Source organism: Delftia sp. CH05, assembly GCF_009827015.1.
Taxonomy (GTDB): Bacteria; Pseudomonadota; Gammaproteobacteria; order Burkholderiales; family Burkholderiaceae_C; genus Comamonas; species Comamonas tsuruhatensis.
Genome location: NZ_WUMG01000011.1, coordinates 55,378 through 112,694, shown reverse-complemented (window position 1 = coordinate 112,694; position 57,317 = coordinate 55,378). Strand labels below are relative to the sequence as shown.

Below are 57,317 nucleotides of genomic sequence, written 5' to 3'. Positions count from 1 at the left end.
CGGCAGCTGGCAGTAAGTCGATGGCCCGGGCGATGGCCCGCAAGCGCCGCGCTGCACCGCACCACAGGCCCGCACTCCCGGCGGGCCTGCGTGCTCTCATGCCCCGCCAGACGGTTGCGCCCACCCTGACCATTCCTTCGCGCGGCTTCACCCTGCTGGAACTGCTGGTGGTCATCAGCATCATGGCGATTGCCGCTGCCGGCGCAAGCCTGTCTCTGCGCGACAGCGGGCAGGCCCAGCTGGAACGCGAGGCCGAGCGCCTGGCCGCACTGCTGGAATCGGCCCGCGCACAGGCACGAGCCAACGGCGTGCCCGTGCGCTGGCGGCCCATGCCGCAGGGCTTTCGCTTCGAGGGCCTGCCAGCCAGTGCGCAATTGCCTTCGCAATGGCTGCAGCCCGGGGTGCAGGCACAGCCGGCGACGCCGCTGATCCTTGGCCCCGAGCCACTGATTCCTCCCCAGTCCGTCACGCTGACGCTGCGCGACTCCAACAGCCCGCCGCTGCGCGTGGCCACGGATGGACTGCGGCCCTTTGCCGTGCAATCCCTGCCATGACAGGCATCCACGGACCACGCCGCAGGCACGGCGCGCCAAGGCGCCTGCCGCACGGCTTCACGCTGATCGAGGTCCTGGTGGCCCTGGGCATCGTGGGCATTGCCCTGATGGCAGGCCTGCAGGCCACATCGGCCCTGACTCGCAATGCCGAGCGCCAGTCCGAGGTGCTGCTGGCCCAGCTGTGCGCGCAAAACGAACTGGTGCGCCTGCGCCTGTCGCGCCAGATGCCGCCCGTGGGCGACAACAGCTTCACTTGCGAGCAGGGCAGCCGGCAGCTGCAGGTCCAGCTCAGCGTGCGCCCCACGCCCAACCCCAGCTTCCGCCGCGTGGATGCCCTGGTCGTCACGGCCGAGCATCCGGTGCTGCGGGTATCGACCATCGTGGGCCGCTTCTAGATGCGTTTGCGCCCTTTCTCCCGCACGCAAGGCTTCACCCTGGTGGAGCTGATGGTGGCCATCGCCGTCATGGCCCTGCTGGCCCTGGTGAGCTGGCGCGGACTGGACAGCATGGTGCGCTCGCAGGAGACCATTCGCGCGCGCAACGAGCAGCAGATCGTGCTGCAGACCGTGATCGCCCAGTGGAATGCCGACCTCGAAGCCCTGATGCCGCTGGAGCACGCCCAGGTCATCGACTGGGATGGCCAGGTGCTGCGCATGACCCGCAAGAGCAGTGCCGCCGTGGACGATGGCGCCGTGGTCGTGGCCTGGGCCCGCCGCCAGACAGCCGGACGCGACCAGTGGCTGCGCTGGCAGTCGCCACCGCTGCGCACGCGCGCCCAGTGGCGCGAGGCCTGGAACCAGGGGGCGCAATGGGGACGCAATCCTTCGGACGACCAGCGCCGCCGCGAAACCGTGCTGCTGCCCCTGGACCAGTGGCGCCTGTACTACTACCGTGACAACGCCTGGAGCAACCCGCAGTCCAGCGGCTCGGACAACGGCACGGGCACGCCCAATCCACCATCCGGCGGCACCAACAGCAGCGCACAGCTGCCCGCGATTCCTGACGGCATACGCGTCGAACTGACCCTGCCGCCCGACAGCGCCGTCCCCGGCCGCGTCACCATGGACTGGGTCAACCCCCTGCGATCCAACAGCCGATCATGATGCGCGCACCCCGCACCCTGCCCGTCCGCCGCCGCCATCGCGGCGTGGCCCTGCTGGCCGCCATGCTCACGGTCACGCTGGTCGCCACCTTTGCCGCCACCGCGCTGTGGCAGCAGTGGCGCAGCGTGGAGGTCGAGACCGCCGAGCGCAACCGCATGCAGGCCGCCTGGATTTTGCTGGGTGCGCTGGACTGGTCGCGCGTGGTGCTGGCCGAGGATGCGCGCACCAGCCTGCAGGTGGACCACCTGGCCGAACCCTGGGCCGTGCCGCTGCAGGAGGCGCGCCTGTCCACGTTTCTTGCGGCGCAGAACAACGTCAGCCAGGTCGATGACGGCATGGCCGACATGCAGGACGCCTTTCTCTCGGGCCAGATCATCGACCTGCAGTCGCGCCTGAACCTGCGCAATCTGCTGGGCGCGCCCGACAAGCCCGAAACCCTGCGCCCGCTGGCACGCCTGCTGGAACGCCTGAACCTGCCCCCTGCCTATGCCGCCCAGATCGTCCAGGCCCTGCGCGCAGCGGCCACCGCCGGCGAGGGCGCGCAGTTCCTGATGCCGCGCACGCTGAGCCAGTTCGGCTGGCTGGGGTTGCCGCCCGAGGTCGTCTCGCGCCTGGAGCCCTACATCACCCTGCTGCCCGAGAACACGCCCGTCAACCTCAACACCGCCAGCGCCGAAGTCATCTGGGCCAGCGTGGAGGACCTGACCTGGTCCCAGGCCAGCCAGCTGGTGCAGCTGCGCGCATCGCGCCCGCTGCGCAGCCTGGCCGATGCCTCCAACGCGCTGGGCCTGCCGCAGAAATTCGAGGGACAGAACCTGTCGGTCGCCACCAGCTTCTTCGAGGCGCGTGGCCGCATGCGCCTGGGCGAGATCGTGGCCAGCGAACGCTCCATGTTGCGGCGCAACAACATGACAGTCACTACCATCTGGCGCGAGAGGGGGGACTGGGGATTGCCCGAAGCTCCCGCGCCGTGACAGATGCCTGTCACACTCGGCCCCTACAATGCCGGCTTCCGTCCATGAGCACCTTGATTCTTCATCTGCCTGCGGGCCCCGCTGGCGAATACGCCTACGCACTCAGCAGCGACGGCCTGCGCGCCGACCGGCATGGCCACGCCGCAGCAGGCCTGCTGCCCGATCCTGGCCGCACCGGCCAGACGGTTGCCGTGGTGCCGCACCAGGCCTTGTCCTGGCATCTGGTCAGCCTCCCCCATGGCGTGCCTACGGGGAGCCGGCGTGGACATGTGCGCCTGCGTGCCGTGCTCGACGGGCTGCTGGAAGAGCGCCTGCTCGACGACCCCTCCCAACTGCATCTGGCGCTGCAGCCTCAGGCACGCGCGGGCGAGCCCTGCTGGGTTGCCGCCTGCGACAAGGCCTGGCTCCATGCCCATCTGCAGGCCCTGGAGTCCGCAGGCCGGCCCGTGGGCCGCATCGTGCCCGAATGCCCGCCCCAGTCCACGCCCCAGCTGTGGGCCGTGGGCACGCCTGAATCGGCCTGGCTGCTGGCCACCGGCCTGAGCACGGCCCCGCAAGGCATGGACTCGCTGGCCTGCCTGCCGCTGCGCACCGACAGTGCCGACCCCGCCATGCTGGCCGCCCTGCTGCAGGCCCTGCCCCCCGACACCCCGATCCAGGCGGACCCGGCGCTGGCCCGCGCCGCCGAGGCCCTGCAGCGCCCCGTCAGCCTGCTGACGGACGCCCAGCGCGGCCTGGCGGCCCGCGCACAAAACTGGGACCTGGCGCAGTTCGACCTCGACCTGGGCGGCAGCAGCCGCACCCGCCGACGCATGCTCGACGGCTGGCAGAGCTTTCTGCGCGCGCCGCAATGGAAGGCCGCGCGCTGGGGTGCCGCGCTCGCACTGCTGGCCCAGGTGGTGGGCCTCAATGCCTGGGCCTGGACCGAAAACCGCGCCATCGCGGCCAAGCAGGTCCAGGTGCGCTCCACGCTGGCCACCAGCTTTCCGCGCGTACCCGTCATCGTCGATGCGCCCGTTCAAATGCAGCGCGAAGTCGCCACGCTGCGCCAGAGCGCCGGCGCGCTGACGCAGGGCGACCTGGAACCCCTGCTGGCCGCCGCATCCAGGGCCCTGCCTGCCGGCCAGTTGCCGCAGGCCATGGACTACCAGGACCGTCAGCTGCGCCTCAAGGGCGTCTCGCTGGAGGCCGAGGCACTGGAGCAGGCACAACAACATCTGGCCGCAAGCGGCCTGCGACTGCAGCGCGACGGCGCCGACCTGCTGCTTGCCCAGGAGGCCCGGCCATGAACATGCGCGCATCCCGCCAAAGCCTGGCCCCACTGCGCGCGCGCTGGAATGCCCTGGCGCCGCGTGAACAGAACATGACGCTGCTGGCCGGTGGTGTGGTGGCACTGGCCCTGCTGTGGTGGCTGGCCCTGGCCCCCGCCCTGCACAGCCTGCGCACCGCGCCCGAACGCCATGCCCAGGCCGACCGCCAGTTGCGCCAGATGCAGCTGCTGCAGGCCGAGGCCGAGCAGCTGCGCGGCAACGCACGCCCCGTGGTCGGCGATGCCAAGGCGCTGCTGCAAAGCTCGCTGTCCGCCGAACTGGGCGCCTCCGCCCAATTGAACTGGATGGGCGACCGCGCACAGATCACGCTCAAGGCCGCGCCCGCCGCCGCGCTGGCGCGCTGGCTGGCCCAGGTCCGCAGCAACACGCACGCCGTTCCCGCCGAGATGAAGCTGGCCCGCAGTGCATCTGCAAGCGCCGCAGGCGCTGCCGAAGCCGTGCGCTGGGATGGCAGCCTGGTGCTGGACCTGCCTGTCGATCCGTCGCGGGCACCTTGAGCATGCGCCGCCAGCCCCGCACCCAGCCTGTCCTGCGCTCACCGCGCGGCTGGGCGCTGGCAGGCGCCCTGTGCGGCCTGGTGGCCACCACCGTCGTCTGGGCACCCGCCGCCTGGCTGGCACGCGGCGTGGATTCCGCCACGCAGGGCCAGGTACTGCTGCTGCAACCGCGCGGCACGCTGTGGAACGGCTCGGCCTCCCTGGCCTTCACCGGAGGCGCCGGCAGCCGCGACCGCACGGCCCTGCCCACGCGGCTGGAATGGACGCTGCGCCCGCGCCTGGACGGTGCCCGCATTCAGCTGCGCAGCGAATGCTGCACACCCACGCCCGTGGTGCTGGACCTGCTGCCGCGCTGGCAGGGCCTGAGCGCCGTGGTGCACGACAGCGACACGCGCTGGCCTGCCTCGCTGCTGTCCGGCCTGGGCACGCCCTGGAACACGGTGGACCTGCAAGGCCAGCTGCGGCTGGCCACGCAGGCCCTGCAACTGCAATTGCTGTGGCAATCGGGGCGCTGGCGCAGCGACGGCAGCACGCGGCTGGAGGCGCTGGCCGTATCCTCGCGGCTGTCCCCTCTGCGCCCGCTGGGCAGCTACCGGCTCGACATCCTCGGGGGCGACAGTCCGCAGCTGCAGCTCAGTACCCTGACCGGCGACCTGCGCCTGAGCGGCCAGGGCCAATGGGTAGGCCAGCGGCTGCACTTCCAGGGCGAGGCCTCGGCCAGCCCCGAGCGCGAAACCGCGCTGTCCAACTTGCTCAACATTCTGGGACGGCGCCAGGGGCCCCGGTCCATCATTTCCTTTGGTTGATCCATGACTCAGCAGCACACGACCCCGTTCTGGCGCAACACCCTGCACACGCTGGCCGTCAGCGCCATGCTGGCCTGCACCGCTGGCACCGCCCAGGCCCAGCAGACCAATGCACCGGCCGGCGCCACGCCCAGCCTGCGTCCGGGCGAGCCTGTGACGCTGAATTTCTCGGGTGCAGACATCGAGGCCGTCTCGCGTGCCATCGGCGCCATCACCAACCGCAACGTGGTGGTCGACCCCCGCGTCAAGGGCCAGATCACGCTGCTGACCGACAAGCCCGTGCCGCCCGCCACCGCCTACCAGCAGTTCCTGGCCGCGTTGCGCCTGCAGGGCTTCACCATCGTCGAATCGGCCGGCCTGTACAAGGTCATCCCCGAAGCCGACGCCAAGCTGCAGGCCAGCGAGGTGGCCGTGGGCGCGGGCCGCAGCAGCACCGGCAGCCAGATCGTCACCCAGATCTTCAAGCTCAACTACGAGAACGCGGCCAACCTGGTGCCCGTGCTGCGCCCCCTGATCAGCCCCAACAACACCATCAACGTCAACCCGGGCAACAACTCGCTGGTCATCACCGACTACGCAGACAACCTGCAGCGCATCTCGCGCATCGTGGCGACCATGGATGTGTCCAACGCCACCGATGTCGAAATCATTCCGCTGCGCCATGCCGTGGCCACCGACATGGTGGCCCTGGTCTCTCGCCTGATCGAAGGGGGCACGGCCAGCCCCGGCGGCCTCACGGTGACCGCAGGCGGCGCCAATATTCCGGGCCAGAGCGACAACGCCTTCAAGACCTCGCTGATGGCCGAGCCGCGCAGCAACTCCATCGTGCTGCGCGCGGCCAACCCGGCACGCCTGGCCCAGGTGCGCTCGCTGATTGCGCGACTGGACCAGCCCGCCATGAACGGCGGCGGCGACCAGGGCAACATCCACGTGGTCTATCTCAAGAACGCCGACGCCGTGGCGCTGGCCGCCACCTTGCGCGCCGCCATCGGCGCCCAGGCCACGGCCGCCGGCACGGCCAGCGGCCAGCCCGGTGCGGGCGGCACCCTGCCGCAGGGCGGCGGCATGTCCTCCATCCCCACCTCGCAGCCCGTGGTCTCGCGCGACTCCAGCGGCACGGCATCCATGGGCATGGGCTCGTCCTCGGGCCTGGGCAGCGGCGGCGGGGGCGGCGCGCTGGGCGTGGCCCAGCAGCCCTCCACGGGCGGCATGATCCAGGCCGATCCTTCGACCAACTCGCTGATCATCACGGCACCGCCGCCCGTCTACCGCCAACTGCGCGCCGTGATCGACAAGCTCGACGGCCGCCGCGCCCAGGTGCTGATCGAAAGCCTGATCGTCGAAATCAAGGACAACCGGCTGGCCCAGTTCGGCATCCAGTGGCAGGCCATGCTCAGCAACAACGGCCGCGTGATCGGCACACTGGGCACGAACTCCAATGTGGCGGGCGCCAACATCCTGAACCTGCTCGGCCTGGTCAAGGATGGAGGCCTGGACGGCAGCGCCATTACGGGAGACACGTTGTCCAGCCTGAGAGGCACCAACCTCGGCTTCACGCAGCGCGTCAACGGCAAGGACACGCTGGGCTTTCTGGCCAACTTCCTGCAAAACAGCGGTGACGCCAACATCCTGTCCACGCCCAACCTGATGACGCTGGACAACGAGGAGGCGCGCATCATCGTGGGCCAGAACGTGCCCATGGTCACGGGCTCGTACGCCAGCAACTCCACGGGCGGCACGGTCAACCCCTTCACCACCGTGGAGCGCAAGGACGTGGGCCTGATGCTGCGCGTGCGCCCGCAGATCAACGAGAACGGCACGGTGAAGCTGGCCGTGTTCCAGGAAGTCTCCTCGGTGGACGAGTCCACGCGCAAGGACACCAACGGCCTGACCACCAACAAGCGCTCCATCGAGTCCAACGTGCTGGTCGAGGACGGCAACATCGTCGTGCTCGGCGGCCTGATCGACGACAACTACTCCCAGGCCGAGGACCGGGTGCCTCTGCTGGGCGACATTCCCGTCGTGGGCAACCTGTTCCGCAACACCAACCGCAAGCGCAACAAGACCAACCTGATGGTCTTCCTGCGCCCCGTGGTGATGCGCGATGCGACTGCCACCAACCAGGTCTCTTCCGAGCGCTACGAAGCCATCCGCGCGCAGCAACAGAGCCTGCAGCCCGAGCCCAGCGCCCTGCTGCGCTCGGTCAATGCCGCGCCCGTGCTGCCCACGCTGACGCCGCAGCCGGACCCCGGCTCGTTCACCAACCCGGCCGCCATCGTCAACGTGCCGGGCGCCAGGCCCGAGCTGATCGACTTCACCCAGCCGCAGCCCGCCGCGCCCGCCCCCGTGCCGGCCGCGCCCGGCGCGCTCTGAGGCAGGAAGGCCCCATGCGCTATCCCCTGCCCTATGCGTTTGCGCGCACCAGCCAGCTGCTGATCGAGGACGACGGCCACGAGCCCCTACTCTGGCACGGCCCCTCGCCCGACTGGCAGGCCCTGTCCGAAGTCCAGCGCAGGCATGCGGTGCAGCGCTGGCAGATGCTGGACGCGGGCACGCTGGCCCACCGCATCAGCGCCGCCTATTCGCAGGGCGAGTCCAGCGCGGCCCTGGTGGTCAGCGAGGTCGAGTCCGACGCCGACCTCTCGCGCATGATGCAGGAGCTGCCTGCGGTCGAGGACCTGCTGGAGACGGCCGACGACGCGCCCATCATCCGCATGCTCAACGCCCTGCTCACGCAGGCCGCGCGCGACGGTGCCAGCGACATCCACATCGAGCCCTACGAGCGCCATTCCAGCGTGCGCTTTCGCGTGGACGGCGACCTGCGCGAAGTCGTGCAGCCCAACCGCGCACTGCATGCAGCGCTGATCTCGCGACTGAAGATCATGGCCGACCTGGACATCGCCGAAAAGCGCCTGCCCCAGGACGGCCGCATCAGCCTGCGCCTGGGCACGCGCGCCATCGACGTGCGCGTCTCCACCCTGCCCAGCGCCCACGGCGAGCGCGCCGTGCTGCGCCTGCTGGACAAGAGCGAGAGCAAGCTCAGCCTGGAGGCCGTGGGCATGCAGGGCGAGACGCTGAGGCGATTCACCCACCTGACGGCCCAGCCGCACGGCATCGTGCTGGTCACCGGCCCCACGGGCTCGGGCAAGACCACCACGCTGTATGCGGCACTGTCGCGCATGGACGCCAGCCACAGCAACATCATGACGGTGGAGGACCCCATCGAGTACGAGCTGGCCGGCGTGGGGCAGACCCAGGTCAACGCCAAGATCGACCTGACCTTCGCCAAGGCCCTGCGCGCCATCCTGCGCCAGGACCCGGATGTGATCATGATCGGCGAAATCCGCGACTTCGAGACCGCGCAGATCGCCATCCAGGCCTCCCTGACCGGCCACCTGGTGCTGGCCACGCTGCACACCAACGATGCCTCCAGCGCCGTCACGCGCCTGATCGACATGGGGGTGGAACCCTTCCTGCTGTCGTCCTCCCTGCTGGGTGTGCTGGCCCAGCGCCTGGTGCGCAAGATCGACACCACCGAGCCCAGCGGCTACCGGGGGCGCACCGGCATCTTCGAGATGCTGGTGGTGGACGACACCATCCGCGCGCAGATCCACCGCCAGGCCAGCGAGGCCGAGATCCGCGACACCGCGCTGGCCGCGGGCATGCGCCTGATGCGCGACGACGGCGAGCGCCTGGTGCGCGAGGGCATCACCACGCCCGAGGAAGTGCTGCGCGTCACGCGCGACTAGGCGCAGGCGGCCACGCCCGACCCTGCGCAGCACGGGGCATCCCTGTTTGCCACAATGGTCGGCATGTTGGAATCCCTACGCGCCTGGAGCGCTCCCTATGGCGGCGACCTGTTCCTGTGGGTCGCCACGCTGAGCCTGATCAGCTACATCGCCCTGTGGTGGTTCAAGTCACGGCTGTCCACCAGCCAGCTGCGCCGCGTCATCCGCCTGTCGGCGCTGGTGGCGCTGCCGCTGTCCTGGCTGGCCATCCAGCAGGGCGAGAACCATCTGGCGGCAGCCATCCTCCCCCTGGTCTGGTGCGTGGTGCTGGGCATCACCTGCGCGCGGGAAATGTCCAGAAGAAACTGAGTGCGCGAACGCGCACCAGGAATGCCCTGGCGCGGCAAGGCCCGCGCCGCCCCCACCCACCGTGAACTGGAAGTTGGAACCTGCCATGACATCATTCAATGAAGTCCGTCTGTCCATGCTCGACCTCGTGGCCGTGCGCGAAGGCGGCACCGTCGCCGAGGCCCTGGACATCGCGCTGGCCACGGCCCGCAAGGCCGAGGCACTGGGATTCGAGCGCTACTGGCTGGCCGAGCACCACAACATGCCCGGCATCGCCAGCTCGGCCACGGCCGTGCTGATCGGCCATATCGCAGGCGGCACCTCGAAGATCCGCGTGGGCTCGGGCGGCATCATGCTGCCCAACCATGCCCCGCTGGTGGTGGCCGAAGCCTTCGGCACGCTGGCCGAGCTGTACCCGGGCCGCATCGACCTGGGACTGGGCCGTGCGCCCGGCACCGATGGCGCCACCATGCGCGCCCTGCGCCGCGACCGCGTCGAGACCGAGGAAGACTTCCCGCGCGACGTGATGGAGCTGCAACGCCTGCTGGCCCCGGCCACGCCGGATCAAAAGCTGGTGGCCACGCCGGGCGCGGGCACCAACGTGCCGATCTGGCTGCTGGGCTCCAGCCTGTTCTCGGCCCAGCTCGCAGCCCATCTGGGCCTGCCCTACGCCTTTGCCTCGCACTTCGCGCCGCGCATGCTCTACCAGGCCGTGCAGCTGTACCGCAGCCTGTTCAAGCCGTCGGCCCAACTGGCCAAGCCCTACGTGATCGTCGGCGCACCCGTGATCGCCGCGCCCACCGATGACGAGGCCGAGTACCTGGCCAGCAGCACCTACCAGCGCGTGCTGGGCATCATCACGGGCCGGCGCGGACTGCTGCCGCGCCCCATCGAGAACTACGCGGCCCAGCTCGGCGAGCAGGAGCGCCGCGCCATCGGCGACTTCCTGGCCGTGGCCTCCATCGGCGGCCCGGACAAGGTGCGCACGCGCCTGCAGAAGCTGCAGGCCGACACCGAGGCCGACGAGCTGATCCTGGTCAGCGACGTGTATGACCGCGACCTGCGCCTGCGCTCGCTGGAGATCACGGCCGGCGTCATGGGCCGCTGAAGGCATGAGCCGCTCCGCCCGGCTGCTGCAGCTGATCGACCTGCTGCGCCGCGCGCGCCTGCCCCAGGCCGGGCCGGTGCTGGCCCGGCAGCTGGACGTGAGCCTGCGCACCCTGTACCGCGACATCGCCACCCTGCGCGAACAGGGTGCCGCGATTGCGGGCGACCCGGGCGTGGGCTACGAGATGCGGCCCGGCTTTCTGCTGCCGCCGCTGATGTTCACGCCCGATGAGCTGGAAGCCCTGCTGCTGGGCGCGCGCTGGGCCAGCCGCCAGGCCGACCCCGAGCTCGCCCAGGCCGCCACCGCCGCGCTGGACCGCATACGCAGCGCGCTGCCGCTGGAGCTGCGCATCGAGGTGGACACCAGCGGCCTGCTGGTGCCGCCCATCTGCCACGAATCCGTGACCGAGCCTTGGCAGACCGCGCTGCGCCTGGCGATACGGCGCCAGCACCGGGTGCTGCTGCACTACACGGATGAGAAGGGCCAGCCGACCGAGCGCCAGATCTGGCCTTTTGCCATGGCTTTCTTCGATCAGCGGCGCATTCTTGCGGCCTGGTGCGAACTGCGCCAGGACTTCCGCCATTTCCGCGCCGACCGCGTGCGCTCCGTCACCGATCTGCAGGAACGCTATCCCGACCACCGCAGCGGCCTGATCGAACGCTGGTCGCGGCAACTGGGCTACACGGTCCGCTGACACCACTGCTGACAAAAACTGTCAGCATGGCCTCCTACAGTCGCTCCCATGGCCTTCTCGCCATGCATTCAAACCACTGGGAGCCTTCATGAACGACTCGATCAAGCCTCTGCGCTTTTACTTCCACCCCCGCTCGCGCGCCGTCATCGCGCGCTGGATGCTGGAGGAATGCGGCGCCCGCTATGAGCCCGTGCGGCTGGAATTCGGCAGCACCATGAAGGCTGCCGACTACCTGGCCATCAACCCCATGGGCAAGGTCCCCGCCCTGGTGCACGGCGAGACCGTGATCACCGAACAGGCCGCCATCCTTGCCTATCTGGCCGACATCTTCCCCGAACGAAGGCTCGCGCCGGCCGTGGACAGCCCGCTGCGCGGCGTCTACCACCGCTGGATGTTCTTCCTGGCCGGCCCCGTCGACGCCTTGATGACAGCCAAGAGCCAGGGCCACCTGGAGCAGCAGACGGCCGACCAGGCCATGTCCGCCGGCTATGGCCGCTATGACGACGTGGTGCAGACGCTGCGCCAGGCCGTGGCCGGCAGGCGCTACCTGTGCGGCGACCAGTTCACCGCCGCCGACGTGCTCATGGCCAGCTACCTGCGCTGGGGGACGATGATGAAGCTGCTGCCCGCGCTGCCCGAGTTCAGCGACTACGGCCAGCCGCTGATGGAACGCCCGGCCTCGCTGCGCTCCATCCAGCTCAACGAAGCGGACCTGGCCGCCCAGCCGGCATAGGAACCTCCGGGACCTGGGGACGAGGCCCGAGACGGCCTCGCCATCCAGCCGTCACCGGCAGCGGCTACCATCGGGGGTTGGATCGCCGCCTGGCGTTTCCTGAACGCCATCCTTCCCCAGCCCCTCCCGACTCCCGCCGCGCATGCCTGCCTTTTCCTTCGAAGCCCTGGATGCACAAGGTCAGACCCGCAAGGGCACGATCGAAGCCGACAACGCGCGCGCTGCGCGCAGCCAGCTGCGCGCCCAGGCCCTGGTGCCCATGGCCGTGGAGATCGTGGCCTCGGGGTCGGCGTCCGGCCCGCAGGGTGGCGCCTCGCGCTGGCTGACCCGCCCCGTCCTTGGCTCCACAGGGCTCACCGTGTGGACGCGCCAGATGGCGGGGCTGGTCGGATCAGGCCTGCCCATAGAGCGCGCACTGGCCGCGCTGTCCGAAGAAGCCGACGACCCGCGCCAGCACCACCTGGTGGCCGCGCTGCGCGCCGAGGTCAACGCAGGCTCCACCTTTGCCCGCGCACTGGCCCAGCACCCGCGCGAATTCTCCGACATCTACTGCGCCGTGATCGGCGCCGGCGAGGCCAGCGGCAGCCTGGGCCCGGTGCTGGAGCGGCTGGCCGACGACCTGGAATCGCGCCAGGCCCTGCAGTCCAAGCTCATTGGCGCAGCCCTGTACCCGGCCATCGTGACCCTGGTGGCCATCGTCATCGTGTTGTTCCTGGTCAGCTACGTGGTGCCCCAGGTGGCCAGCGTGTTCGCGGGCACCAAGCGCGCCCTGCCCTGGCTCACCGTGGCCATGCTGGCGCTCAGCGACTTCGTGCGCAGCTATGGCTGGGCCGCGCTGGTCGCCCTGGTGCTGGGCGCCGTGGGATTCCGGCTGTCCATGAAGAATCCCGTGCTGCGCGAGCGCTTCGACGCCTGGTGGCTGCGCCTGCCGCTGATCGGCCGGCTGGCGCGCAACTACAACGCGGCACGCTTTGCCGGCACGCTGGCCATGCTGGCGGGCGCGGGCGTGCCCATTCTCAAGGCCTTGCAGGCCGCCGCCGAAACGCTGGGCAACCGCGCGCTGCGCGCCGATGCCATGGACGCGCTGGCCCTGGTGCGCGAGGGCGCGCCGCTGGCCTCGGCCCTGGCGCAGAAAAAGCGCTTCCCGGGCCTGATCTCCATGTTTGCCCGCCTGGGCGAGCAGACCGGCCAGCTGCCCGTGATGCTGCAGCGCGCCGCCAACCAGCTGTCCACCGAGGTGCAGCGCCGCGCCATGCACCTGGCCACCATCCTGGAGCCGCTGCTGATCGTGGCCATGGGCATGGTCGTGGCCCTGATCGTGCTGGCCGTGCTCATGCCCATCATCCAGCTCAACCAGTTCGTCAAATAGCGACAAGCGCCAAGCCATGCCCGTGACCCTGCAAGACAAGCTGGTCGTTGCCATCTCATCGCGCGCACTGTTCGACTTCGAGGAAGAGAACCGGCTGTTCGATGCGGGCGACGAGCAGGCCTACATGCGCCGCCAGCTGGACCTGGTGCACCAGCCGGCACGCCCGGGCATCGCCTTCCCGCTGGTGCGCAAGCTGCTGGCCTTCAATACGCCCGAAGTGCAGCGCGTGGAGGTGATGATGCTCTCGCGCAACGACCCGGCCAGCGGCATGCGCGTGTTCGCCTCGGCCAAGGCGGCCGACATGCACATAGAGCGCGGCGTGTTCACGCGCGGGCGCGATCCGTTTTCCTACCTGCGGCCGCTGGGCGCCCACCTGTTCCTCTCGGCCAACGAGGTCGATGTGCGCAAGGCCCTGTCCATCGGCTTTCCTGCGGCGCGCGTGATGGTCGACTCCACGCCCGCAGGCGACCGCTACCCGCAGGAAGTGCGCATCGCCTTCGACGGCGATGCCGTGCTGTTCTCCGACGAGGCCGAACGCGTCTACCAGCAAGGCGGGCTGCCGGCCTTTCTGCGCCACGAGGTCTCCCATGCCGCCACGCCCCTGGGAGAAGGGCCATTCAAACCCCTGCTGCAAGCCCTTCACCGGCTTCAGCAGCAGGCGGACTCGTCCCAGACCATGCGCATTCGCACGGCCCTGGTGACGGCGCGCAGTGCGCCGGCGCACGAGCGCGCCATCCGCACATTGCTCGATTGGGGAATCACCGTGGACGAGGCCATGTTCCTCGGCGGCCTGGAAAAAGGCCCCTTCCTGCGCGAGTTCGAGCCGGATTTCTTCTTCGACGACCAATCGGGCCATGTCAGCTCGGCGGCCCGCCATGTGCCCGCAGGCCATGTGAACAGCGGCGTCTCCAATCCGGACGCCGATCCGCTGAAGTAAACAATTGCAAAGGGCGCACAGCCCTGGCTTGCAGACACCGGTTCCATGCCCAAATAGGTGCCATGCATTTTCCCCTCATGAACCGCTCCGCCCTGCTGCGCCGGCCGCCTGTGCTGCAGGCCGCCGCTGCCGTCCTGCTGACCAGCGCCTTCATGCTGCCCGCCGCGCGCGCGCAGGCGGCCGAGACGGCCGACAAGGCGTCCACCGGACAGGCCTCGGCCAGCCCGGCGCCATTGACCAAGGGGGAAATCAAGGCCCAGCGCGAATTCAAGATGCTGGACTTCAACAAGGACGGCAAGCTCAGCCGCACCGAAGTGGCGCTGTTCCCGCGCCTGGCGGCGGCCTTCGACGAGGCCGACACCGACAAGGACGGCTACGTCTCCTATGCGGAGGTGCAGGCCTTTGCCGTCAAGTACCGCGCCGAACGCGACAAGGCAAAGGCCAAGGCGCAGGCCGAAGAGGCAAAGGCCGCCGAGCATGCCGCAGCCGTGTCCGCTGCCAGGGACACGAAGGAAGGCGAAGGCTCAAAGGACTGAGCCTGCGCATTCAGCCACTGACACTCAAAGTCCGCCGGTACGCTTGACCTTGGGTTCCGAATAGGTCAACGGCTCCTCGCGCACCTGCAGCTTGTTGCGGGCCACTTCATCGGCCTTGCTGACCTCCTGGGCCTGCTCCACGGCCATGGCGCTGGCGCGCCACATGGACTGGATGAACTCGATGAGCTGCTTGGAAATCGGCTCCTTGGGCGGCTCCTCGACCTCTTCCTTCTGCTTGATCTCCTCGGCCAGCGTCCAGTCGCGGTTTTCTTGGTCCACCACGGACGGTTTTTCAGGATCGCGAATCACACGGCCTTCGCCGATGCGGTCCGTGGATTCGACAGGATTGGCAGCGTTCACGGGACGCACGGGCACCGCGCCCGACGCGCCGGTGGAGTACAGATCGGCGCTTTGCGGGCGCCACGGTATGGGCGATCGGTCAACAGGTGGAATTGGCATGGCTCGACCCTCTTGCTGGATGTGTGCTGTGGGCGGGAATTTCCCGCCGTCGCCTCATCATCGACAGAACCTGAAAGAACTGAAGCGCTTTTTTTGAAAGACGCCCAGGCCTGCCTCAAACCAAGGGTAAACCCCGAAACCACCCTGACCAGGCGCTAGAGGAAACGCTCCAGCATCTTGCGCGAGGCACGGTCCAGCGCCGTGCTGTCGGGCACGCTGAACTGCACGCCGTCCTGGCTGGTGATCATCAGGTGCGTGCGGCCCGACAGGCGGCGGATATCCTCCTCGGCCTTGAGCACGAGCTGCGCGGGACCGCGGTCGGTCTCCAGGTCCCAGGTGCTGGGCGTGGAATAGCTGGACACCTTGCGGATGCGCTGGATGACGGGCACGAACTCGCGCACGGCCAGATCCTGCTCGATCAGCGTGCGGGCCTGCGCGGGCAGGTGGTCCATGTGGTCCACCCACAGCGCCTCCTTGCCATCGGCACAGACCAGGGACAGGCCTTGCAGCGGCGCGGCAATCGGAAAGGCGCGCACGGGCACCACGGATTCATGGCGCGTGCCGTCGGCCAGGATCAGCACCAGGCGGCCATGGGCGTTGCGCTCCACGCGTACGCGGCTCAGATCGGCGCCGGCGGCGCAATGTTGGGCAGTGGACATGGCTTATTCCTCGATGGTGGTTGCGACCAGGGTCAGGCCTGCGGCCTGGGCATCCTCTTCGGCGCGCCGCGCCTGGGCCTGGTACAGGCGCCAGTAGGCGCCCTGCTTTTCCATCAGTTCGTCGTGCGGACCCACTTCCACGATTTCGCCCCGGTCCATGACCACGAGGCGGTCTGCCTTGCGCAGCGTGGACAGACGGTGGGCGATGGCAATCGTCGTGCGGCCCTGCACCAGATTGTCCAGCGCCTTCTGGATTTCCTTCTCGGTCTCGGTGTCCACGGCAGAAGTGGCCTCGTCCAGGATCAGGATGCGCGGGTCGATCAGCAGCGCGCGCGCGATGGAGATGCGCTGGCGCTCGCCGCCGGACAGGCCCTGGCCGCGTTCGCCGACCAGGGAGTCATAGCCGTGCGGCAGGCGCAGGATGAATTCATGGGCATGGGCCGCACGCGCGGCCGCCACGATTTCCTCGCGCGTGGCGTCGGGCTTGCCGTAGGCGATGTTCTCGGCAATGGTGCCGAAGAACAGGAAGGGCTCCTGCAGCACCAGGCCGATGTTGCTGCGGAAGTCCGACACCTTGAGCCGGCGGATATCCACGCCGTCGAGCTGGATGGAGCCTTCGCTCACGTCGTAGAAGCGGCTGATCAGGTTGACCAGGGTGCTCTTGCCCGAGCCGCTGTGGCCGACCAGGCCGATCATTTCACCCGGGCGAATCTGCAGATCCAGGTTCTTGATGACGGCGCGGCTGCCGTAGCGGAAGGTCAGGTTGTCCAGCGTGATGGCACCCTGCACGCGCGGCAGCTTGACCGGGTTGACCGGGTCGGGCACGTTGCTCACGTGGTCCAGGATGTCGAAGATGCGCTTGGCGCCGGCTGCCGCCTTCTGTGTGACCGAGACGATGCGGCTCATCGAATCCAGGCGGCTGTAGAAGCGGCCGATGTAGGCGATGAAGGCCGTCAGAATACCGACCGTGATCTGGCCGCCCGCCACCAGCCAGATGCCGAAGCCCCAGACCACCAGCAGGCCGATCTCGGTCAGCAGCGTCACCGTGGGCGTGAACAGCGACCAGGTCTTGTTGACCTTGTCGTTGGCCTGCAGGTTGACCAGATTGGCCTGGGCGAAGCGGTCGGCCTCGCGCTTTTCCTGGGCGAAGGCCTTGACCACGCGGATGCCGGGAATGGTGTCGGCCAGCACATTGGTCACCTCGGACCAGACGCGGTCGATCTTCTCGAAGCCCGTGCGCAGGCGGTCACGCACCAGGTGGATCATCCAGGCGATGAAGGGCAGCGGCACCAGGGTGACCAGGGCCAGCCATGGATTGATGGAGAACAGGATGACCGAGGTCATCACGATCATCAGCACATCGGTGGCGAAATCCAGCGCGTTCAAGGATAGAAACAAATTGATGCGATCTGTTTCCGCCCCGATGCGCGCCATCAGGTCGCCCGTGCGTTTGCTGCCGTAGTAGTCCAGCGACAGCGTCAGCAGGTGGTTGTAGGTGGTCGTGCGCAGGTCCGAGCCAATGCGCTCGGAGACCTTGGCCAGCACGAAGGTGCGCGCCCAGCCCAGGCCCCAGGCCACCAGGGCCGCAGCCAGCAGGCCGCTCAGGTAGAAGACCACCAGGCTGCTGTCGATCTGCTGGCCGTTCTGGAACGGGATCAGGATCTTGTCCACGATGGGAATCGTCAGATAGGGCGCCACCAGGGTGGCGCCCGTGGAGGCCAGGGTCAGCAAAAAGCCCAGCAGCAGCTGGTGCCGGTAGGGATGGGCAAAGCGCCACAGGCGCAGCAGCACCCAGGTGGAGGTCTGCGGACCCTGCTGGCGTGCGCAGGCCGGGCATTCGTCGGCCTCGGGCGGCAGCTCGGTCTGGCAGGCCGGGCAGCGGGGCACATCGTCCTCGGGCCCGTCGAAGTCCTCGCCACGCGCCATGCGCTCACGCTGGTGATCGAACTGTTGCAGCAGGCGCAATACGCCCGCCTGGTGGCGCAAGGTGAAGCGCCACAGCGCCAGCCGAGCCGCAGGACCATGCAATTCGAGGTTGCCCACGCCGCCGTGGTCCAGCGTACGCAAATTCTGATCGACAGAGAGTATCCACTCACTCCATCGCTGATCCTCAGGATCACAGGCGATGAGGCGCTGGTTGGTCAGGACAACCCAGCCTTCGCCGAAGCGCATATCCAGGGTCAGGTCAACCGTGGCGAGGGCCAGCACGTTTTCATTGGAAGCGAGCCTGGCTCGCAGCTCAGCCCCGCGGGGGCTGGCAAGGAAGGCCGAAACGTCCACAGAATGGTGTTCTTGCATGTTGAGTTGTTTTTCCCGCCCCTGGCGGCTCCTGGTGTCATGCGGGCAACCGCAGCTCCCCGGTGGATATCCCGCGCGTTGCACGGCATACCCTGCTCAACGCGCCAACCCTGGTTTAGGCTGACAACACTGCGCATGGGTTTTCTGGGCGCACAATCCTCTCCCATTCTCCGGCGATCCGAATCCGGGTCGTCGTTCACGCTTACCCGTTGACCGACATGGCGAAATTCAAAGACATCCAACTCTTGCGCACCACCTACCTGCGTGGACCCAGCGTCTGGACCTACCGTCCCGTGCTGGAGGTCTGGCTGGATCTGGGCGAGCTGGAGGACTATCCCTCGAACAAGCTTCCCGGTTTCAACGAGCGCCTGACGGCCTGGCTGCCCGACCTGGTCGAGCACCACTGCGGCGTGGGCGAGCGCGGCGGCTTCATCCAGCGCCTGGAAGGCGGCACCTGGTGCGGCCACGTGCTGGAGCACATCATCATCGAGCTGCTGAACCTGGCGGGCATGCCTGCCGAGTTCGGCCAGACCCGCGAGATCTCGCAGCGCGGCGTGTACCGCATGGTCTTCCGCTGCCCCGAGGAAACCGTGGCGCGCACGGCCCTGGCCCATGGCCACAGGCTGATCATGGCCGCCATCAATGACGAGCCCTTCGACCTGAAGGCCGCCATCAAGGCCATCAAGACCGAGATCAACGACCGCTACCTGGGCCCGAGCACGGGCTGCATCGTCGATGCGGCCGGCGAGCGCCGCATCCCCCACATCCGCCTCAATGACGGCAACCTCGTGCAACTGGGCTACGGCGCCGCGCAGCGCCGCATCTGGACCGCCGAGAGCGACCAGACCAGCGCCATCGCCGAGGGCATTGCCCAGGACAAGGACTTCACCAAGCGCCTGCTGGCCGCCTGCGGCGTGCCCGTGCCCGAAGGCCAGATCGTCCACAGCCCCGAGGAAGCCTGGGAAGTGGCGCAGGACATCGGCTTTCCCGTCACCGTCAAGCCCTCGGACGGCAACCACGCACGCGGCGTGACGCTGGACCTGCGCGACGAGGCCGACATCAAGGCCGCCTTCGCGCTGGCCCAGCCCGAAGGCTCGGACGTCATCGTCGAACGCTTCATCGACGGCACCGAGCACCGCATCCTGGTGGTGGGCGGCAAGGTGGTTGCCGCCTGCCGTGGCGAGACCGTGAGCGTGGCCGGCAATGGCAAGTCCACGGTTCGCGAACTGGTCGCCGTGGTCAACCAGGACCCGCGTCGCGGCCCCGAGCAGGAATACCCGCTGGACTGGATCAACCTCGAAGCCCCGGCCGTGAAGCTGGAACTCAAGCGCCAGAACGTCACGCCCGACACCATTCCTGCCCAGGGCACCAGCGTGCTGCTGCAACGCAACGGCAACATGGCCATCGACTGCACCGACGAAGTCCATCCCGAAGTGGCCTACATGGCCACGCTGGCCGCCAAGATCGTGGGCCTGGACATCGCGGGCATGGACATGATCCTGCAGGACGTCTCGCGCCCCATGAAGGAGCAGGGCGGCGCCATCCTCGAAGTCAACGCCGGCCCCGGCCTGCTGATGCATCTGAAGCCCACCAGCGGCGCGCCGCGCCCCGTGGGCATGGCCATCGCCGACCACCTGTTCCCGCGCACCGAAGAGGGCACGGGCGCCGGCCGCATCCCCCTGGTCGGCATTGCCGGCACGCGCAACAACGGTTTCACGGCCCGCCTGGTGGGCTGGCTGCTGCAGTTGTCGGGCAAGCTCACGGGCGTGGCCAGCAGCGAAGGCATGTTCCTGTCCAACCGCCAGACCCAGAAGACCAATACCGCCAACTGGGCCGGCGCCCACCGCCTGCTGACCAACCGCCTGGCCCAGGCCGCCGTCATCCAGACCACGGCCCGCTCCATCCTGGAGGAAGGCCTGGCCTACGACCGTTGCCTGGTCGGCGTGGTCACCGACATGGACGGCTTCGAGCAGTTGCCCGACCATGACGTGCACGAGCAGTCGCAGATGACGCGCGTGATGCGCACCCAGATCGACGTGGTGCTGGACGAAGGCGCGGGCGTGCTCAATGCCGACATCGAACAGGTGGCCGACCTGGCCCGCCTGTGCGACGGCGAGGTGCTGTTCTATTCGATGCAGGCAGACAGCCCCGTGGTAGCGGCCCACCGTTGCGAGAGCGAAGGCCGTGCCGTCTTCGTGCGCGGCAACCAGGTGATCCTGGCCACGGGCGCCGCCGAGCGCGTGCTGGGCACGCTGGACGCGCTGAGCCTGCCCGGCGGCCTGCGCCCGGACACGCCGGCCCTGCTCGCTGCCATTGCCGCGGCGTGGTCCATGGACATTGCCCCCGACCTCATCGTCGCCGGCATCAAGACCTTCGACTACACGCCGGCCGCCGCTGCGGTTTCCACCGCCGCCGCCTGAGCCCGACCACACGATGACATGCAGGCAGGCCCGGCGACGCGGGCCTGCCCTCCGAAAGAAGACACTATGCAGATCACCCGCATCCGAGCCCTGCGCGGCCCCAATCTCTGGACCCGCAGCACCGCCATCGAAGCCATCGTGCAATGCGAGCCCGGCGACTGTGACTACTCGGCCCTGGCAGGGTTCGAGGACCGGCTGCGCGCGCGCTTTCCCAAGATCGGCACGCTGCAGCCGCACGGTGCCGACCAGCGCCTGTCGCTGGCCCATGTGCTGGAAGTGGCGACCCTGTCGCTGCAGGCCCAGGCCGGCTGCCCCGTGACCTTCAGCCGCACGCACGAGACCGTGGAAGCCGGCACCTACCAGGTGGTGGTGGAGTACACCGAGGAATCCGTGGGCCGCCTGGCCATGGAACAGGCCGGTGCGCTGCTGCAGTCGGCACTGGCCGACACGCCCTTCGACGCCGACAAGGTGGTGGCCGAGCTGCGTGAACTCGACGAGGACGAGCGCATCGGCCCCTCCACAGGCTCCATCGTCGATGCGGCCGTGGCGCGCGGCATTCCCATCCGCCGCCTGACCTCGGGCTCGCTGGTGCAACTGGGCTGGGGCTCCAAGGCGCGCCGCATCCAGGCCGCCGAGCTGGACCAGACCAGCGCCGTGGCCGAGTCCATCGCCCAGGACAAGGACCTGACCAAGCGCCTGCTGCACGCCGCCGGCGTGCCCGTGCCGCTGGGCCGCCCCGTCAAGGACGTGGAAGAAGCCTGGCTCGTGGCCCAGGAAGTGGGACTGCCCGTGGTGGTCAAGCCCCAGGACGGCAACCAGGGCAAGGGCGTGGTGGTCAACATCACCACGCACGAGCAGCTCAAGGCCGCCTTTGCCACCGCCTCGGAATTCGGCGACGACATCATGGTCGAACGCTTCCTGCCGGGCCACGACTTCCGCCTGCTGGTGGTCGGCGGCCAGCTGGTGGCCGCTGCGCGCCGCGAGCCGCCCCAGGTGCTGGGCGACGGCCAGCACACCATCCGCGAACTGGTCGAGCTGGTCAACCAGGACCCGCGCCGCGGCTCGGGCCACGGCACGGCGCTGACCAAGATCCGCCTGGACGACATCGCCATCGCGCGCATCGCCACCGAAGGCCTCACGCCCGAATCCGTGCCGGCCCAGGGCCAGCGCGTGGTGCTGCGCAACAACGCCAACCTGTCCACGGGCGGCAGCGCCACCGATGTGACGGACGACGTGCACCCCGACATCGCCGCGCGCGCCGTCGAGGCCGCCCAGACCATCGGCCTGCACATCTGCGGCGTGGACGTGGTCTGCGAGACCATGCTGCGCCCGCTGGAGGAGCAAAACGGCGGCATCGTCGAAGTCAACGCCGCACCGGGCCTGCGCATGCACCTGGCGCCGTCCTTCGGCAAGCCCCGCAACGTGGGCGTGCCCATGGTCGATGAGCTGTTCGCACCCGGCCAGGATGGCCGCATCCCGCTGGTGGCCGTCACCGGCACCAATGGCAAGACCACGACCACGCGCCTGATCGCCCACCTGTTCACCTCGCATGGCTGGCGCACGGCCATGACCAATACCGACGGCGTCTACGTCAACGGCCGCCAGATCGACAGCGGCGACTGCTCGGGCCCGCGCAGCGCGCGCAACGCCCTGGCCCACCCCGAGACCGATGCGGCCGTGCTCGAATGCGCGCGCGGCGGCATCCTGCGCGAAGGCCTGGGCTTCGACCGCTGCCAGGTGGCCGTGGTCACCAACGTGGGCGCGGGCGACCACCTGGGCCTGAACTACATCACCACGGTGGAAGACGTGGCCGTGCTCAAGCGCGTCATCGTGCAGAACGTGGCCGCCGACGGCTATGCCGTGCTCAACGCCGCCGACCCGCTGGTGGCCGCCATGGCCTCCACCTCGCCGGGCAAGGTCATCTATTTCGCGGCCGACCGCCACCACCCCGTGATGGCCACGCACCGCGCCCAGGGCAACCGCGTGGTCTACGTGGACGGCGACAGCATCGTTGCGGCCGAAAGTTCGTGGCGCGAGACCATCGCCCTGCGCGAGATCCCCATCACGCGCAACGGCACCATCACCTTCCAGGTGGAGAACGTCATGGCCGCCATCGCCGCCGCCTGGGGCGTGGGCCTGCCGTGGCAGACCATCCGCCGCGGGCTGGCCGGCTTCGTCAACGACAGCGACAACGCCCCCGGACGCTTCAACGTCATGGACTACCGTGGCGCCACGCTGATCGCCGACTACGGCCACAACCCCGACGCCATCCGCGCACTGGTGCAGGCCGTGGATGCCATGCCGGCCCAGCGCCGCAGCGTGGTCATCAGCGGCGCGGGCGACCGCCGCGACCAGGACATCACCGAGCAGACCCAGATCCTGGGCCGCGCCTTCGACGACGTCATCCTCTACCAGGATGCCTGCCAGCGCGGCCGCGCCGACGGGGAAGTCCTGGCCCTGCTGCAGCAAGGCCTGCAAGGCGCACCGCGCACCGGCTACGTGACCCAGATCCAGGGCGAGTTCAACGCCATCGACCACGCGCTGGCGCGGCTGACGCCCGGCGACCTGTGCCTGGTGCTGGTGGATCAGGTCGAGGAAGCCCTGGAGCATCTTCGCCGCCATGTGGCGGGTGAAAACACCCCCTGAGGCGCTTTGCGCCTTCCCCCTCTCTCGCTTCGCGGGAGGGGGACGACACCCTCGGGGCGGGGCGGCCCTTCCTCGGTGTCCCTGAGTTGGGCCGCGCCACTCTCATACGCAACGCCATGATCAAACCCAGTGCGAAGTATTTCCCGCGAGGCCGGGCCTTGCTCACGGCCGCTCTGGCCACGCTGCTGCTGGGCGCCTGCGGTGCGCGCGCTGAGCAGGTGGGCGCGGTGGACACGGTGTTCAAGTTCATAGGCCCGGACCACAAGATCGTGGTCGATGCCTATGACGATCCCAAGGTGGCGGGCGTGACCTGCTATGTCTCGCGCGCCAAGACCGGCGGCATCAAGGGCGGCCTGGGCCTGGCCGAGGACCGCGCCGAAGCCTCGATCAGCTGCGTGCAGACCGGACCCATCCAGATCCCTGCGCCGCTCAAGCAGCAGGAAGAAGTGTTCAGCGAACGCATCTCGCTGCTGTTCAAGCGCCTGCGCGTGGTGCGCATGGTCGATGCGCAGCGCAACACCCTGGTCTACATGACCTACTCGGACCGCGTGATCGAAGGCTCGCCGCAGAACAGCGTCACGGCCGTGCCCGTGCCGCGCAACACGCCGATACCGCTGCAAAAGTAGCCTGGGCTCATTCCTGCGCCTGGGACCTGCAGGCCTGCACGAAGGCCGCCAGCGCAGGCGAGCGGCGCTTGCCTGCCCGCTGCACCAGCGAGAAATCGCGCCACATGCGCGGCAGCGTGGTCGGCAGCACGGCCAGCTCTCCCGAGGCGACCAGGGCCTGCACCAGCACGCGCGACAGGCAGCTGACGCCCAGGCCCTGCGCCACGCAGCGCGCAATCGCCTCCGAACTGCCCAGCGTGGCGGCGGCCGGCAGCTGGTGCAGATGCGGCAGCAAGGCATGCTCCACCATCTCGCGCGTGCCCGAGCCCGGCTCGCGCAGCAGCCAGCGCGCACCGCGCAAAGCGGCCACGCCCAGCGGGCGCTGGCGCGCGGCCTGCACCAGCGGGTCCTGTGCTGCAGCCACGATGACGAGTTCGTCGCGCATCCAGGGCTCGACCTCCAGCCCGGGCCAGTGGCTGGTGCCCTCGATCAGGCCCAGGTCCACGTCCAGCGATTCCACGGCCTGGCCCACCTCGCGCGTGTTGGCGATCTGCAGGTCCACGCTCAGGTGCGGATGGCTGCGCGCCAGGTGCGCGAGCACGGCCGGCAGCGCATAGGTGCCTATGGTGGTGCTGGCTGCCACGCGCAGACGCACGGGCAGGCTGGCGGCCCGCACCGAAAACGCCTGCTCTATGCCCCTGGCCTGCTCCAGCAGCGCCAGCGCCTCGGGCAGCAGGGCACGCCCCGCGTCGTTGAGCGCCAGCCGCCGGCCCACGCGCTCGAACAGCTGGGCGCCCATGGCCTGCTCCAGCTGCTGCAGCGCGGCGCTGGTGGCCGACTGCGACAGGGCCACGGCATCGGCCGCCGCCACGGTGGAGCCGGCCTGGGCAACGGCGCAGAAGATTTCAAGTTGGCGCAGGGTGAGATGCAGCATGGCGTGCAGTCTGGACGAGGCATCAACCTGTTTCCCCGGTTGATGCTACAAAAACTATTCGTTATACGAATATAGCCAAGAAATCTAAAGTGCCTCCCATGCACCGCGCTCCTGACGCGGCGCGCAGGCACCATGAACACCACTTCCCTCCCACGCTCCTCCCTCCCTGGCTGGCTTCGCCGTTTGACCGAGCTTGCGCCCGGCCTGCTGCTGGCAGGCGCCATTGCCGCAGCCGCCACCTGGGGCGCACGCCAGCCCCTGCTGGCCGGCTCGGGCCTGAGTGCACTGACGCTGGCCATCTGCATCGGCCTGGTCATCGGCAACACCGTCTATCCACGCCTGGCGCCCAGCTGCCATGCCGGCGTGGGCCTGGCCAAGCAGCGCCTGCTGCGCGCGGGCATCGTGCTCTACGGCCTGCGGCTGACCTTCCAGGACATAGGCCATGTGGGCATGGCCGGCGTGGTGGTCGATGCCCTGGTGCTGGGCAGCACCTTTTTGCTGGCGCAGTGGCTGGGCCGCCGCGTCTTCGGGCTGGATGCGCGCACCACGGTGCTGATCGGCGCGGGCAGCTCCATCTGCGGCGCCGCTGCCGTGCTGGCCACCGAACCCGTGATCAAGGGACGTGCCGAAGACGTGGCCGTGGCCGTGGCCACCGTGGTGGTCTTCGGCACCGTGGGCACCTTTCTCTACCCCGCGCTGTTCCACTGGAACGCCGCCCACGGCTGGCTGGACATGTCGCCCGCGCAGTACGGGCTGTACGTGGGCTCCACCGTGCATGAGGTGGCCCAGGTCGTGGCCGCCGGCGAAGCCATTGCGCCCGAAGCCGCCGACGTGGCCGTGATCTCCAAGATGGTGCGCGTGATGATGCTCGCCCCCTTCCTGCTGCTGCTGTCCATGGCGGTGGCGCGCGGCAACCGCAGCAGCCAGGTGAGCGACGGCCAGCCGCGCCGCATCACCATTCCCTGGTTCGCGCTGGGCTTCGTCGCCATGGCCGGCGTGAACTCGCTGGGCGTGCTGCCCGCTGCCGTGGTACAGGTGGGCGTGCAGCTGGACAACGCGCTGCTGGCCGTGGCCATGGCGGCCCTGGGCCTGACCACCCATGTCCGCGCCGTGCGTGCCGCAGGCACGAAGCCCCTGCTGCTGGCCGCCTTGCTGTTCGCATGGCTTCTGGTGGCGGGCCTGCTCTTCAACCGCTGGGTGCCCGGCCTGCTCTGAAGCTGCCAGCATCCCTCGACCGGCCCTGCGAGGCATCGTCTCGCAGGGCCTTTTTCATGGACGGCCTGCCTTCCAGAACAAGGGAATACCCTTAAATCAAATGCAGGCACAATTAATTTGCAATGCAAATTAATTGAACTACAAAGATAATCGAGGCATGTCCTTTGCCTCTGCCCCTCCCCGCGCCCGTCTCGGCTTTCTCATGGTCACCCTGGTACGCCAATGGCGCCGCCAGGTCGAGGAACAACTGCTGGCCGACGGCCTGACCGACGCCACCTGGGCGCCGCTGATCCACCTGCGCGCCTGGGGCGATGGCGTCACGCAAAAGGAACTGGCCGAGCGCGTGGGGCTGGATGGCTCCAGCCTGGTGCGCCTGCTCGATATTCTGGAAGGCCATGGATGGGTGGAGCGCCGCGCCGACCCCGGTGACCGGCGCAGCAAGCGCATCTTCCTGACCGATGAAGGCAACGGCGCCGTGGACCGCGTGCGCGCCACCATGCTGCAGGCCGAGCTGGCCATGCTGCAGGACTTGGACGATGCCGAGGTCGAGGCCATGCTGGCCGGCATGGCCAAGATCCAGGCGCGCATGGGCGCGCTGCGCACGGAAGGCGCGCCATGAGCGCCCTCCACGATGCCTATGGCCGCCTGCTGCAGGCCTCGGCCCGCTGGGGTTTCGACCCCGTGCGCCTGCGCCAGCACCTGCGCACGGCCTTCGCCGCCTGCCTGGCCTTGCTGGCCGCCTGGCAGCTGGGGCTGGAGCATCCGCAGTGGGCTGCCATGGCCACCTGGGCCGCATCCCAGCCGCTGCGCGGGCAACTGGTCGAGAAAAGCTTTTTCCGGGTCGCAGGCACCGTGGCCGGCACGGCCGTGGGCGTGGGCCTGGTGCTGCTGGCCCAGGGCAATCTGCTGTGGCTGGTGCTGGGCCTGGCCGTCTGGCTGGGCCTGTGTGCGGGCGTGGGCAATCTGCAGCGCAGCTTCGTGGCCTACGGCACCATGCTGGCCGGCTATTCGGCAGCCATGGTGGCGCTGCTGGACTTCGCCCATCCCGAGCAGGTCTTCGCCCTGGGCTGGGACCGGCTGTTCACCGCGCTGACCGGCGTATTCGCAGCCTTGCTCGTGGGCTGGCTGTTCACGCCCAAGGGCAGCGGCATTCCCGGCAATGCCGAGGTACGCCAGCTGTTTGCCCGGCTGCTGCGCGATCTGGCCGACAGCCTGCAGGCGCGCGGCCGTTCGTCACTGGGCTCGCAGGAGATCGCCGCCCGCCTGCTGGCCATGGCGGTGATCGAGGAGGGGCTGGACCCGCACGCCGCAGGATCGCAGCGCTCGCGCGAGGCCGTGCACGCGCTGCGCCGGCTCATGAATGCCCAGATCTCGGCCCTGCTGTGGCTGCGCGATGCACCGTCGCAGGAGCCGCCTGCGGCCTTTGGCGAGGCGCAGGCCCTGGCCGCCGCGCAGGCGCTGCGCGAAGCCGCCGTGGCGCTGGAGACGCGCGTGCAGTTGCACGAGGCCGCGGCGGCCCTGGTATGCGCACGCGAGGCCGCTGTGGCCTGGCCCGGCGCAGCCGACATGCTGGCCCCGATGGGCTTTGCGCTGCAGGCCCACCTGGCCGCCACCCATGACGTGGCCCTGCCGCCCGGCCACCGCGCCCGCCAATGGCCGGTGGTGCTGCACAGCGATTGGCTGGGCGCGCGCCGCGCCATGCTGCGTGCCAGCGCGGCCATCGCCATCGTGGGCCTGCTGTGGGTGGTGACGGGCTGGAGCGGCGGTGCCTACATGCTGCTGGGCATGTCCATCATGCTGACCGTGTTCTCGGGCTTCGAGAACCCGTCGGCCACCATGCGCCATGTGACCCTGGGCCAGGCCATGGGCGTGCTGGTGGCCCTGGCCTGCCAGTGGCTGGTCTGGCCGTTCGCCAGCAGCCAGGCGGGCCTGGTGTGGCTGATGCTGCCCTTTGTCTACGTGGGCGCACTGCTGTTCTCGCACCAGCGCACCGCGCTCTCGGGCTATGACTGCAACATGGTGCTGCTGCTCCTGCTGCAGCCCCACTACCCGCAGACGGCCAGCTTCGGCCATGCGCTGGCCCTGGGGCTGGCGGTGGTGTCCGGGCCGCTGGCCGGCTGGGCTGCCTACCGATTCATCCTGCCGGTCACCCTGCAGGGACGGCTGCAGGGCCTGCGCTCCATGATGGTCCACGAGCTGCAGGACATGGCCGCCACGCCCGGCCATGCGCGCGATGGCCGCGTCTGGCGTGCCCGCCTGTACCACCGGCTGCTGCGCCTGGTGCGCATGTCGGAGCAGGCCGGAGGACAGCTGGGCGCGCAGGCGGCGGAGTGCGGCCTGGCCGCCCTGCATGTGGGCCGCGCCATCCAGGCGCTGCACCAGCTGTCCGAGGAAGCCGCGCTGGGCGACGGCACGGCCCGCGCCGTGCGCGCCGCGCTGCTGCGCCTGCAGCGGCTGCAGCAGTCCCCCGGCCAGTGCCCGCCGCTTTTGCGCGCGCTGGCGCAGCGCGTGGCCGAACGCCACCCCGACCAGGCCCGCCAGCTGCGCCATGCCGCGCATGAGATCGCGCAGCACGAAGCCTTCTTCCGCAATGCCGGCTGAAGCACGGACCCATGCCAGAATGAACGGCTAAGGTCGGCCCAGGCCGGCAGCGCCCCACGCTCTCTGCCCCCCTGTTGCGAGGAAAGCATCCATGACGTGGAGCGACACCACCATCACCTCACAGCGCCTGGCGCTGCGCCCCTTCACTGCCGCCGATGCCGATGAGGCCTTTGCCTGCATCACGCCCACGTTGACGCGCTACCTGTCGTTCGAGCCGCCATCGGCGCCTGCCGATTTCGAGGCGGTCTGGCGCGGATGGCTGCGGGAGATCGCAGCCGGCACGGACTTCAACTTCACGCTGCGCGAGCGCGCGTCAGGCCGATTCACCGGCCTGCTGGGCCTGCACCGCGCGCGCGATGCCGAGCCCGAACTCGGCATCTGGATACGCGAGGACGCGCATGGCCAGGGCCATGGCCGCGAGGCCGTTGCCGCCCTGGCCGCCTGGGCCGCGGAAACCTTCGCCCCGCAGTCCTTCAGCTACCCGGTGGCCGAGGCCAACACGGCCAGCCGGCGCATCGCCGAAGGATTGGGCGGAGTCGTCGTGGAGCAGCAGCAGCGGCCCAAGTACGCGGCCGTCATCTACCGCATTCCAGCGCGCAAGCCGCACCCATGAAAAACGGCCCCCTCAGGGGCCGTTCATCGTTCAGCCGGCCATGATCACACGGCGGCAATGGACACGGCCTTGGAGACCAGGTAGGCCTCCAGCGCCTCGGGGCCGCCTTCGGAGCCGTAGCCCGAGTCCTTGATGCCGCCGAACGGCATCTCGGCCGAGGCCACGGCCGGCTGGTTGATCCACAGCATGCCGGCCTCGACCTGCTGCGCCAGCTGGTGAGCGGTCTTGATGGAGCGCGTGAACGCATAGGCGGCCAGGCCATAGGACAGGCGGTTGGCCTCGGCGATGGCATCGCCCAGATCGTCGAAGCCGCGGATGGCAGCCACGGGGCCGAAAGGCTCCTGGTTGAAGATCTCGGCGCTCAGCGGCACATCGCCCAGCACCGTGGGTGCAAAGTAGTTGCCCTTGTCGCCCAGGGAGCCGCCGCCCGTGAGCAGCTTGGCGCCCTGCTTTTGCGCGTCCTCGATGAAATGGGCCAGTGCGGTGACGCGGCGCGGATTGGCCAGCGGGCCCATCTGCGTGCCCTGCACCAGGCCATCGCCGACCTTGAGGCCTTCGGCATGCGCCACCATGGCGCGTGTGAACTCCTCGCGCACGCTGTTGTGCACCAGAAAGCGCGTGGGCGAGATACAGACCTGGCCTGCATTGCGGAACTTGGCCGCACCCGCCGCCTTGACGGCCAGCGCCACGTCGGCATCCTCGGCCACGATGACCGGCGCGTGGCCGCCCAGCTCCATGGTCGAGCGCTTCATGTGCTGGCCGGCCAGCGCCGCCAGCTGCTTGCCCACGGGCGTGGAACCCGTGAACGTGACCTTGCGGATCACGGGATGGGCGATCAGGTAGGAGGAAATCTGGGCCGGATCGCCGAACACCAGGCCCACCACCCCGGCCGGCACGCCGGCATCGACAAAGCACTTGAACAGGGCGGCAGGCGCGGCCGGCGTTTCCTCGGGCGCCTTGCACAGGAAGGAGCAGCCCGTGGCCAGCGCCGCGCCGATCTTGCGCACGATCTGGTTGACGGGGAAGTTCCAGGGCGTGAAGGCGGCCACGGGACCCACGGGCTCCTTGATCACCAGCTGCTGCACCTCGGGACGGCGCGAGGGCACGATGCGGCCGTACACGCGCAGCGCCTCGTCGGCAAACCATTCGATGATGCCCACGCCGGCCAGGATCTCGCCCTTGGCCTCGGCCAGCGGCTTGCCCTGCTCCTGCGTCAGCAGGGCGGCGATCTCGTCGGCCCGGTCCTTGAGCAGGGCTGCGGCACGGCGCATGGCGGCTCCGCGCTCATGGGCGGAGACCTTGCGCCAGGTCTCGAAGCCGCGCTGAGCGGCGGCCAGCGCACGGTCCAGGTCGGCCACGTCGGCATGGGCCACATGGCCGATGACCTCGCCGCTGGCCGGATTGCGCACGGGAATCTTCCTGCCGCTGGCGGCGTCCTGCCATTGGCCGTCGATCAGGAGTTGGGTGTCGGAGTAGGAGTGGCTCATGCTGGATCAGATCCTTGGTAGATGACAGGGGGCAGATGTGTGGGGCAGGCACGGCGCTCGCAGTGTCCGCACCCGGCTGCCGCTGCAGCGCAGCGACCATTCTAGGAAGCGCCGGACGGCCCTGCCGTCACCGGGCTGTCACGCACACAACACCTAAAATGCCCGGGTTTCGCAATATCCACCAATCCGTTGAGAGGGAGCTCATGACCGATCTTTTCGACACCACTGCGCGCAGGGGCTTGCGCAGCGTCGCGCTGGCGCTCGCCCTGGCCGGCAGCCTGGGGCTGGCATGGGGGCAGGAGGGCGCCACAGATGTGCCTCAGTTCATCCCCCGCATGAGCGTGGACTCGCGCGTCCAGCCGCAGGACACGCCTCGGGAGTTCCTGGCTTCGCGCAGCATGTCTTCCCCCGCAGCCGTCACCCCCACGCCGCTGCGCGTGGAACTGGGCACCTGGAAGGATGTGCGAGCCGCCTCGGCCGCTGTGGGCGGCGCCCTGCAGGTGGGCGCACAGCGCCCCAGCAGCCAGACCGCCACCACCCAGGCCCTGGGCGGGCAACTGCAATGGCAGACCTCGGCCGACGGCGGGCTGATTGCCGCAGTCAGCGTGCGCTCCGAAGGTGCCTACGGCATTCGCCTGGGTGTGGAAATCGAGCAGTTGCCCGGCAGCGCCCTGCTGCGCATCTATGCCCAAGGCGACCGCGCCGGCGCCTATGAAATTTCCGGCCAGCGCGTGCTGCAGCTGCTGCAGGCCAACAAGGACGCAGGCGATGCCAGCGCCGACGGCCGCACCTGGTGGACGCCCGACAGCGGCGGCGACGAGGTCACCCTGGAGATCGACCTGCCGCCCGGCACGCCTGCCGATGCGCTGCGACTGGCCATTCCGCGCGTCATGCACGTGTACGAGAACCTGTCGCTGCCGCTGGAGGGCGAGAACGTGTTCTCGGCCCAGCTCAACGAGTCCCTGTCATGCCACCTGGACTCCACCTGCTATGACGCCTACAGCGCGCAGCGCAACGCCGTGGCGCGCATGTTCTATGTCCAGAATGGCCAGGGCTATGTGTGCTCGGGCACGCTGATCAACGACAAGGCAGGCTCCGGAACGCCCTACTTCCTCACGGCCAACCATTGCATCAGCACCCAGACCGTGGCCTCCACGCTGGAGACTTCGTGGTTCTATCGCACGCCCTCGTGCAACAGCCGCACGCTGTCGTCGGCCTCGCGCACGCTGCGCAACGGCGCCACCCTGCTGTACGCCACCGCCACCTATGACGGCAGCTTGCTGCGGCTCAACGAAGCCGCCCCTGCAGGCGCCGTCTTTGCCGGCTGGTCCACCCAGGCCCTGACCAGTGGCGCCAAGGTGGTAGGCATACACCACCCGCGTGGCGACCTGCAGAAGATCAGCTTCGGCACCTATGACCGCTCCTTGGCCTGCGAACCCTCCAGCGATGCCACCATGACCTGCCGGTACCGCGATGGCGGCTACCTCAGCGTGAATTGGGACCAGGGCCTGACGCAGCCGGGCAGCAGCGGTTCGGGCCTGTTCCTGAATGGCCTGCTGGTCGGCACGCTCTACGGCGGCGACGACCAGACCTGTTCGCGCACGGGTGGCAACTCGATCTATGGGCGCTTTGACCTGCTCTTCCCCAATGTGCAGAAGTGGCTTGCTGCAGACACGGGCACGGGCGGCGTGGACACCGGCACCGGACAGGCCCGCACCGCCATCTACCGCTTCTTCAACCGCCAGACCGGCGCTCACTTCTATACCGCCAGCGCCTCCGAGCGCGACTATGTGGTGGCCACCTACCCGGCCTTCCAGTACGAGAACGTGGCCTTCTATGCGTCCACCCAGCCGCAGCAGGGCCTGGACCCGGTGTTCCGTTTCTTCAACACGGCCTCCGGCGCACACTTCTTCACCATCAGCCAGCCTGAACGTGACTACGTGCTCGCAACCTATCCCAGCTTCAAGAGCGAGGGCACGTCCTGGTATGCCCAGACGGCCGCCGGCAATGGCACCGTTCCCATGTTCCGCTTCTTCAACGTGCAGACAGGCACGCACTTCTACACAGCCAACGCGGCTGAACGCGATTTCGTGATCGCCAGCTATCCCGTTTTCAAGTACGAAGGTGTCGCCTACTACGTCTGGAACTCGCAGTAAGCACAGCGCACTGCACTTGCTGCAGTGCCTCCCCAAGAAGAAGGCCCCGCACTGCGGGGCCTTCTTCTTGGGCAACAGCCGTCACCCCACCAGCACCAGCCCCGGCGGCAGGCTATCCCCAAAGCTGCGCTTCGCATCCTGGGCGTCCATCTGCTGGACCTGTTCCACCAGGTCGATCCAGCGCTGCGGTGCACCGGCGCCGCGCAACCGCTCCAGCACCAGGGCGCGCTGGGCATCGGACAGGTCCAGCGCACGGTCGCCCGTCATGCGGGCCATCTGCACGGCAGCGAACATGGCGGTTTCATTGCGGCGCCAGTCCTGGGCCAGGGTGGCGTCCAGGAACTCCTGCGCAGCCTCGGGCGGCATGACGCGGTGGGCGTTGGCGGCCAGCGGCATGCGCGCGGCCAGCCGGCCTATGGCCCACCAGGTCTGCACGGATTCACCGGGGTGTTTCAGCCGCTGCAGCATCCACTGGCCCATTTCCTGGCGGTACTGCCAGGGCACGGCCTCCATGGCGGCGAACAGGCGCAGCATGTCGTCGTAGCTGCCATGGGCGGACTTGCCCTGGCTGCGCTGCGTGGACTGCTGCACGGCCTTTTGCATGTGGCCGGCAACCTCTTCCAGCAGCTCCATCTGCCGGGCCTCGTCCAGGCCCGCGGCCACGCGGCGCCAGAACACCCACCATTCGGTGCGGTTGGCCGCCTCGCCGCCATGGCCCAGGCCCTGGCCATGCAGTTGCCAGACCTGCTGCATGCGCCAGCCGTCCAGCTCGGCGCCCACGCCGGGGCGCAGGCACCAGCCTGCCAGGTTCAGCCAGACGCGCTCGTGCTCGGCCGTGCGGCGGCGGCGCCTGGCGCGGGCCAGCAAGGCGTCGAACAGTGCGCGCAGCAGCGGCAGGTCCCAGTCCTCGCGCGGGCCCAGCCGTCGCTCCAGCGACTGGCGCAGTTGGCGGACCTCCTTGGCCGTCACCTCCTGGGCCTGGCTGCCGAAGATGCGCTCGATCAGGGCCACGGCGTCCGCCAGCCGGCCCTGCCGGGCAGAACGATCGCCGGTGTCCTGCGAATCTGCGGCCAGCGCACCGCGCACGATGAACGGCAGCAACCACTGGCGCTGCGCATCGTCGGCGGCCACGCAGCGCACCTCCAGCGTGCCGACCTCGGTCATGCAGGCCTGCAGTTGCACTTCGACCTGGGCCTTGTCCCGGCCCTCGGGCGCGGGCAGCACGGTGGACAGGGCGGGCAGCTCGACCCAGCCCTCGCCGTCGAGCGCCGCGATACGGCCGGCCTGCGCAGGCGCCGCCGCCAGGCTGTTGGCCACCAGCGAAAAGCGCACGGCCTGGCCCAGGCGCAACGCAAAGCGCCGGCCGGAGAGCACGATGCGCACGCCCTCCTCCGTGCCGCGCGGCAGCAGGCAGATGCCCTGTGGTGCGGCACCCGCCTTCTCGGGCAGGACCAGCCAGTAGCTGCGCGGCGAGCCACCGCCGATGCGCGGTACCGGGGCGGGCACAGTCCGGGCATCTTCCGATTCCGGCAGATCCTCAGACGGACGGCTCTGGACATGCATGGCCAGGCCATGCGCCGCTGCGCCGCGTGCCACGGCCCAGTCGGGATGCGGGTTGTGCAGCAGGCGCAGCGGCTGGCCGCGCCAGGCCTGCAGCTGCGCCACCAGCCGCTGGGCCAGCGCATGGGCGTGGAAGACGCCGCCATTGAGCAGAACCGCATCGGGCAACTCCCCAGCCGCGTGCTGCGCGAGGAACTGCGCCAAATGCCGTGTGATCGCCGCATCGGCAGGATATGGGAGCCCCAGGCCGCGCAAAGCGCCCTGGCGCCGGGTGGGCAGATCCTGCAGGCCGGCCAGCGGCATGAAGCCTTCGACCACGGCCTCGCGCACCTCGTCGCGGCGCAGCGTGGCCGTGCGCGTCTGCGCCAGCAGCTTCGATCCGCCGCCCAGCAGGGTCACGGCCACGGACTCGGGCGCATCGTCGGCCAGCAACTGTTCCTTGGCCATGCGGCAGCGCTGCACCAGTTGGGCGAAGCGTGCGGCGGGCAGACGCTCGCCGGGCGGGGCGAACTGCGGCTCCAGCCGATGGGCCAGCGCCAGGTCCATGTTGTCGCCGCCCAGCATCAGGTGCTCGCCCACGGCCGTGCGTGTCAGCACGGGCAGGCCTCCAGCTTCAGCGGGCTGCACGCGGATCAGGGTCAGGTCGGTGGTGCCGCCGCCCACATCCACCACCAGCACCAGGCGGCAGTGCGCCAGCTCGGCCGCCAGGCGTTCGCCCTGCAGCACCAGCCAGTCGTGGAAGGCGGCCTTGGGTTCCTCCAGCAATTGCACCGCAGGCAGACCGGCCAGCCGCGCGGCCTCCAGCGTCAGTGCGCGCGCGCCTTCGTCGAATGAGGCCGGCACGGTCAGCACGACCAGCTGGTCCCTCAGCGGCGCGCCGGGGTGCGTGCGGTCCCAGGCCTGCCGGACATGGTCCAGGTAACTGGCCGAGGCCTGCAGCGGCGACAGCCGGGCCACCTCTTCGGGCGCGCCCCAGGGCAGGATGGCCGCCGTGCGGTCCACGCCCGCGTGCGACAGCCAGCTCTTGGCACTGGCCACCAGGCGCGACGGCACGGCCGCGCCCAGATCACGCGCCCAGCGGCCATTGACGGCGGGCGCTTGCGCATCGGCGCCCAGTGCCGCCCAGGGCTGCTGCCAGGCATCGCCCAGCTCGCCGGGCGCCGCCTGGTAGCGCGCCGAGGGCAGCAGCACCTGGGCGGCGACCTCGCCGGCCGAGACACGCTGCGCCACGGGCAGCAAGGCGATGTCGGCCGCCGTGCCGCCCACGGGCACATGCGCCACCACGGTGTGGCTGGTGCCCAGGTCGATGCCCACGATGTGGGCGGCGTCGGGAGCGAAGGGGGTGGCGGAGGCGGGGGCGGCAGTATCAGGCATATCGGCAGTCATACAGGGCACGGTGCGCGGCCCGGACCGGGCCTGCCGCCGGGGCGGGCTACGCTACATCGGCCCGCACGTCGAACTCCACCTTCCAGCGTTCGTCACCACCCACGGGCACGGCGTTGAGTTCCAGCGTGCCGATGTCGGTCACGCGCGCATGCAGGGTGACGGGCACGATCTCGCCGGGCGCACGGCCTTCGGCGGGCAGATGGGCCTCGATTTCCTGCAGCTCGACCAGCTCCTCTGGGCCCCAGAAGTCCAGCACGGTGCCGACCTGGTCGGCGCGGCGCACGGAGGAGCCGAAAAAGCGCAGGCGCACGGGCTCGCCCACGACCAGGCCGAATTCCTGGGTGTCCAGCGCCACCTCGGTGCCCTCTTCCATGCCGAAGGGCGCCAGGCACAGGGCCGAGATGGGCGGCTCCATGCCGGGGATGGCGGGCATGTTGCTTTCCACGCCCACGTAATAGCTCTGCGCCGTGCCGCCACGGATGCGCACGCCACGGCCCGCAGCCGCCACATGGCCGAAGTAGGCGGCGCCGCGCGCCACGGCCAGGTCGAGGTTGGCGCCATCCAGCAGGCGCGCGGGTTGCGCGCCTTCGCCGGCCAGCCAGCCGTTGACGACTTCCAGGATGCGCTGCTCTATCTGCGGCGCCTTGAGCACGCCGCCGTTGAACAGGATGGCCGAGGGATGCAGGAAGGACGCGCCCTCGGGCTGCGTGCCCTGGAGGCCTTCGATCTGCTCGGTGGCGCCGGCCTGGCGTGAGAGGAAGGCCGCCAGGTGGCGCGTGACGGCCGCGTCCTGCGCATACGGCAGGCCCAGCTGGGTCAGCGCGGCGCGCGCGCGGGTCTGGGGCTTGTCGGAGACGGCTGCGCGCGGGAAGAAGCCTTCCACCAGCATCTGCAGCACCTCGTCACGCGTGACCTCGGTGCGGATGCTGCCGCCGATGAGCTTGCTGCCCCGGCTGGGCACGACCACGGGCACGGACTGCAGCGAGGCGTCGGCCAGCAGTTGCTCCTTGGCCTGGCGGCAGCCATGGGCCAGGGCACGGGTCTGCCAGGCGTCGAGCTGTTTGCCCTCCTGGGCCAGCTTGCGGGCCACGCCGTAGGCCAGGGCCAGGTCCATGTTGTCGCCGCCCAGCAGGATGTGCTCGCCCACGGCCACGCGCTGCAGCTCCAGGCCGCCGTCCTTTTCCAGCACGGCGATCAGCGACAGGTCGGTGGTGCCGCCGCCCACGTCCACGACGAGGATGATCTCGCCGCTTTGTACCTGCTTGCGCCACTGGCCGCCGCTGGCCTGGATCCAGCTGTACAGCGCAGCCTGGGGTTCCTCCAGCAGCGTGAGCCTCTGGAAGCCCGCGGCGCGGCAGGCCTCGGCCGTCAGCTCGCGCGCGGCCGGGTCGAACGAGGCGGGAATGGTCACCGTCACATCCTGGGCGTCGAACGGCGCCTCGGGATGGGCCTGCTCCCAGGCCCAACGCAGGTGCGACAGATAGCGGATGGAGGCGGTCAGGGGCGAGACGCGGTGCACCTCCTCGGGCGCATCGGCCGGCAGCAGGGGCGAGCGGCGGTCCACGCCCGGATGGCACAGCCAGCTCTTGGCGCTGGAGACCAGCCGGATCGGCGTGGCCGCGCCGCGCGATCGCGCGAACTCGCCCACCACGAAGTCCTGGCTGGCGCCCCAGGGCAGGGCCATGTCGGCCGCAGTCAGCTCGCTTTCATGCGGCAGGTAGAGGAAGGATGGCAGCAGTGGGCGCGCCTCCACGCTGGAGGGGCCGGTGAGCTGGGGAATGTCCAGCACGCCCTGCTCCACCTTCTCGCCATCGCTGGCCTGGCGGTCCACATAGGAGAGCGCGCAATGCGTGGTGCCCAGGTCGATGCCGATGCTGTAGCGCGCCTGGGAGAATTGAAGGGACTGGTCCATGCTCACAGCTCCACCTCGGCCTGGGCCACGATGGCGGCAGCCTTGTGGTCGGTGAGCTGGGGCAGGCGGACATCGTCCACGCGCCAGCCACGGTGGCCCAGCGTGCCCGTGAAGGGTGCCTGGCCGACCACGTTGCCCGTCAGGCGCACGGCGGCGGCATCAAAGCCTGCGGCCAGCGTGACGCGGCTGCCTTCGGCCTCGGCACGCACGGGGGCGATGCTGAAATGCTCGCGCAGCACCTTGCGGCAGCCTTCGTGCACCACGCGCGCGGCGGCGCCGATCTCGGCGTCGGCATAGCCGGCCACGTCTTCCTGCACGAAGTCCACGAAGCGCGCCTCGCGCTGCAGCAGGCCCAGCAGCTGCAGGGCGGCGGTGCCAGCGGGTGCGGCCGGCTCCACGACGGTCTTTTCGACGATCTTCTCGACCGGCACCTCGACACGCTTTTCAACCACTTTCTCGACCACCTTCTCGACAGGCACCTCGACGCGGACCTCGACGATCCGGTCCACGGGCACCTCCACGCGCACCTCCTTGGGTGCGGACGGCGGCACGTCGGCGGCCAGCGGCTCGCCGTCACGCAGGCGGGACACGTCGGCGGCCAGGGGGCCGTTGCCGAGGATGGCGAAGAAACTGCCGATCGCGATGGCGATGCGGCTCAGGAACGAGGGGGGAGTCTTGGAATTCATGGGCTTCTCTTGGCGAGAGGACCCTGCCGGGCCGATCGCCGCGCAGCAGGGCAACCGGGCGCCCGGTGGTCCTCCACCGGGCGCCCGCAGGGTCCGTGATGTTACCCAAAGCAACGAAGCCCCGTCCTGTACACGGCCCCATGCCCCCGTGCGCAAATGGCCTCGCGGCATAATCGCGGCTCCTCATCCCCCTGTCCATGGCCCCTACACGCCTTTTCCGCCACGCCCCGACCCGCTGCACCGCCTTGCGCGCGCAGCGGCCGCAGCGCGTGCACGGCGTGCCCACGGCCTTCATCAGCCTGTGCGGCTTCACGGCCCTGCTTTCCGCCGCCGTGCGGAAAGCCTGAGGTCCAACCCCAGCTTCCCGCACGGCCCCCGCAGCGAATCCGCATGCAAACGCATGCCAGGAGCTGCCGGCCCATGCCCGCATCGCCCTGGCCTGCACGCCTTTCAGGCTGCGCCGCCGCATGGCACAGCCGCTGTGACCCAGGAGCTGACGATGGACATGGAACTCTCCCAAAACTTTCTGCGCGCCAAAAGCCCTTGCGCGGCGGGCTTTCGCTGGTTCGTGCGCAACCGCCATGACGGCAACGACTACCAGCGCGTGCTCGACGCCCTGGTGGGCGATGGCCGCGTCGAGGACGCGCGCTGGCTCATGAACCAGTTCGGACCCACCGACGCCGTGCTGGAGGTCGATCACCTGGAGGCCGATGCCCTGGTGTTCTCGGGCAGCGTCGTCGTGCATGGCGAGCTGCGCGTACCCGGCCTGCTGGCCGTGGGCCGCACGCTGCAGGCCGGCGCCGGCATCCACGCCGGCCGCATCGAGGCCGGCCAGGACCTGCACAGCGGCGGCGCCATCTTCTGCAGCGGCCCGCTGCAGGCCGGCGGCCTGGTCAAGGCCGCCTGGAGCGTGGACGTGCACGAGGAACTGCGCGCCGAGGACGTGCGCGCGGGCTGGGAGCTGCGCTGCGGCGCCGACCTGCGCCTGGGCGGAGGGGCCCAGGCCGGCCAGGACATCGAGGTGCAGGGCGCCATCCGCTGCGGCAAGGGCCTGCGCGCGGGCGGCAGCATCCGCGCCAGCGGCCTGATCGAGCTGGGCCACGGCCTGTACGCTGGCGCCGACGTGGAAGGCGGCAGCCATATCGAGGTGGACTGGGGCATGCGCGCGCTGGGCGACATCCGTGCGGCCTGCAGCATCCGCGCGGGCGAGACCCTGCATGCCGAAGGCGAGATCGCGGCCGGCCCCGGCTACGGCATCTATGCGGGCATGAACGTGCAGCAGGATGCCTGGCCGTCCTGTGCTTGGGTGCATGCGGCGCAGCGGCCGCCAGCCCTGCTCAGCGGCTGGTGGGAGGAGGCAGCGGCTCCGGCCTGATGCCCGCAGGGACACGCCGGCCTGCGCCCCCGCAGCGCAGCGCCGCGATGCAAAATACCCGCTTCGCCGCCGACCGGGCGGCTCCAAGGAATCCCACATCGTGTTCACCGGCATCATCCAGGCCGTGGCAAGCATTGCCGCGCTGCGCGACCAGAACGGCCTGCGCACCTTCACCCTCGACTTTCCCGAAGGCTTCTGCCAGGACCTGGCCATCGGCGCCAGCGTCTCCACCGACGGCGTGTGCCTGACGGTGACCGAGATCCTCTCGCCCACGCGCGCCACGTTCGATGTGATGCTGCAAAGCCTGAACATCACCACGCTGGGCGGCTATGCCGAGGGCGGGCGCGTCAATGTGGAGCGCGCGGCAAAGGATGGCGCCGAGATCGGCGGTCATCCGCTGTCGGGCCATGTGGATTTCACCTCGCCCGTGCTGGAAGTGGCCTCCAGCGACACCAACCACCGCATCCGCTTCGGCATTCCCGAGGGCTTTCGCCACTACGTGTTCGCCAAGGGCTACATCGCCATCAACGGCGCCAGCCTCACGGTGTCCGAGGTGGACCGCCAGGCAGGCTGGTTCGAGGTCTGGCTGATCCCCGAGACGCGCCGCATGACCGTGTTCGAGTCCAAGGGCGTGGGCGACCTGCTCAATGTGGAGATCGACCGCAGCACCCAGGTCGTGGTGGACACGGTGCGCGAGACCGTGCAGCAAAGCCTGGGCCGCCTGCAGCCCGTGCTCGAGGCCCTGCTGAAAGAAAAAGGCCTGAGCCTGGACGACTTCATAGACGTCCCCAAGCTGCCCGGCTGACTGCCTTCGTCGTTCAACGCCCCGCCGCCAGCGGCGGACTGAAACGCCGCAGGCGCAGCGCGTTGCTGAGCACGAAGACGCTGGACAGCGCCATGGCCCCGGCCGCGAACACGGGCGACAGCAGCGTGCCGTTGACGGGGTACAGCAGGCCAGCGGCCACGGGGATCAGGGCCACGTTGTAGGCAAAGGCCCAGAACAGGTTCTGCCGGATGTTGGCCATGGTGGCCTTGGACAGCGCGATCGCATTGGGCACGCCGCCCAGGTCGCCCGACATCAGCACCACGTCGGCCGCCTCGATGGCGATGTCCGTGCCCGTGCCGATGGCCAGGCCCACATCGGCCTCGGCCAGGGCCGGCGCGTCGTTGATGCCGTCGCCCACATAGGCCAGCGTGCCATGCTCGGCCTTCAGGCGCTTGACGGCATCGACCTTGCCGCCGGGCAGCACCTCGGCCACCACCTCGTCGATGCCCAGCTGGCGCGCAATGGCCTCGGCCGTGCGGCGGTTGTCTCCGGTGATCATGGCCACCTTCAGGCCCAAGGCGTGCAGCGCGGCAATGGCGGCCGGCGTGCTGTCCTTGATGGGATCGGCCACGGCGATCATGGCTGCCAGGCGACCGTTCACCGCGGCATACAGCGGCGTCTTGCCTTCGTCGCCCAGGCGCGCGGCCCCGTCTGCCAGCGTGTCCACCTGCAGGCCCAGCTCGCGCATGAAGCGGTCGGCACCGATCTCCACGCGCACGCCGTCCACCTGGGCGCGCACGCCAAAGCCTGTCACCGATTCAAAGCGGTCCACGGCACCCAGCGGCAGATCCTCGGCCTTGGCAGCATCCACGATGGCGCGCGCAATCGGGTGCTCGGAGCGGTCCTCCACGGCCGCCACCAGCGCCAGCACGCGGCTGCGCTCGCCCTCGAAGCCGGGGGCCAGCACCAGGTCGGTCAGCTCGGGGCGGCCGCGCGTCAGCGTGCCCGTCTTGTCCACGGCCACCACGCGGGCGTCTTTCAAGGTCTGCAGCGCCTCGCCCTTGCGCAGCAGCACGCCCATCTGCGCGGCCCGGCCCGTGCCCACCATGATGGAGGTGGGCGTGGCCAGGCCCATGGCGCAGGGGCAGGCGATGATGAGCACGGCCACGGCATTGACCAGCGCAAAGCTCAGTGCGGGCGACGGCCCCCAGGCCAGCCAGGCGCCGAAGGTCAGCAGGGCCACGGCCATCACCGCCGGCACGAACCACATGGTGACCTGGTCCACCAGCGCCTGTATGGGCAGCTTGGAGCCCTGGGCCTGCTCGACCATGCGGATGATCTGCGCCAGCAGCGTATCCGCGCCCACCTTGGTGGCGCGAAAGGCCAGCGCGCCGTTCTGGTTCACCGTGCCGCCGACCAGTTCGGCACCCGGGGTTTTCTCGACCGGCACGGGCTCGCCGCTGATCATGGATTCATCGACGAAGCTGCTGCCCTCGATGACCTCGCCATCGACGGGAATGCGCTCGCCGGGCCGCACCTCGATGGTGTCGCCCGCACGCACGGCGGCGATGTCCACCTCCTGCACGGCGCCGTCCTTGCGCACGCGCGCCGTCTTGGCCTGCAGTCGCACCAGGCGGCGGATGGCTTCGGAGGTATTGCCCTTGGCGCGCGCCTCCATGAAGCGGCCCAGCAGGATCAGCGCCACGATCACGGCCGCCGCCTCGTAATACACATTCACCGTGCCGGCCGGCAGCCACTGCGGCACGAAGGTGGCCACCAGCGAATAGGCAAAGGCCGCCGAGGTGCCCACGGCCACCAGCGAATTCATGTCGGGCGCGCCGCGCAGCAGCGCGGGAATGCCCTTCTGGAAGAAACGCAGGCCCGGCCCGAACAGCACGATGGCCGACAGCAGGCACTGCAGATACCAGCTGTTCTGGGTGCCGATGGCCTGCCCCACCCAACGGTGGAAGGCCGGCACCATGTGGCCGCCCATCTCCAGCACGAACACCGGCAGCGCGAACACCGCGGCCACGATCAGCGAGCGCTTGAGCGAGGCCCGCTCGCGCGCCTGGCGCTGCTCCGTGCCGTCTTCGGCCGGCGACTGCGCTGCGCCGCCTTCACTGGCCGGGTTCGCGCTGGCGCCCAGCGGACGCGCTTCGTACCCGGCCTTGTGCACAGCTGCCACAAGGGCCGCCACATCTGCACTGCCAGCCAGCGTCACCACTGCACGCTCGGTGGCCAGGTTCACGCTGGCCGATTGCACGCCTTCCACCTTTTTCAGCGCACGCTCCACGCGGCCCACGCAGGAGGCGCAGGTCATGCCCTCCACTTCCAGTTCCACGCTGGACTGGGGCACTTCGTAGCCGGCCTTCTCGATGGCTGCAATGGCGGCGGGCAGATCGGCCGCGCCCTCGAAGCGGATGCTGGCCTTTTCGGTGGCCAGGTTGACCACGGCTTCCTGCACGCCCGGCAGCTTCTTGAGCGCGCGCTCCACACGCCCCACGCAGGAGGCGCAGGTCATGCCCTGAACGGGCAGGTCTATGGCCATGCCGGCCTTGGTCGATGCATTCATTGCCTGACTCCTTTGTTCTCGCATGCAGGCACTTTAGAGATTGCCACCATGTCAAGGTCAAGCCCCCTGCAGGGCGCTTTCATCGCCATGTCATCTGCCTTGCCCAGCATCGGCGGCCGTGACAAACCGATACAGAGAGAACCCGTTCATGTCCTTGACCTCCCATCGCCCCGCCCTGCGCCCGCTGGCCGTGGCCCTGGCTGCCTCCGCCCTGATCGCCGGTTGCGGCGGCTCCGGCAACGACACGCCCGCAGGCCAGCCGCTGGAGCTGCGCATTCTGCACATCAACGATCACCACTCCACGCTGGAGTCCAAGAGCAAGACCCTGCAGCTGGACGCCGGCACGGGCAAGGCCGAAGCCGTGGCCGTGGACGCCGCAGGCTTTGCGCGCGTGACCCAGGCCATCGAGGAGCTGGCCACGCAGTCGCCCAACGTGCTCAAGCTGCATGCCGGCGACGCGCTCACCGGCACGCTGTACTTCAACCGCGCAGGCGCCGACGGCGAGGCCGATGCCGCCCTCATGAACACCGTCTGCTTTGACGCCTTCACGCTGGGCAACCACGAGTTCGACAAGGGCGACAGCGGCCTCAAGTCCTTCCTGGACCGCCTGCGCGCCGGCACCTGCAAGACGCCCGTGCTCAGCGCCAACGTGCGCTTTGGCGCCAACTCGGCCCTGAACGCGGCCAAAGCGCCCGGCTATGTGAACCCCTCCACCGTGGTGGAGCGCGGCGGCCAGAAGATCGGCATCGTCGGCCTGACCATTGCGGGCAAGACCAAGGCATCGTCCAGCCCCGATACCGACACCACCTTCGAGGACGAGGCCACGGCGGCCCAGCGCGAAATCGACGCGCTGCGCGCCAAGGGCATCAACAAGATCATCGTCATGAGCCACGTGGGCTATGAGTACGACCGCCAGATCGTGCCCAAGCTCAGCGGCGTGGACGTGGTCGTGGGCGGCGACTCGCACACCCTGCTCGGCCCCGACGTGCTCAACACCACGGGCGTGGGCACGCCCGGCGGCGCCTACCCCACGCGCCTGACCGACAGGGACGGCAGCCCCGTCTGCGTGGTCCAGGCCTGGGAGTACGCCCAGGTCGTCGGCGACCTCAAGGTCCAGTTCGACGCCGACGGCCGCGTCACCCAGTGCACGGGCACGCCCCATGTGCTCATCGGCGACAGCTTCACCATCGCCGGCAAGGCCGCCACCGATGCGCAAAAGACCGCCCTCAAGGCCAGCGCCGCCGCCACCGGCGTGCTGCGCGTGACCACGCCCTCGGCCAAGGCCACTGCCGCGCTGCAGCCCTTCAAGGACAAGGTCGCCCAGTTCAACCTCAAGCAGGTCGCCACCGTGCCCCGGGAACTGTGCTCGCGCCGCGTGCCCGGCGGCGTCGGCACCATGAACTACAGCCAGTCCAGCGCCGCCTGCAATGCCGAAGGCAGCGTGAGCGTGCGCGGCGGCGACATCCAGCAGCTCGTGGCCCAGGCCTACCTGGAAGAAGCCAACCGCCACTACGGCGGCGCCGACATCACCCTGCAAAGCGGCGGCGGCGTGCGCATCCCGCTGCTGGGCCAGGTCACGGCCGCCCAGGTCATCCAGGTCCTGCCCTTCGGCAACAAGCTGTTCCGCCTCGACATCACCGGCACGGAAGTCAAGGGCATGCTCGAGGACGGCCTGCAGGCCGTCTACGGCCCCAGCGGCACGACCGGCCCCTACCCCTACACGGGCGGCCTGCGCTTTGACGTGAATGCGGCAGCGGCCGCCGGCCAGCGCGTGTCGGGCATCGAGGTGTATGACAACGCGAGCAAGACGTGGAAGCCGCTGGATACGGCACGCACGTACAAGCTGTTCGTGCTGAGCTTCAATGCCACGGGTGGCGACGGCTACAAGACGCTGGCGGCCGTGCCTGATGCGCGCCGTCTGGACATTGGCGTGCTCGATTCCGATGTGTTCTTCAACTACATCGAGAGGCAGCCTGTGGATGCGGTGTCTGGTCTGCCGCTGCTGTCGCGACTGCCGGCGGATCTGTACAGCACGCGTAGTTTTCAGGGTGGGCGCTGAGTCTTCCTGATGGGTCCAGGGATCTGTTTTGTTCCCTGCCGGGGGGTTGTTCTTCGAGGCCGGGTCTCGGCCCGGCGGCCGACCTACCTTCTTTTGCTTCGCCAAAAGAAGGTAGGCCAAGAAAAGGCGACCCGGATGTCCGCGACCCCTCCGCTTCGCTGCGGGGCAACCTGCGTCGTGGCGGTTGCGGGGTTCGCTGCGGAACTCGCTTTGCGCTTCGCGCGCCGCTCAAACAACCGCAGCGAGTCAGATCACGAAGCAGTCCTGTCCTTCGGCAGGACTGCAACCCCGCAACCACCACGCCGCAGGCGCTGACATACGGGGAGTTGGTAAGGGCCTTCGCTTCGCTCGGCCCCTGGTTTGAAGCCGAGCGGAGCGATGGCGCCGGCTGTTGGCTGTTGGCTGTTGGCTGTTGGCTGTTGGCTGTTGGCTGTTGGCTGTTGGCTGTTGGCTGTTGGCTGTTGGCTGTTCCCCAGCCTCCCCCCTTCTGCCCACGCCTGCGTTGGGCGGGATGCGGGGTGGCAAGCCTGCCGAAGGACAGGCTTGCTTCGTTGTCTAGCTCGCCGTGATGTTTGAGTGAAGCGCGCAGCGCGCAACGAGTTTCACGGCGCACCCCGCATCCCGCCCAACGCAGGTCGCCCGCAGCGAAGCGAAGGGTCGTGGGCAGTTTGGGGCGCGCTTCTTTGCCCCGCTTTCTTGTCGCGCGACAAGAAAGCGGGTCGGCCGCCGGGCCGAAACCCGGCTCCTGCCGCCAGAGGCACAACAGAATCAAAAACAGGTCAACCAGAAATCAGCCAATCCGAGCAATCACAGCCCCCAACACCTGCGCCTTCCCCGCCTCAGCCACCAACGCCACCACCCCACTGCGATGCGCAGTCACCTGCATCTCCATCTTCATGGCCTCCATGACGGCAATCACATCGCCTTCCTGGACGGTGTCGCCATCGGCCACCTTCCACGCATGCAGATTCCCTGCAATGGGTGAGGTGACGGCAGCGGGGTCCACGGCAGATTCGGCAGCCGGCGCGGCAGCCACACCGCCGCCAGCCGATGCCAGCCCCTGCAGCAGCACCGCAGGCAGGCCCAGCGACACCCGTCGCCCGTCGATCTCGACCGCGCAGCGCACCAGGCTGGCGTCGGGCAGCGGCTCGGCGCGCACGGCGGCGGCCAGGGGTTCGGCGAAGTCGGATTCGATCCAGCGCGTGTGGACCTTGAAGCCGTCGTTGCCCACGAAGTCGGCATGGCCGATGACGGCGCGGTGGAAGGGCAGGACGGAGGACAGGCCTTCGATGCGGAACTCGGCCAGCGCGCGGCGGGCACGGGCCAGGGCCTGTTCACGCGTGGCGCCGCTGACGATGAGCTTGGCCATCAGCGAGTCGAAGCTGCCGGGCACGACCGAGCCGGACTGAACGCCCGTGTCCAGGCGCACGCCGGGGCCCGAGGGCGGGTCGAACCGCACCACGGGGCCTGGCGTGGGCAGGAAGCCCCGGCCCACGTCTTCGGCGTTGATGCGGAATTCGATGGAGTGGCCCAGCGGCGCCGGGGTTTCGGTGATGGACAGGGGCAGGCCGTCGGCCACGCGCAGCTGCTCGATCACCAGGTCCACGCCCGTGGTCTGCTCGGTCACGGGGTGCTCGACCTGCAGGCGCGTGTTGACTTCGAGGAAGGAGATGGCGCCCGTCTGGCTCAGCAGGAATTCCACCGTGCCCGCGCTGACGTAGCCGGCCGCCGCGCAGATGTCGCGTGCGGAGCTGTGGATGCGGGCGCGCTGATCGTCGCTGAGGAAGGGCGCCGGGGCCTCTTCCACCAGTTTCTGGTTGCGCCGCTGCAGCGAGCAGTCGCGCGTGCCCAGCACGACCACGTTGCCGTGGGTGTCGGCCAGCACCTGGGCCTCGATGTGGCGGGGGCGGTCCAGGAATTGCTCGACAAAGCATTCGCCGCGGCCGAAGGCGGTGACGGCCTCGCGCACGGCAGAGTGAAAGAGCTCCTCGACCTCGTCCATGCGCCACGCGATCTTCATGCCGCGTCCGCCGCCGCCGAAGGCGGCCTTGATGATGATGGGCAGGCCGTGCTGCTGGGCAAAGGCCAGCACTTCGCCGGCATCCTTGACGGGGTCGGGCGTGCCGGCCACCAGGGGAGCGCCGACCTGCAGGGCGATCTTGCGCGCCTCGACCTTGTCGCCCAGCTTGGCGATGGTCTCGGGCGTGGGGCCGATCCAGCGTAGGCCCGCATCCAGCACGGCGCGCGCGAAGGCTTCGCTTTCGGACAGGAAGCCGTAGCCGGGGTGCACGGCGTCGGCGCCGCTCTTGTGCGCGATGGCGATGAGCTTGGCGATGTTCAGGTAGGTGTCGGCCGGGCGCTCGCCGTCCAGGCCATAGGCCTCGTCGGCCATGCGCACGTGCAGGGCGTCGATGTCGGCATCGGCGTAGACGGCCACGGATTTCACGCCGTAGTCGGCGCAGGCGCGGGCGATGCGGACGGCGATCTCGCCACGGTTGGCAATCAGGACTTTTTTCATGATCAGCTTCTTTCAGTTGCGGACAGGCGCCACCGGGCGCTCCCCGCGTTCAGTTCTTGGAGCCTTGCGCGCCGGGGGTGTATTCTTCGAAGGCGCGGATGGGGTTGAAGCGGATCCAGGCGCCCACGGGAATCTGGCCGGCCAGATCCAGGTGGTGCGGCGCCACGCAGCCGATGACGGGGTAGCCGCCCGTCAGCGGATGGTCGGCCAGGAACAGCACGGGCTGGCCGCTGGGAGGCACCTGGATGGCGCCCAGCGGCGTGCCTTCGCTGGGCAGCTCGCCGGCCACGGCGCGCGCCAGGGGCTGCTCGCCGGCCACGCGCAGGCCCACGCGGTTGGACTGCGGCGTGACCTGCCAGCGCTGCGCGGCCAGCAGGGCCACGGCCTCGGGCGTGAACCAGTCGGTGCGCGGGCCCAGTTCCACGTCCAGCACCACGTCCTGGCCGGCGGTGGGCAGGGACTCGGGCGGCAGCTCGGGCGCGGACACGGCCGTGCGGTCCGCAGCCCGCACGGGCAGGATCTGGCCCACGGCCAGGGCGGCTGGGCCGACATTCGCCAGGGTGTCGGTGCAGGCGCTGCCCAGCACGGGCGTGACGGCAAAGCCGCCGCGCACGGCCACATAGCAGCGCGCGCCGGCCACGGGCTGGCCCACGGTCAACTGGTCGCCATCGGCCAGGGCCACGGCCTGGTAGCGCGGCACGCTCCAGCGCTGGCCGGACCCGGTGGTCACGGTCAGGGGCGCATCGGCGCCCGTGATGGCGACCACGGTCTCGCCCTGGCTTTGCAGCGACAGGCCACCGCCCACGGTCTCCAGCACGGCCAGGTCGCTGGCATTGCCGACAAGGCGGTTGGCGGCCTTGAAGGCTGCCTGGTCCATGGCGCCCGAGGCCGAGACGCCCTGCCCGGCCTGGCCCAGGCGGCCCCGGTCCTGGAACAGCGTCATCAGGCCCGTGGCCTTGACGCGCAGCGCGTTGCCTTCATGCGGCGCGGCCTGCGCCACGGCGGGCGCGGGCGCCTCATCCACCTGGGCCATGCCGGCCGCATCGACAAAGCGCACGCGGTAGCCGGGCTGCAGCAGCGCGGGCAGCTGGCGCGCCAGGTCCCACATGCGGGCCGAGGTGCGGCCTATCAGTTGCCAGCCGCCCGGGCTGGCCTGGGGATAGACGGCGCTGAACGTGCCGCCCAGCGCCACCGAGCCGGCCGGCACGCGCGTGCGCGGCGTGGTGCGGCGCGGCACGTTGAAGATCGGATCGCCCCCGCTGAGGTAGGCAAAGCCGGGCGCAAAGCCCGTGAAGGCCACGGCGTACTCGCTGCCCGTGTGGCGGCGCACGACTTCCTCGGGCGTGATGCCCAGCAGCTGCGCCACATCGGCCATGTCCTCGCCGTCGTAGTGCACGGGGATTTCGACCAGCACATCGCTGCGCTCGGCGCGCTGGCTCAGGTCACGCGCGGCGATGCGGTTCACCAGCTCGGCCACGCCCACCTGGGCGGGGGTGAACTGCACAAGCACGGTGCGCGCGGCCGGCACCAGCTCCTGCACGCCGGCGATGGGCTCGCGCTGCAGCGAGCCCAGCAGGGCCAGGGTTTCATCCAGGTCGGCCAGCTCCACCAGCAGGGCCTGGCGGTTGACAGGTAGAAAGCGCATGGCCACTCCTCAACCCGCGAAGGAGGAAATGCGCACGCCCTCCTGCTCGAAACGCTCGCGCAGATGGCGTGCAATGGTCACGGCTCCCGGGCTGTCGCCATGCACGCAGATGGAGTCGGCGGCAATGCGCACGGGGCTGCCGTCCACGGCCTCGACCACCCCTTCGCGCACCAGCATAAGCATGCGCGCGGCGATCTGGTCCACGTCGTGCAGCACGGCGCCCGGATCGCGGCGCGAGACCAGGGTGCCCTCGGGCGTGTAGCCGCGGTCGGCAAAGGCCTCGGCCACCACGGTCAGGCCTGCGTCGCGCGCCCAGTCGATCAGGGGCGAGCCGGCCAGCGCCACCAGCACCAGGCTGGGGTCGATGGCGCGCATGGCCGTGATCACGTCGGTGGCCTGGCGCCTGTCGTGGGCGATGGTGTTGTAGAGCGCGCCGTGCGGCTTGACGTAGCGCACCTCGGTGCCGGCCACGCGGGCCAGGCCCTGCAGCGCGCCGATCTGGTAGATGACGCCGGCCACCAGGTCGGCGCTGGCCACGTCCATGTTGCGCCGGCCGAAGCCGACCAGGTCGGGATAGGACACATGGGCGCCGACGATGGCGCCGCGCGCGCGGGCGGCCTTGAGCGTCTCCAGGATGCCTGCCGGGTCGCCGGCATGGAATCCGCAGGCCACGTTGGCGCTGCTGACGATATCGAGCATGGCGGCATCGTCGCCCATGCGCCATCCACCCAGGCTCTCGCCAAGATCACTGTTCAGGTCAATTTTCATCGTTCTCTCCTCGCCGGATTCGGTGCACGGGGTTCAGTGCAGCTGGCCGGCGTTTTCCTTCAGATCCTGGGACACGGTCAGGGCCGTGCGGATGGTCTCGCGCACGGCAGCCACCTGGTCGGCCAGCGACATGCTGGGCATGCCCGGCTTGCGCGCTGCCTGCTCAGGCAGGGCCGGCACATGGATGAAGCCGCCCCGCGCACCCGGCGCAGCCTTGCCCTGGGCCAGCCAGTGCATGAGCGCGAAAAACACGTGGTTGCAGACAAAGGTGCCCGCCGTGTTGGACACGGAAGACGGAATGCCCCGCGCACGCAGGTTGTGCACCACGGCCTTGATGGGCAGCGTGGAAAAGTACGCGGCGGGCGCGCCCGGGATCACCACCTGGTCCACGGGCTGGCGCGCCGCATGGTCGGGAATGCGGGCGTCGTCGATATTGATGGCCACGCGCTCGGGCGTGAACTCGCTGCGGCCGCCGGCCAGGCCCAGGCTGATGACCAGCACCGGCTGCAACTGCGCAAGCGCCTCCTGCAGCTGGCGCAGCGATTCGCCGAACACGCAGCGCAGCTGCAGGCCGTGGACGGTGGCGCCCTCCACGATCTCGCCATGCAGGGCACGCGCCACTTCCCACGAGGGATTGACAGGGTCCTGCTCGAACGGCTCGAAGCCGGTCACCAGGATGCGCGGGGAAGTGGAATCGGTCATGGCAACAGTCCGTCCTTTAACGGAACATCAGGAAATACATGAGGAAGACGTTGGCCGTCAGCAGGGCCAGGGCCGTGGGCACCTGGGCGCGGATCACGGCATTCTTGTCGATCTCCAGCAGCGCGGCGGGCACCAGGTTGAAGTTGGCCGCCATGGGCGTCAGCAGGGTGCCGCAGTAGCCCGAGAGCATGCCGATGGCCGCCATCACGGCCGGGTCGCCATGGTAGACGCCCACCAGAATGGGCACGCCCACGCCGCCCGTCATCACCGGGAAGGCCGCGAAGCCATTGCCCATCACCACCGTGAACAGCGCCATGCCCAGCACGTAGACGGCCACGGCCACGAAGCGGATGTCCATGTTGATATAGGTGGTGGTCACATAGGCCACGGCCTTGCCCACGCCGGCGTCCGAGAACACCAGGCCCAGCATGCCCAGCATCTGGGGCAGCACCAGGGCCCAGCCCAGCGCATCGGTCAGGCGGCGCGATTCGCGCATGCCCTGGGCCGGCGTCTCGCGGGTCAGCCAGCAGGCCAGGCCCAGCGCCAGCACGCAGCCCACGCCCAGGCTCACCAGCGTGGTGGCCTTGGGGTCCAGCAGGGGCGTTCCGCCGAAGACCAGGTGCGAGGCGCTCAACGTGCCGACCATGGTAATCAGCGGAATCGCCAGGGCCGGCACGAACAGCTTGTTGCCCAGGCGCTTGGCGCTGGCCAGGTATTCGGCATCGCTGCGCGGCGCGTGGCGGCCGCTGCCCACGCCGCCGAAGCCGGCGATCAGCGCCATGGCCACGGCGATCACGCCCACCACCATGGGGGGCAGCTCATGACCCACCAGGAAGACGGCCGCATACAGCGCCCAGAACAGGCCGCTGGACCAGCGCTTGGGATTGCTGGCATCGCGCAGCGTCATCACGGCCGTGACGGCCAGGACGAAGCCGACCAGGTAGTACAGGTGTTGGATGGTCAGCGTCATTTCAGGCTCCCTTGGCTTGGGTGGCGTTGGCATTGGCCGCGTCGGCTGCGACGCCCGCCTTGTACTGGGCCAGCTCGCGCTCGAGCATGCGGTCCAGGCGACCCAGGCGCCAGGCGTGGATCACGAAGGCGCAGATGGCCGTGGGAATGCCCCACAGCGCGACGTGGATGGGCTCGACCTCGATGCCGGCTTCCTTCAGGAAGGTGGTCATCAGCACGATGGCGCCGAAGGCCACGAAGATGTCCTCGCCGAAGAACAGGCCCACGTTGTCCGTGGCGGCCGAGTAGGCGCGCAGCTTGTCACGCACCTTGGCGGGCAGGATGCCGAAGCGCGACTGGGTCGCGCCTTCGGCCATGGGCGCCAGCAGCGGACGCACCATCTGCGGATGCCCGCCCAGGCTGGTCAGGCCCACGGCGGCCGTCAGCTGGCGCGCCGCCAGGTAGACGATGAGCAGGCGGCCAGCGGTGGCCGACTTGATGGAGCTGATCCAGTTCTGCGCATGCTGGCGCAGGCCATGGCGCTCCAGCAGGCCGATCACGGCCAGCGGCAGCAGGATGATCAGCGGCAGGTTGCGCGTCTTGATGAAGCCCGTGCCGATGGTGGCCAGCACCTTGTCGACGGGAAAGCCCGCCGCCAGTGCCGTGCCGATGGCCGTGACGATCACGACCAGCATGGGATTGAAGCGCAGCACGAAGCCCGCAACGATGATGGCCACCCCGATAAGCGGCCAGAGATTGACGTCAGTCAGCATGTTGATTCCCCCTTCACACCCCCGGTGCGCGACGGCCGTCGAGCCACCCCGCATGCCCAACCCGGTGGCAAGGAGTGCGCTGCCGACCTGGTTTTGTTCAACAAAACTAGTAATTTGTCTTACATAAACGAATTGTGATTAAGACAATCAACGCATACTGATAGTACAAACCCGCATACACCTGCCTACGCAATGTGCACTGACAGGGTTCTTGCCAAAGTCAAGCAAACTATCGATGATTGAATACCGATAGAAGACATGAATGCAACAATGCCCCTGCGCCGGTATCGCCTGCGGCAAGGCCGCCTCCTACAATGGGCCGCGCTCCCAGCGCGGGGCGCATGCGCGGCAGGCGTCGTGAATGGCCCTTCCTGCTCCCAACCCACCTTGCCCGAGCCCTGAATCCATGCGACGCCGTCAGATTGTTTCCCTGGTTCCCCGCGCTGCGGCCATCGCAGCGGTCCCGGCCTTGGCGCCGGCCTTCGTGCGCAATGCCTTTGCCGACGAGGCCGGCCTGTCCGCCAAGGCCATCACCATCGGCTCCACGGTGTCCCTGAGCGGCCCGCTGGCCGCATACGGCACCGACATCAAGCTGGGCACGGAAGCGGCCATGGCGCAGATCAATGCCCGCGGCGGAATTCACGGCCGCACGCTGCAGCTGCAGATCGTGGACGATGGCTATGTGCCCCAGCGCTCGGCCGACAACGTGCGGCAGATGCTGTCCAAGGGCACGGCCTTCGCCCTGCTGTCGTGCAACGGCACGCCCAACAATGCGGCCATCATTCCGCTGATCGAAGAGGCTGGCGTTCCCTACGTGGCGCCGATCACGGGCGCCTCGTCGCTGCGCAAGGGCGCGCGCAACGTCTTCCATGTCCGGGCCAGCTACACCAATGAGGTCCACCGACTGATACAGCGGCTTGCAGGCATGGGCCTCAAGGGCATCGGCATCGTCTACCTGGACAACGCCTACGGCCGGGAAATACTGGAAGACGCCACACGCGCACTGGAAGCCGGGAAGATGGCCCCCTCCGTACAGGCGGCCATTGCCACCGATGGCAAGAACCTGGCCGAAGTGTTGAACAAAGTGCATGCGGCCCGTCCGTCCGCCGTGTTGCTGGCCACGGCCGGCACGGTGTCGGTCGCGCTGGTGCGCGGCCTGCGCAAAAGCGTGCCCGGCGTGCTGCTCACGGGCCTGAGCGTGACCTTGCCCAACGACAGCCTCAAGCCGCTGGGCGACGATGCCCGGGGCCTTGCCATGACCATGGTCGTCCCCGCGCCCCATCAGGCCCGGCTGCAACTGGTGCGCGACTACCAATCGGCCCTGCGCGCCCACGGCCAGCAGGAGTTCTCCATGGGCTCGCTGGAAGCCTATGTGAATGCACGCGTGCTGGCCGAGGGCCTGGAACGCGCCGGCCGCGACCCCACCCAGGCCAGGCTGCGCTCAGCGCTGGCCGGCATGCGCAACTGGGACATGGGCGGCTTTGTGATCGACTACAGCGGCCAGCCGCCGCATGTGGGCTCCAGCTTCATCGACCTGGGCGTACTGGGCAACGCGGGGCGCTTCATCGGTTGATGCCGGTGGCGGCTTGCGGGCCGGGCCGCGATGGTCTCTTTCTCTCGCCGCACCAAGGAGTTCTCGCCATGCCTGCCGAACGCCACCGCCTTGTGCCCTGCGCTTCCCACCGCGGCGTGCCACGCCGCCTGCTCATCCTGGCCGCCGCTGCCCTGCCCGGCCTTGCGCCGGCGCAGAAATGGCCGGCGCAGCCCGTGCGCATCATCGTTCCCTATACGGCCGGTGGCGGCTCGGACAACATCGCTCGCGCGCTGGGCACGGAACTGTCGCGTGAACTGGGCCAGCCCGTGGTCGTGGACAACAGGCCCGGGGCCTCGGCCATGCTGGGCGCAGAAATGGTGGCGCGGGCCGCGCCTGACGGCTACACGCTGCTGATGGCCGACATGCCGCACACCATCACGCCCAGCCTGTACAAGACGCCCTACGACGCGCTCAAGGACTTCACGCCCGTGGCCCTGATCGGATCATCGCCGCTGGTGCTGGCCGTCAACCCGAATTTCAAGGCGCAGAGCGTGAAGCAATTCGTGGCCCTGGCCAAAGCGCAGCCGGGCCGGCTCAACCTTGCATCGGGCGGCACGGGCACGGCCACGCATCTGGCGGGTGAGCTGTTCAAGCAGCAGACCGGCACCTTCATCACCCACATCCCCTACAAGGGCTCGGGGCAGGCCATTGCCGATGTGGTTGCCGGGCATACCGAGAGCATGTTCGCCTCGGCACCCACCGTGATCCCGCATATCCGAAGCGGTGCGCTGCGCGCCCTGGCCACCACCAGCGCCCAACGCTCGCCGGCCCTCCCCCAGGTTCCCACGCTGGGCGAAAGCGGCGTGCGCGGCCTGACCGTGCTGCACTGGTTCGGCCTGCTGGGGCCTGCCCGTTTGCCCTCCGGCATCCAGACCACGCTGCACGATGCCGTGGCCCGCGCCATGGCCACGCCCACGCTGCAGGCCAAGCTGCAGTCCCTGGGGCTGGAGCTGACGCCCCGCACTGCGGCAGAGTTCGGCGCCCAGATGGAGACCGACGCGGCGCGTTGGGCGCGCGTCGTCAAGGAACGCAACATCAAGGCCGACTGATGTCCAGCCTGCACCCTCTTCCCGACGCCATCGACCTGCGCAGCGATACCGTCACGCGCCCCACGCCGCAGATGCTCGAAGCCATGGCCCGCGCCCCGCTGGGCGATGACGGCCTGGACGGCGACCCGACCGTGCGCGCGCTCGAGGAGACCGCAGCCCAGCGCTTCGGCAAGGCTGCGGGCCTGTTCGTGGTCAGCGGCACCATGGGCAATCTGGTGGCCGTGCTCGCCCATGGCCGCATGCCCGGCGAGGTGCTGGCCGAGGCCGGCAGCCATCTGCTGAACGCCGAGCGCGCCGCCGCGGGCCTGACCGGCATGCACTACCGCAGCCTGGCCGGCGACGGCGGCCTGATCGCCCTGCCCGCGCTGGAGGCGGCGCTGGACACCGCCATCTCCGCACGCTGCCCCAGCGCGGTGGTGGCCGTGGAGAACACGCACAATGCGCGGGGCGGCACCGTGGCCGGGCCCCAGGCGCTGGCCGCCGTGCATGCGCTGGCCTGCCGCCATGGCGTGCCCGTGCACACCGATGGCGCGCGCCTGTTCAATGCCGCCGTGGCACTGGGCCTGTCCTGCCGCGAGATGGCTGCGCACACGGACTCGGTCACCGTCTGCCTGTCCAAGGGGCTGTCCGCGCCCGTGGGCTCGGTGCTCATGGGGCCGGCCGACTTCATCGCGCGGGCGCGCACCATACGGCGCATGCTCGGCGGCACCCTGCGCCAGGCCGGCGTGATTGCGGCGGCAGGGCTGGTGGCGCTGGAGCACATGGTCGAGCGCCTGGCCGACGACCATGCGCGCGCCTGCCGCCTGCACCAGGGCCTGCGCGCCATCGACCCGGCATGGTGCGCGGCCGAACTGCCGCAGACCAACATCGTCCAGGTTCGCGTTGACACCAGCGCGGCCGAAGCGCGCCTGTGGCAAGCACGCCTGGCCCAGGCCGGCGTGCTGGTGCGCACGGGCAGCGCCGGCCTGCTGCGCCTGGTCACGCACCGCCATATCGACGATGCCGCCGTGGACAGCACGCTGCAGGCCTTCGCCAGGCTGCAACACCCCATCTGAGCACTGCACGAAACCGGCGACCGGCCCGGCGCTGGCTACACTGCGCTCTGGCCCTTGCATCCCGACCACCATGACCCGCAGCACCGACATCCTCAACCTGACCGACCGCGTGACCGAGCAGCTGCGCAGCAAGCTCATCGATGGTGCCTGGGAGCCCGGGCAGAAGCTGTCGGAAGCCTCGCTCAGCGAAAGCCTGCAGATCTCGCGCAACACGCTGCGCGAGGCCTTCCGGCTGCTGACCAAGGAGGGGCTGCTGGTGCACGAGCCCAACAAGGGCGTGTCGGTGGCGGCGCCCAGCATCGCCTCCATCATCGACATCTACCGCGTGCGCCGCATGGTGGAGTGCCAGGCCCTGGCCCAGGCCTATCCCATGCACCCGGCGCGCAGCCTGATGCGCGAAGCCGTGGAAGCGGCCCAGCGCCACCGCGAGGCCCAGGACTGGTCCGGCGTGGGCACGGCCAACATGAGTTTCCACAAGGCCGTGGTGCAGCTGGCCGACAGCGAGCGCCTGGACACCATGTTCGAGCACCTGCTGGCCGAGCTGCGCCTGGCCTTCGGCCTGCTGCGCGATCCGCACTTCCTGCATGCGCCCTATGTGGACATGAATGCGCGCATCCTGCAGCAGTTCGAGGACGGCAAGCCGGCCGAGGCCGCTGCCGCGCTCAATGAATACCTGGTGCATTCGGAGCGGCTGATCCTGGCCGCCTATGCCCGACGCCTGGCTGAAAAAGGCATCAAGGTGTGAGACAAAGACACCCCCTGAGCGGCTGACGCCGCTTCCCCCTCTCTACTCGCTTCGCGAGGGAGGGGGACGACACCCTCGGGGCGGGGCGGCCCTTCCTCGGTGTCCCTGGCTTTTCGGGCGCGCCGGTTTCATGGGCTATGGGCAACGCACAGCGCCAGGAATCACTGGCTCGTGCTCAACGCGAGGCCTTGCGCCGCGCGTCCAGGCTCCAGCGCGCCACGGGCGCCAGCATCAGTTGCACGAATCCCCCGGCGATCGCCAGGTTCTTCAGGAACTGCACCAGCTGGCCCTTGTCGCCGAACTGGTTGTGGAACATCAGCGCCGACATGACGCTGAACACGGCCATCACGGCCGCGGCCTCGCGGGTGCGCCAGCCCAGCAGCAGGGCCGTGG

Annotated in this window: 49 protein-coding genes (2 of these 49 only partly in view); 33 read left to right on the top strand and 16 right to left on the bottom strand. The window is 69.4% G+C overall.

All coding sequences use genetic code 11. The annotated features are described in order from the left end of the window. The 17 genes from gspG to GRX31_RS11745 all read left to right on the top strand — a co-directional run. A protein-coding gene (gspG, locus tag GRX31_RS11825; RefSeq protein WP_160852840.1) for a type II secretion system major pseudopilin GspG crosses the window boundary here: on the top strand, positions 1-16 show its end. The gene continues 461 nt to the left of window position 1, outside the view; only the last 16 of its 477 coding nucleotides appear in the window; its start codon lies off the left edge, out of view; the stop codon is at positions 14-16. Positions 17-98: 82 nt separating this feature from the next. Further along, the gene (locus tag GRX31_RS11820) at positions 99-554 is read left to right on the top strand and encodes a GspH/FimT family pseudopilin (RefSeq protein ID WP_034364466.1); all 456 of its coding nucleotides are present in this window, start codon (positions 99-101) and stop codon (positions 552-554) included. Further along, on the top strand, positions 551-949 hold the full coding sequence (gspI, locus tag GRX31_RS11815; protein WP_016448731.1) for a type II secretion system minor pseudopilin GspI: 399 nt from the start codon (positions 551-553) through the stop codon (positions 947-949). Before GRX31_RS11820 ends, gspI begins: the two co-directional genes overlap by 4 nt. Further along, complete coding sequence (locus GRX31_RS11810; protein WP_160852838.1) at positions 950-1,657, top strand: prepilin-type N-terminal cleavage/methylation domain-containing protein; 708 nt, start codon at positions 950-952, stop codon at positions 1,655-1,657. Beyond that, positions 1,654-2,631, top strand: a complete 978-nt coding sequence (gene gspK, locus GRX31_RS11805; RefSeq protein ID WP_016450870.1) for a type II secretion system minor pseudopilin GspK — start codon at positions 1,654-1,656, stop codon at positions 2,629-2,631. Before GRX31_RS11810 ends, gspK begins: the two co-directional genes overlap by 4 nt. A 44-nt stretch (positions 2,632-2,675) precedes the next feature. Beyond that, on the top strand, positions 2,676-3,920 hold the full coding sequence (gene gspL, locus GRX31_RS11800) for a type II secretion system protein GspL (RefSeq protein WP_160852836.1): 1,245 nt from the start codon (positions 2,676-2,678) through the stop codon (positions 3,918-3,920). Beyond that, positions 3,917-4,459 (top strand): type II secretion system protein GspM, encoded by a 543-nt coding sequence (gene gspM / locus GRX31_RS11795; protein ID WP_160852834.1) that lies wholly within the window; start codon positions 3,917-3,919, stop codon positions 4,457-4,459. The genes gspL and gspM overlap by 4 nt, the downstream gene beginning before the upstream one ends. Positions 4,460-4,461: 2 nt before the next feature. Next, on the top strand, positions 4,462-5,265 hold the full coding sequence (gene gspN / locus GRX31_RS11790) for a type II secretion system protein N (protein ID WP_160852832.1): 804 nt from the start codon (positions 4,462-4,464) through the stop codon (positions 5,263-5,265). A 3-nt stretch (positions 5,266-5,268) separates the two neighbouring features. After that, positions 5,269-7,638: a type II secretion system secretin GspD gene (gspD, locus tag GRX31_RS11785; RefSeq protein WP_017404591.1), complete on the top strand. Its 2,370-nt coding sequence runs from the start codon at positions 5,269-5,271 to the stop codon at positions 7,636-7,638. Positions 7,639-7,652: 14 nt separating this feature from the next. Next, positions 7,653-9,014, top strand: coding sequence for a GspE/PulE family protein (locus GRX31_RS11780; protein ID WP_016448738.1), 1,362 nt, complete (start codon positions 7,653-7,655; stop codon positions 9,012-9,014). Positions 9,015-9,077: 63 nt separating this feature from the next. Further along, positions 9,078-9,362 (top strand): hypothetical protein, encoded by a 285-nt coding sequence (locus tag GRX31_RS11775; RefSeq protein WP_223275171.1) that lies wholly within the window; start codon positions 9,078-9,080, stop codon positions 9,360-9,362. A gap of 85 nt (positions 9,363-9,447) precedes the next feature. Next, positions 9,448-10,449 (top strand): LLM class flavin-dependent oxidoreductase, encoded by a 1,002-nt coding sequence (locus tag GRX31_RS11770; protein WP_016448739.1) that lies wholly within the window; start codon positions 9,448-9,450, stop codon positions 10,447-10,449. A gap of 4 nt (positions 10,450-10,453) precedes the next feature. After that, entirely contained in the window at positions 10,454-11,143 is a 690-nt protein-coding gene (locus GRX31_RS11765) for a helix-turn-helix transcriptional regulator (RefSeq protein ID WP_013800648.1), read from the top strand. A gap of 88 nt (positions 11,144-11,231) precedes the next feature. After that, entirely contained in the window at positions 11,232-11,876 is a 645-nt protein-coding gene (locus GRX31_RS11760; RefSeq protein ID WP_016448741.1) for a glutathione S-transferase family protein, read from the top strand. Between the two features lie 142 nt (positions 11,877-12,018). Next, positions 12,019-13,245 carry a type II secretion system inner membrane protein GspF gene (gspF, locus tag GRX31_RS11755; RefSeq protein WP_013800646.1) on the top strand — a complete coding sequence of 409 codons (1,227 nt, stop codon included), beginning with the start codon at positions 12,019-12,021 and terminating at the stop codon, positions 13,243-13,245. 16 nt (positions 13,246-13,261) lie between these two features. After that, on the top strand, positions 13,262-14,182 hold the full coding sequence (locus GRX31_RS11750; protein WP_160852830.1) for a 5'-nucleotidase: 921 nt from the start codon (positions 13,262-13,264) through the stop codon (positions 14,180-14,182). A gap of 62 nt (positions 14,183-14,244) precedes the next feature. Further along, positions 14,245-14,718, top strand: a complete 474-nt coding sequence (locus tag GRX31_RS11745; RefSeq protein WP_016448744.1) for an EF-hand domain-containing protein — start codon at positions 14,245-14,247, stop codon at positions 14,716-14,718. Between the two features lie 24 nt (positions 14,719-14,742). Here the strand turns inward: GRX31_RS11745 and GRX31_RS11740 are convergent, their stop codons facing one another. The 3 genes from GRX31_RS11740 to GRX31_RS11730 all read right to left on the bottom strand — a co-directional run bounded on the left by GRX31_RS11740 (position 14,743) and on the right by GRX31_RS11730 (position 18,134). After that, the gene (locus tag GRX31_RS11740) at positions 14,743-15,177 is read right to left on the bottom strand and encodes a hypothetical protein (protein ID WP_047218877.1); all 435 of its coding nucleotides are present in this window, start codon (positions 15,175-15,177) and stop codon (positions 14,743-14,745) included. A 155-nt stretch (positions 15,178-15,332) separates the two neighbouring features. Then, positions 15,333-15,836, bottom strand: coding sequence for a cyanophycin metabolism-associated DUF1854 family protein (locus GRX31_RS11735; RefSeq protein ID WP_016448746.1), 504 nt, complete (start codon positions 15,834-15,836; stop codon positions 15,333-15,335). A gap of 3 nt (positions 15,837-15,839) precedes the next feature. Next, on the bottom strand, positions 15,840-18,134 hold the full coding sequence (locus GRX31_RS11730) for a cyanophycin metabolism-associated ABC transporter (protein ID WP_016448747.1): 2,295 nt from the start codon (positions 18,132-18,134) through the stop codon (positions 15,840-15,842). Between the two features lie 218 nt (positions 18,135-18,352). Between GRX31_RS11730 and GRX31_RS11725 the strand changes: the two genes are divergently transcribed. The 3 genes from GRX31_RS11725 to GRX31_RS11715 all read left to right on the top strand — a co-directional run bounded on the left by GRX31_RS11725 (position 18,353) and on the right by GRX31_RS11715 (position 23,826). Further along, entirely contained in the window at positions 18,353-20,554 is a 2,202-nt protein-coding gene (locus tag GRX31_RS11725; RefSeq protein WP_016450863.1) for a cyanophycin synthetase, read from the top strand. Positions 20,555-20,620: 66 nt separating this feature from the next. Further along, positions 20,621-23,200, top strand: a complete 2,580-nt coding sequence (cphA, locus tag GRX31_RS11720) for a cyanophycin synthetase (protein WP_160852828.1) — start codon at positions 20,621-20,623, stop codon at positions 23,198-23,200. 116 nt (positions 23,201-23,316) lie between these two features. Continuing rightward, entirely contained in the window at positions 23,317-23,826 is a 510-nt protein-coding gene (locus GRX31_RS11715; RefSeq protein WP_227740904.1) for a CreA family protein, read from the top strand. Between the two features lie 7 nt (positions 23,827-23,833). Here GRX31_RS11715 and GRX31_RS11710 read toward each other — a convergent pair whose 3' ends face one another. Continuing rightward, complete coding sequence (locus GRX31_RS11710) at positions 23,834-24,739, bottom strand: LysR family transcriptional regulator (RefSeq protein ID WP_160852826.1); 906 nt, start codon at positions 24,737-24,739, stop codon at positions 23,834-23,836. A 132-nt stretch (positions 24,740-24,871) separates the two neighbouring features. On the opposite strand from GRX31_RS11710, the gene GRX31_RS11705 reads away from it, so the two are divergent. From GRX31_RS11705 to GRX31_RS11690, 4 genes are all read left to right on the top strand, one after another. Then, positions 24,872-25,954: a YeiH family protein gene (locus GRX31_RS11705; RefSeq protein ID WP_160852824.1), complete on the top strand. Its 1,083-nt coding sequence runs from the start codon at positions 24,872-24,874 to the stop codon at positions 25,952-25,954. Between the two features lie 157 nt (positions 25,955-26,111). Then, positions 26,112-26,573, top strand: coding sequence for a MarR family winged helix-turn-helix transcriptional regulator (locus GRX31_RS11700; protein WP_016448753.1), 462 nt, complete (start codon positions 26,112-26,114; stop codon positions 26,571-26,573). Beyond that, positions 26,570-28,555 (top strand): FUSC family protein, encoded by a 1,986-nt coding sequence (locus tag GRX31_RS11695; protein ID WP_160852822.1) that lies wholly within the window; start codon positions 26,570-26,572, stop codon positions 28,553-28,555. The genes GRX31_RS11700 and GRX31_RS11695 overlap by 4 nt, the downstream gene beginning before the upstream one ends. Before the next feature lie 91 nt (positions 28,556-28,646). After that, on the top strand, positions 28,647-29,168 hold the full coding sequence (locus GRX31_RS11690; RefSeq protein WP_047218881.1) for a GNAT family N-acetyltransferase: 522 nt from the start codon (positions 28,647-28,649) through the stop codon (positions 29,166-29,168). Positions 29,169-29,212: 44 nt separating this feature from the next. On the opposite strand, the gene GRX31_RS11685 is transcribed toward GRX31_RS11690, so the two are convergent. Continuing rightward, complete coding sequence (locus GRX31_RS11685) at positions 29,213-30,655, bottom strand: NAD-dependent succinate-semialdehyde dehydrogenase (RefSeq protein ID WP_016448756.1); 1,443 nt, start codon at positions 30,653-30,655, stop codon at positions 29,213-29,215. A gap of 203 nt (positions 30,656-30,858) precedes the next feature. On the opposite strand from GRX31_RS11685, the gene GRX31_RS11680 reads away from it, so the two are divergent. Beyond that, the gene (locus tag GRX31_RS11680; RefSeq protein WP_160852820.1) at positions 30,859-32,811 is read left to right on the top strand and encodes a trypsin-like serine protease; all 1,953 of its coding nucleotides are present in this window, start codon (positions 30,859-30,861) and stop codon (positions 32,809-32,811) included. 81 nt (positions 32,812-32,892) lie between these two features. On the opposite strand, the gene GRX31_RS11675 is transcribed toward GRX31_RS11680, so the two are convergent. From GRX31_RS11675 to GRX31_RS11665, 3 genes are read right to left on the bottom strand one after another with little or no spacing between them, the layout of a single operon-like run. Continuing rightward, positions 32,893-35,745, bottom strand: a complete 2,853-nt coding sequence (locus tag GRX31_RS11675; protein WP_202396561.1) for an Hsp70 family protein — start codon at positions 35,743-35,745, stop codon at positions 32,893-32,895. Between the two features lie 58 nt (positions 35,746-35,803). Then, positions 35,804-37,669, bottom strand: coding sequence for an Hsp70 family protein (locus GRX31_RS11670; protein WP_160852816.1), 1,866 nt, complete (start codon positions 37,667-37,669; stop codon positions 35,804-35,806). 2 nt (positions 37,670-37,671) lie between these two features. Beyond that, positions 37,672-38,355: a DUF2760 domain-containing protein gene (locus tag GRX31_RS11665; RefSeq protein WP_160852814.1), complete on the bottom strand. Its 684-nt coding sequence runs from the start codon at positions 38,353-38,355 to the stop codon at positions 37,672-37,674. Positions 38,356-38,552: 197 nt separating this feature from the next. On the opposite strand from GRX31_RS11665, the gene GRX31_RS30545 reads away from it, so the two are divergent. The 3 genes from GRX31_RS30545 (at position 38,553) to GRX31_RS11655 (ending at position 40,535) form a co-directional block, all read left to right on the top strand. Further along, entirely contained in the window at positions 38,553-38,702 is a 150-nt protein-coding gene (locus GRX31_RS30545) for a hypothetical protein (protein ID WP_164474686.1), read from the top strand. A gap of 152 nt (positions 38,703-38,854) precedes the next feature. Beyond that, positions 38,855-39,730, top strand: a complete 876-nt coding sequence (locus tag GRX31_RS11660) for a hypothetical protein (RefSeq protein WP_026062924.1) — start codon at positions 38,855-38,857, stop codon at positions 39,728-39,730. Positions 39,731-39,830: 100 nt separating this feature from the next. Next, positions 39,831-40,535 (top strand): riboflavin synthase, encoded by a 705-nt coding sequence (locus GRX31_RS11655; RefSeq protein WP_034364447.1) that lies wholly within the window; start codon positions 39,831-39,833, stop codon positions 40,533-40,535. A gap of 13 nt (positions 40,536-40,548) precedes the next feature. Here GRX31_RS11655 and GRX31_RS11650 read toward each other — a convergent pair whose 3' ends face one another. Beyond that, positions 40,549-43,068: a heavy metal translocating P-type ATPase gene (locus GRX31_RS11650; protein ID WP_160852812.1), complete on the bottom strand. Its 2,520-nt coding sequence runs from the start codon at positions 43,066-43,068 to the stop codon at positions 40,549-40,551. A 148-nt stretch (positions 43,069-43,216) separates the two neighbouring features. Here GRX31_RS11650 and GRX31_RS11645 point away from each other — a divergent pair, with 148 nt between their 5' ends. Then, positions 43,217-45,127: a bifunctional metallophosphatase/5'-nucleotidase gene (locus GRX31_RS11645; protein ID WP_160852796.1), complete on the top strand. Its 1,911-nt coding sequence runs from the start codon at positions 43,217-43,219 to the stop codon at positions 45,125-45,127. A gap of 790 nt (positions 45,128-45,917) precedes the next feature. On the opposite strand, the gene GRX31_RS11640 is transcribed toward GRX31_RS11645, so the two are convergent. The 6 genes from GRX31_RS11640 to GRX31_RS11615 are packed head-to-tail and all read right to left on the bottom strand — an operon-like array spanning position 45,918 to position 52,481. After that, complete coding sequence (locus GRX31_RS11640) at positions 45,918-47,645, bottom strand: acetyl/propionyl/methylcrotonyl-CoA carboxylase subunit alpha (RefSeq protein WP_016448764.1); 1,728 nt, start codon at positions 47,643-47,645, stop codon at positions 45,918-45,920. 49 nt (positions 47,646-47,694) lie between these two features. After that, a complete protein-coding gene (locus tag GRX31_RS11635; RefSeq protein WP_160852794.1) occupies positions 47,695-49,290 on the bottom strand; it encodes an urea amidolyase family protein in 1,596 nt (531 codons plus the stop codon). A 9-nt stretch (positions 49,291-49,299) separates the two neighbouring features. Beyond that, on the bottom strand, positions 49,300-50,058 hold the full coding sequence (locus GRX31_RS11630) for a LamB/YcsF family protein (protein WP_160852792.1): 759 nt from the start codon (positions 50,056-50,058) through the stop codon (positions 49,300-49,302). 33 nt (positions 50,059-50,091) lie between these two features. Then, on the bottom strand, positions 50,092-50,760 hold the full coding sequence (pcp, locus tag GRX31_RS11625) for a pyroglutamyl-peptidase I (protein WP_016454391.1): 669 nt from the start codon (positions 50,758-50,760) through the stop codon (positions 50,092-50,094). Positions 50,761-50,776: 16 nt separating this feature from the next. Next, positions 50,777-51,730 (bottom strand): DUF979 domain-containing protein, encoded by a 954-nt coding sequence (locus GRX31_RS11620; protein WP_016454392.1) that lies wholly within the window; start codon positions 51,728-51,730, stop codon positions 50,777-50,779. Position 51,731: 1 nt separating this feature from the next. Next, a complete protein-coding gene (locus GRX31_RS11615) occupies positions 51,732-52,481 on the bottom strand; it encodes a DUF969 domain-containing protein (RefSeq protein WP_016448769.1) in 750 nt (249 codons plus the stop codon). A gap of 406 nt (positions 52,482-52,887) precedes the next feature. Here GRX31_RS11615 and GRX31_RS11610 point away from each other — a divergent pair, with 406 nt between their 5' ends. The 4 genes from GRX31_RS11610 to GRX31_RS11595 all read left to right on the top strand — a co-directional run bounded on the left by GRX31_RS11610 (position 52,888) and on the right by GRX31_RS11595 (position 56,924). Beyond that, positions 52,888-54,054: an ABC transporter substrate-binding protein gene (locus tag GRX31_RS11610; protein WP_016448770.1), complete on the top strand. Its 1,167-nt coding sequence runs from the start codon at positions 52,888-52,890 to the stop codon at positions 54,052-54,054. Positions 54,055-54,122: 68 nt separating this feature from the next. Beyond that, positions 54,123-55,124, top strand: a complete 1,002-nt coding sequence (locus tag GRX31_RS11605; RefSeq protein WP_160852790.1) for a tripartite tricarboxylate transporter substrate binding protein — start codon at positions 54,123-54,125, stop codon at positions 55,122-55,124. After that, a complete protein-coding gene (locus tag GRX31_RS11600) occupies positions 55,124-56,179 on the top strand; it encodes a threonine aldolase family protein (protein ID WP_160852788.1) in 1,056 nt (351 codons plus the stop codon). Before GRX31_RS11605 ends, GRX31_RS11600 begins: the two co-directional genes overlap by 1 nt. A 70-nt stretch (positions 56,180-56,249) precedes the next feature. Continuing rightward, positions 56,250-56,924 (top strand): GntR family transcriptional regulator, encoded by a 675-nt coding sequence (locus GRX31_RS11595; RefSeq protein WP_016448773.1) that lies wholly within the window; start codon positions 56,250-56,252, stop codon positions 56,922-56,924. A 175-nt stretch (positions 56,925-57,099) separates the two neighbouring features. On the opposite strand, the gene GRX31_RS11590 is transcribed toward GRX31_RS11595, so the two are convergent. Beyond that, positions 57,100-57,317 carry the final stretch of a DoxX family protein gene (locus GRX31_RS11590; RefSeq protein WP_337193890.1) on the bottom strand. It continues 238 nt past the right edge of the window, so 218 of the gene's 456 nt are visible here — the last part of the coding sequence; its start codon lies off the right edge, out of view — the gene reads right to left on this strand; its stop codon occupies positions 57,100-57,102.

Coding starts and splice junctions, on each gene's coding strand:
- gspI (WP_016448731.1), top strand. CDS start 551: ATGACAGGCATCCACGGACCACGCCGCAGGCACGGCGCGCCAAGGCGC.
- GRX31_RS11615 (WP_016448769.1), bottom strand. CDS start 52,481: ATGCTGACTGACGTCAATCTCTGGCCGCTTATCGGGGTGGCCATCATC.
- GRX31_RS11675 (WP_202396561.1), bottom strand. CDS start 35,745: ATGCCTGATACTGCCGCCCCCGCCTCCGCCACCCCCTTCGCTCCCGAC.
- GRX31_RS11645 (WP_160852796.1), top strand. CDS start 43,217: ATGTCCTTGACCTCCCATCGCCCCGCCCTGCGCCCGCTGGCCGTGGCC.
- GRX31_RS11780 (WP_016448738.1), top strand. CDS start 7,653: ATGCGCTATCCCCTGCCCTATGCGTTTGCGCGCACCAGCCAGCTGCTG.
- GRX31_RS11670 (WP_160852816.1), bottom strand. CDS start 37,669: ATGGACCAGTCCCTTCAATTCTCCCAGGCGCGCTACAGCATCGGCATC.
- cphA (WP_160852828.1), top strand. CDS start 20,621: ATGCAGATCACCCGCATCCGAGCCCTGCGCGGCCCCAATCTCTGGACC.
- GRX31_RS11660 (WP_026062924.1), top strand. CDS start 38,855: ATGGACATGGAACTCTCCCAAAACTTTCTGCGCGCCAAAAGCCCTTGC.
- GRX31_RS11620 (WP_016454392.1), bottom strand. CDS start 51,730: ATGACGCTGACCATCCAACACCTGTACTACCTGGTCGGCTTCGTCCTG.
- GRX31_RS11605 (WP_160852790.1), top strand. CDS start 54,123: ATGCCTGCCGAACGCCACCGCCTTGTGCCCTGCGCTTCCCACCGCGGC.
- GRX31_RS11760 (WP_016448741.1), top strand. CDS start 11,232: ATGAACGACTCGATCAAGCCTCTGCGCTTTTACTTCCACCCCCGCTCG.
- GRX31_RS11635 (WP_160852794.1), bottom strand. CDS start 49,290: ATGCGCTTTCTACCTGTCAACCGCCAGGCCCTGCTGGTGGAGCTGGCC.
- GRX31_RS11680 (WP_160852820.1), top strand. CDS start 30,859: ATGACCGATCTTTTCGACACCACTGCGCGCAGGGGCTTGCGCAGCGTC.
- gspK (WP_016450870.1), top strand. CDS start 1,654: ATGATGCGCGCACCCCGCACCCTGCCCGTCCGCCGCCGCCATCGCGGC.
- GRX31_RS11710 (WP_160852826.1), bottom strand. CDS start 24,739: ATGCTGCATCTCACCCTGCGCCAACTTGAAATCTTCTGCGCCGTTGCC.
- GRX31_RS11685 (WP_016448756.1), bottom strand. CDS start 30,655: ATGAGCCACTCCTACTCCGACACCCAACTCCTGATCGACGGCCAATGG.
- GRX31_RS11765 (WP_013800648.1), top strand. CDS start 10,454: ATGAGCCGCTCCGCCCGGCTGCTGCAGCTGATCGACCTGCTGCGCCGC.
- GRX31_RS11715 (WP_227740904.1), top strand. CDS start 23,317: ATGATCAAACCCAGTGCGAAGTATTTCCCGCGAGGCCGGGCCTTGCTC.
- GRX31_RS11735 (WP_016448746.1), bottom strand. CDS start 15,836: ATGTCCACTGCCCAACATTGCGCCGCCGGCGCCGATCTGAGCCGCGTA.
- GRX31_RS11690 (WP_047218881.1), top strand. CDS start 28,647: ATGACGTGGAGCGACACCACCATCACCTCACAGCGCCTGGCGCTGCGC.
- GRX31_RS11745 (WP_016448744.1), top strand. CDS start 14,245: ATGCATTTTCCCCTCATGAACCGCTCCGCCCTGCTGCGCCGGCCGCCT.
- GRX31_RS11725 (WP_016450863.1), top strand. CDS start 18,353: ATGGCGAAATTCAAAGACATCCAACTCTTGCGCACCACCTACCTGCGT.
- gspM (WP_160852834.1), top strand. CDS start 3,917: ATGAACATGCGCGCATCCCGCCAAAGCCTGGCCCCACTGCGCGCGCGC.
- pcp (WP_016454391.1), bottom strand. CDS start 50,760: ATGACCGATTCCACTTCCCCGCGCATCCTGGTGACCGGCTTCGAGCCG.
- GRX31_RS11820 (WP_034364466.1), top strand. CDS start 99: ATGCCCCGCCAGACGGTTGCGCCCACCCTGACCATTCCTTCGCGCGGC.
- GRX31_RS11775 (WP_223275171.1), top strand. CDS start 9,078: ATGTTGGAATCCCTACGCGCCTGGAGCGCTCCCTATGGCGGCGACCTG.
- gspL (WP_160852836.1), top strand. CDS start 2,676: ATGAGCACCTTGATTCTTCATCTGCCTGCGGGCCCCGCTGGCGAATAC.
- GRX31_RS11695 (WP_160852822.1), top strand. CDS start 26,570: ATGAGCGCCCTCCACGATGCCTATGGCCGCCTGCTGCAGGCCTCGGCC.
- GRX31_RS11630 (WP_160852792.1), bottom strand. CDS start 50,058: ATGAAAATTGACCTGAACAGTGATCTTGGCGAGAGCCTGGGTGGATGG.
- GRX31_RS11705 (WP_160852824.1), top strand. CDS start 24,872: ATGAACACCACTTCCCTCCCACGCTCCTCCCTCCCTGGCTGGCTTCGC.
- GRX31_RS11595 (WP_016448773.1), top strand. CDS start 56,250: ATGACCCGCAGCACCGACATCCTCAACCTGACCGACCGCGTGACCGAG.
- GRX31_RS11740 (WP_047218877.1), bottom strand. CDS start 15,177: ATGCCAATTCCACCTGTTGACCGATCGCCCATACCGTGGCGCCCGCAA.
- GRX31_RS11750 (WP_160852830.1), top strand. CDS start 13,262: ATGCCCGTGACCCTGCAAGACAAGCTGGTCGTTGCCATCTCATCGCGC.
- GRX31_RS11700 (WP_016448753.1), top strand. CDS start 26,112: ATGTCCTTTGCCTCTGCCCCTCCCCGCGCCCGTCTCGGCTTTCTCATG.
- GRX31_RS11770 (WP_016448739.1), top strand. CDS start 9,448: ATGACATCATTCAATGAAGTCCGTCTGTCCATGCTCGACCTCGTGGCC.
- GRX31_RS30545 (WP_164474686.1), top strand. CDS start 38,553: ATGGCCCCTACACGCCTTTTCCGCCACGCCCCGACCCGCTGCACCGCC.
- GRX31_RS11650 (WP_160852812.1), bottom strand. CDS start 43,068: ATGAATGCATCGACCAAGGCCGGCATGGCCATAGACCTGCCCGTTCAG.
- gspN (WP_160852832.1), top strand. CDS start 4,462: ATGCGCCGCCAGCCCCGCACCCAGCCTGTCCTGCGCTCACCGCGCGGC.
- gspF (WP_013800646.1), top strand. CDS start 12,019: ATGCCTGCCTTTTCCTTCGAAGCCCTGGATGCACAAGGTCAGACCCGC.
- GRX31_RS11730 (WP_016448747.1), bottom strand. CDS start 18,134: ATGCAAGAACACCATTCTGTGGACGTTTCGGCCTTCCTTGCCAGCCCC.
- GRX31_RS11600 (WP_160852788.1), top strand. CDS start 55,124: ATGTCCAGCCTGCACCCTCTTCCCGACGCCATCGACCTGCGCAGCGAT.
- gspD (WP_017404591.1), top strand. CDS start 5,269: ATGACTCAGCAGCACACGACCCCGTTCTGGCGCAACACCCTGCACACG.
- GRX31_RS11810 (WP_160852838.1), top strand. CDS start 950: ATGCGTTTGCGCCCTTTCTCCCGCACGCAAGGCTTCACCCTGGTGGAG.
- GRX31_RS11640 (WP_016448764.1), bottom strand. CDS start 47,645: ATGAAAAAAGTCCTGATTGCCAACCGTGGCGAGATCGCCGTCCGCATC.
- GRX31_RS11665 (WP_160852814.1), bottom strand. CDS start 38,355: ATGAATTCCAAGACTCCCCCCTCGTTCCTGAGCCGCATCGCCATCGCG.
- GRX31_RS11610 (WP_016448770.1), top strand. CDS start 52,888: ATGCGACGCCGTCAGATTGTTTCCCTGGTTCCCCGCGCTGCGGCCATC.